A 57671-nucleotide genomic window follows, 5' to 3' on the forward strand; every position below is an offset into this window, starting at 1 on the left:
TATTTCCAAATCTATTCCGTGTACCGCTTTAAATCCATTAGGATATTGCTTCTCCACTTTTTTCAATACTACTCCTGACATATCTGCTCCTCCTGAAATTGTTATTTTTATGTTTTATTATGTTTATTATCTATTAAATCTGTCTAATACTTTTATATATCGCTGTCTATATTGAAGAAATATTTTCCCGGTGAAACTCCTTCGTATTTTCTAAACGTTCTTATAAATGTATTTGAGCTGTTATACCCCACCATTTCAGCAAGTTCCTTTATTTTATATTCTTTATTTTTCATAATCTCCTTTGCTTTTTTTATCCTGTAAAGTGACAAATAATTCTTAAAATTATCTCCCATTATTTTTTTAAACAAAATACTCGCATATTTGAAAGAATACCCGAGATAATCAGCTAAATTTTCAAGTGATATATCTTTCATATAATTTAACAGCAAATATTTTTCTATTGAATTTTTTATAGTTTTTATATCTATTTCAGAATTTTCCTTTATAAAATTACAAAGTTCCGTCACTATTTCTTCAAAAGTATTCTTTAATTCCTTTACATCAGATATTTTAAGTATTCCTGTGATATCTGCATTTTTATTTATTTCTCCCATATTCATTTCATTGAGTTGTATTAATATCCTGTTTAAAGTATTATATAGTAATCCTGAAAACTCTCTTATAGATTTTTTATCCGTCAATTTCTGCTCTATATCATTTCCAAAAATTTCCTGTATCACTTTTTTCACTTCACTTACATTTGCTCCTAAAGTCTTAGATATAAGTTTTGCTTCCAGCTGAATAGGATAATAATATTTATTTAAGTGGTTATCATTCACAATATCTTGAAAAATAACTTTATATTGTTTGTATATATATTTATAATCCATTATTTTTTTAGCAATTCTGTATGCCGCAGGCAGTTCTTTCAGATCTCTGTACCTGTCAGTAACCGCCGCTACAAAATAAAGGGAAAAATTCCTTTCAATATGAAAAATTAAATTAGTCAAAATTTCTTCCATTTCTTCTCTAGGAAAATTTTCAATTATAATAGCAATACTTTTGAAATCGATATCTACAACTTCAAATATTGCTTCATTCATAAAATATTTCATAACAAATTCTTTTGATATTCTAAAATTATCATACATATTTTTAATAGAATCTACATCATATATTTCCATTAGGATTATTCTATATTCCTTTTCCCACAAAAACTTTCCGATATCCTGACCGTTCGGAATACCTAACAGAGAATCTTTCAATTTTTTCCTTTTTTGAATTTCGCTTAATTCTTTTACTCTACCTGTCAACTCCACGTTAGTAGTACTCAATTCATCAATTTTAGTTTTGATGTAAGTTATTTCAGCCGTTTCTTTTTCATTCCCATAACCCATTTTCTGTGCCAATTCTTTTATGGGGCTAATTATAAGATTTATTATAATTGCTATTATCAAATATAACAACAGGAACTGGATTATTCCTTTTCCCGCTTCCATTACTATAATACGGATAATATTTATTTCAGGCTGATAATAATAAAGTTCAATATCAAATTCCGGCAAATAGAATATATGCAGATTTCTTCCGTTTACTTTTATACTTTCCTTAAAAGATGAACTATTTTTATGCATCTCACTTATTTTCTTTACAATGTCTGAATTTATCTTTATATTTTCTAAATCAGATAAATTTAAAATACTGTCCAATTTCATATACCAGTTTTTTCTGTCTCCTACTTCATAAAAGAAACTTTTTTTATCAAGTTTTATTATCCAGTAACTTTTATTAAGATTCAGATAACTTTTATCATTTATAAAAATATTAATATAATTTCCGTCATCGCTTATACTTCTTATTTTTTCTTCAATATTGCCGAAAAACTTGTTATTTTTATAAAAAGTTTTTTTATCGATAATTCCTGTCGAAGTCATATAATAATTAAGTTTATTTGTGGAAAAATTAATCAGATAACCTATGCTTCCGTATATGTTATTACCCGTTGTTATCTTTTTATGCAAAATTGATTTAAGATACTGATACTCGACATCATTTTCATTTTTTAAAATATACTCATTGAACTTATCATCAAACTTTAGAGTATATAATGTGGACATTATAAACTGAGTCTTCTTACTTATACTGAAAAAAGCACTTAAGGCCTTTGCCTTTTCATTTTTATTTATTTCCTTTATTTTACTTCTGATATTAAACAGCAACATTATAAATAATAAGCATCCCAATATCATTAATGTTATATTATTTATTTTTTTAGAGCGTATAATATACAACTCAGGTATAGTTTTTAATTTCATAATATTCTCCACAATATTATCTCTTTTTTACAATTACTATAAGTATACCACAATTTTTACAAAATTCTTGATATTTAACAATTTTTTACCAGTAAATTTTAAAGTCCGGTTTCAGAAATCTTACTAAGGCCTCCATGTAAAAATAATCTCCCCATATACAGCATTCATTTACCCCCATTCTATGCGGTTTGCTGTAAACAGCTTCTTTTAACAGTCCATTTGATTCTTTCATATTTTTTGTTGTATATTTTTCTATGAGTGATTTCATTATATCTTTTGCTGCATTCATATATATTTTCTTATTTTCATCATTGTTATTGAGATTTTCAGACATTTCCAGTATTCCACATACTGCTATTGCGGCTGCCGATGTATCCTTCTCCTCTCCTGAAGTATCGTCAAAAGAAAGATCCCAATAACATACACTGTCTTCAGGTAGCTTATTTAAGAAATAGTTTGTCACTTTCTTATATAATTCCACAAATTTCTTGTTTTTTAAATATCTATATGCCAATGGAAATCCGTACATCCCCCATGCCTGTCCTCTCGCCCATGTGGAATTGTCAGAATTTCCTTGAGCCGTACTTCCTTTAAGAGGATTTCCCGTTTCTTTATCAAAATAATATGTATGAAAAGTGGATCCGTCTTCTCTTACTACTGTTCGGGAAGCCGTATTTATATGTTTTTCACCTATTTCCCTATACTTTTTGTCTCCTGTAACTTCACTTGCCCAGAATAATAAAGGTATATTCAAATTACAGTCTATTATCAGCCTGTAATTATCAGGGCTATCAAGTTCTCCCCATGCCTGAATAAACTCCCCTTTTCCCCTAAATCTGGTTATGAGATGTTCTGCCGCCATTATTCCTGTTATTTTTGCCTCTTCACATGTCGTCGTCTTATACTGTGCCACAGCGGAAGGTATGTATAAAAAACCCAAATCATGATGATCTACAGCATTTTTGGCTATTATTCTTTCTTTATAACCTCTCAGTTGAAATTCGGCTATTTTCCTATATTTCTCGTCTTTTGTTATTTCATAGGCAAGCCAAAGTATCCCTGTCCAAAAGCCGCTTGTCCAGTCATCCCATTCTCCTCCGTTCAGTATTCCCGGATAAATCCCGTTTACACTTGAAGGTCTCGGAAATGTATTTATAAATATTTCCGTATTTCTGTCAATTTTACTTAATGCATTATGTAATCCCTGATATAATAATTCTTTTGATAATTCTACATCTTCTGAATATTTTTTTATTGTTTCTTCATTTAATTTCATTACTTCACTCCTGTCTGTTCATATATTTTTTATTTTTATAATAAAACTTATTTAAAACTATTCTTACTTATCAGATGAAATAATTGTTATATTTTTATTTTTGTTAGGTTTTTAAACCTGTTTACAATATATTTTTAAAGTTAAAATTCAAATTTATCTCTGTGTTTCTCAGCCCAACTTTTCAGCATCTTCTCCAGTCTATCTGATATTTCGTTTTCAGAACTCTCATTTAATTTCAAAGGATTAAGCTGATATTCGTCATTTATATTATCATATAAAAATCTTTCCGTTACTTGTCCCGGATTGTATCCTTTATTTACTACATAAGTATGGGTTTTAGTTTTTACAGCTCTCCATCCGTATTTTTTATTATCTTCATTTATCCTTTCAAATTTCTCTATTGCGGATATTTGTCCCGGATATGAGGAAATAAAAGCTTTACTTTCTTCTCCGTTACTACTTCTGTTTACTTTCATTACACTGTCTTTCAAATTACTTCCTTCTACAGTATCCGGAATTTCTATACTCATTAATGATAAAACTGTTGGCATTATATCAGGGCTACTTATTACTGTATCCGTTTTTCCTATTAAATATGTGCTCCCGTACTTTATTAAAAATGGAACTCCTATGGCTTCTTCATACCATACATGTTTGCTCCACAAACCATGTGCACAAAGCATTTCACCATGATCGGCAGTTAAAATTATTATTGTATTTTCATATAAATCTCTTTCTTTCAAATAATTTATAATTCTTCCGAAGTTTTCATCTATCCCTGTTATTGCTCCGTAATACTTTTTCATAACATCTTGATATTCTTCTTTTGTAAAATTCAATTTTTCTTTCATACTTTCCGTATGATCGGTGACATTTTCCAATTTTACATTAGGATTTACTTTTAAATTCTTATTTTCATACATTTTCACATATTTTTCAGGAACAAGATCAAGAGGTGTATGTGGAGGATTCCATGAAACAAATAAGGAAAAAGGAATATCTTTTTCTTTACATTTTTCCAGAAATTCTATTGCTTTATCCGTTTCGTGTTCCACAGACCATTTATCTATTTCTATCATTTTCTCACTATTGCTCCAATAATGAGGTTTCATATGATTATCATATGCTCCATATGAATACCAGTAATCTATGCCATGACGTCTTTTCCCCGGTGGAGTATAAGCATCCCAGTCTTTTGCACCGGATAAAGGAGCTTCATCTCTATTCATTTCAGGACTATCTAAATGCCATTTTCCTATATATCCTGTGTAATAACCGTTTTTCTTTAAAATATCCGTTATAGTAACTGCATCTTCTTTCAGTTTTACATCCTCAAGGCCTATCTTACAGTTTGTCCATACTCCATGTGTTATCGGGTATGTTCCCGTCAAAATACTTGCTCTGCTTGGAGAACAAAGAGGGCAGCCACTTACAGCATTTTCAAACACAAGAGCCTCTTCAGAAAACATATCCATATTCGGGGTAATGACGTTTTCTTTTTTCATAAATCCCACTGAATTTCTTCTCCACTGGTCTGCAAATAAAAATAATAAATTAGGTTTTTTCATGTTCAGTTTCCTTCCGTAAAAACTCATTGCTATATTATCCAAACTTTTTTAAAAAAGTTTGACAAAAAATTTCCAACTCAACTTTCTTTTCGTGAGGGCTCATCGCCGCCCTCACACTCCAACTACCGGCTACAAAATTTTTTCGTAAAATTTTGAATGCAGGAGTTTTTACCCATATTTTAATTTTAACTTTTTACTATTATTACAATCTAACTACACTTTCACCTAAAATCATTTCTACAATTTTAAGCCCCTTTCAACATTTAAATTTTACTGCGTGAAAAATGCAGGGAGTGAGCGTCGTAAAAACATCCTTTTTTGTTTTTATAACGAACGGGCATTTTTGAGCTTTAGTAAAATTTGTGTTGAATTGTTTTTTTGCTAAGCTTTTTTTCCAAAAAAAGCATGAAAAAAGTCTTTTGATCGTTATTTTTTCATAAATCTTTTATATGCACTTTCCTGAATTTTTTCGGCCTTTACCAATCCTATATCATTCAGTCTTTTGACATACATATCCCAGTCTTTCTCTACATCGGATACCCCCATTATCCATTTTTGAGACATTTCTTCCACATAAGAATTTAACTGAGTATTTATCTTAATAAATTCTTTTGATTCTTCCTTAGTATATTTCAATATAGGCATTAATTCATGTACATAATTATTTTTCAGGTAAAAATCTATGGCATCAACAGCTTCTTTTACATACCACTGTTTTTCATATTCAGAATCCTGGGGCATTCCGAGTCTGAATTGAGCTCCGGATTCTCTTATTACTGCCAGAGGTGTCTTTCCTTCAGAATTTTTCATTATTTTATCAGTAAATACAGCTTTTCCGTCTACTACAGTGTAATCATCTCCTTCAATACCGAAATTCCATAGTCTTCTTCCTTCAGAAGAATACCAAAAGTCAAAATATTTAATAGCTTCTATCGCATTTTTGGATTTTGAGCTTATTCCCCATCCTCCTAAATATGTTGTTCTTGCTTGATATGTCTTATTGTCTCCGTTAAAAACAGGAGGAGCTATTATCCCAAAATTAAATCCGGGTATTGTTTTTTCCAATTTCCCGTTATAAGAACTTGTACTTCCGAACCAATCTACAGTAAATCCGCCTAAATTATTGGAAAGCATATAATCTCTTGCGGAAATTCCTCTTGTAAAGATTTCTTTATCTATAAGTCCTTCTTTGTACCATTTTGCAAGTTGTTTCATAGCCTCTTTATATTCCCCCTGTGCAGGTCCGAATTTTACCATCTCATTACTGTCATACCAGAAAGCTCTCGCTTTAAAAATATCAGATAGAGGCTGTAAAACCTTTGCTACAGTATCTCCTCTACTGAATATCGGCACTTCATCTTTTTTACCGTTTCCATTTGGATCTTTTTCTGCAAAAGCCGCGAGAACATTATGAAGTTCTTCGACTGTTTTAGGCTCTTGCAGTCCTAATTTCTGTATCCAGTCTTTTCTTATATAGTATCCTGTTGACGGCATAAAATTAAAGTAATCATAGTAATTAGGTATCATATAAATATGTCCATCAGCCGCAATTGCATCCTGCTTATATCTCGGATTTTCCTCCCAGAATTTTTTTATATTCGGAGCATATTTATCTATGAGTTCCTCCAACGGAATAAGTCCTCCGTCTATTCCCAGACCTTCAAGATCTTCAGTAAATTCGTAAGCAACTATATCAGGAAGTTCCCCTGAAGATACAAGAAGGTTATATGCTTCTTTCTGGTCTGTCTGATTTTGAGAAGCTACATTTTTCAGTTTAATGTTAGTCATCTCAGCCGCTTTTTTATAAACGGGAAGTTCAGGATCCAGAGCTTTCCCCAGATGAATTGCAAAAACAGTCAGTTCCTTAGGTTTCTCCGATATAAGGTAACCCTCGAGTTTCTTATCTTCTCCTTTAATTTCCGTTTTTTCTTTCGGCTTTCCGCAAGCACTCAATAAAACTGTCATGATTATTAATGTATAAACAACCTTTTTCATTTTATATCATTCCTCTCTTCTTTATTCATTTATTTCAGATACTCCGTATTTCTCTCTGCTTTTAAATTCTTTTCAAATTTATAATTACAGATTGTCCTCTGTTTACAAGGTTAATTTTCAGTTTTGTCTTTCCGTTTCCGACATTTGTCTTTACAGCCTGACTGCTTGATAAAAGTGAATATTCTCCGTCTATTTCCAACTCCGTTTCATATTTTGAAAGTTGCGTGGGATCACTTACTGCAAGGATAATTTCATCTCCTTTTTCGGTTTTTATAAGTGAAACGGGAGAAAAAGTCTTTATTCCGTTTACTTTTACTTCCTTATTTTTCCAGAAATTCATTCCGGTAATTTTTCTTTTCTTATCTTCTATTGCATGAACTTCATCGTCCAGACGAATAATTTCCACAGTATTTTCATTGTATTTTTCCACTTCTTCTTCAGTAAACATCGGTAATATTATATATGCATATTTGGAATTTTTAGGATTTTTTCCGTGTTCGATATACGCTTTAAAATACGCTTTTTCATGTATATCTGCTGATTTCCCTCCGATTTCCTTCCAGCTTCCTTTTTCATTTTTAATATCCACTGTAAGGATAGAAGGCTCCAATATTTTGTAACCTATATTTTCACCTGTTTTTCTGTCTGAGAAATTAACATATGTGCCTTTTTTTGCCTGTATTTTCTTTATTGAAGTTATATCCTGTCCGTCAATTGTCACTTTTTTATTACTTATATTATGCATTATTCTGTTATCCAGCGTTGTATGAATTTCATTGTCACTGCTTGTTATTCCCGAACCTACGGCTACAATTTCTTCACCGAGCATAAACCATGACTTTTTAGCTTCAGTCTTATTATTCCACGATATAAAATCCATTCCTGTCATTGCTACATTTCCGTCGGAAGCTCCTCCTGCCCATGCTTTGGGAGAAACAGCCGAAGGCACTCTTCTTTCTCCTGAACCGTCAGTTCTTTTTGAAACACTTTCAGTAGTTCCCGGCATATGAAGTTTATCCGCAGTCTGCCAGTAATCGGTAAAAACCGAAGAATCGGCACCGTAAATATACGTCATTCCGTCTCCCGTATACCAGCCTTTTAAATTTTCTCCATTCATCGTTTCAAAATTTGCTATTCTTGAAGAATGCATTGAAATTACAAACTTTCCTTTTCTTCTACTTATCTGAACGGCTCTGTCCATTGAAGAGAAAATCTTCGTACCATGAATTTCCTCTATGTTTATATTATTATCATTGACAATATCTTTCAATACTTTTTCAACAACCAGATTTCCTGTTTTTTCGATAACATTGTAACTGTTATTTTCAGCTATAGCTCTTTTTACTAATTTCTGTATCTGTTCCTTATGAGGAAAAACTGCTCCTTCAGATACCATACCTAATGCTCCTATAATAGATCTCCCTCTTTCCAGATCGTTGGAATTATCCCTTGACAGTGATCTTCCACTTACCGAATCATTTATTCCTCCGTTTATAAGTAAATAAGTATATCCTTTGATTATGGAGCCGTACAGTGTTTCCAGTCTCGGATCTTTCGGCAGAAAAGAAGTATCCTTTGCAACATACAGTAAAGTTCCCAGCCCGTTAAACAGAACACTTGCATATGTTCCGCTGTAAGCTACATTTTCATGCTGAATAAAGGAACCGTCTTCATAAAAACCGTCTCCTTTAGTTACTATTTCTCCTATATCACCTACTGCATCTACGCCGTTCATTGTTTCCGTCCTGTCTTTTGTCAGTATCCCTCTTCCGAAGGAAATAATTGCAGTGTCCATTCTGTTCCCCCCTTTGGATACCCTTTTATTAGGAGATGTGGAATACTTTGCAGCAGGACTTGCACCTGAATGAGTAGCATAAGGCTGAAAATATTTTGAAGCTTTCATCAGATTATCAAGAAGGTCGTCAGGAATTTCTCCGTACATGATTATTCCCGTTTCATTTATGCTTTTAGGAATGCCTATTTCCCACTGCCACCAGTTTCCGAGTTCCTGTAAACTGTCATTATAGACATTTTCATTAAGCCAGATAAGTGATTCAATTATATTTTTTTTTAAATCATCACTTTTATAATATTTTGTACCGTCTGTAAAGTAGGCTTTTGCCAATGTTTTTACATTTTCAAATGAACTTAATATCTGTGCTCCGTTTTTCATATCTTTCAAATCATTGAATATATACTGTCTATTCGGATCCGTATTTAACTTTCCGAGTATTTTCTCACTGTTTTTTTCCAGCTGTGTAATGATTTTTTCTATTTTCTGCCTGTTCCGAATATTATTTTCGTCAGGTATATTTATAATAATTTTTCTCCATTTTTCCCTTATTCCGTCAAATTCGTCATTTCCGCCTGAAGCTGCAGAAATAAAAGTCATCATTATCAATCCTGCAAATATTGCACTTTTTACAATCATAATTTCCTCCGTTTAAAAACTGTAATTTAATCCGATACTTTGTCTGAATATGTGATTTCCCGTTTTTTCACCGAATTTACCGCTTTTTTCATCGGTATTCTTAACTTTTATATCGGATACGGACATCGAAACAAATACATTAAGTCCGGGAATTATATTTTTTGTATACTTTATTCCGTATCTGTATTCATATGTTTCGGATTTTTTCTCTTTTGTTCCTGTTGTCTTATATACTGCACCTTTTCCCAAAGGCAGCCTCATGTCCAAAACGACATTGTCTCCATTTCCGAAATTATATGTTACTGCAGGTCTCAGCTGTTCGGAAATATATCTTTCAACATTGTTTCTTTTGTCAAAAAATCTGTCTTCTCTGAAGTACATCAGCTGTAATTTCCATTTGGGAGAAAATCCGTTATATACAAAACCGTACTGATTTTCCAGTTTATAATCCTTCTGACCTTTTCTTTCTCCTTTATAATAAATATCCGCCATTCCTGTAGTTTTTCCGTTAAGGAAATATCCGTTCCCTAAGTTATATGAAAAATTTGCGTCCAGTTTAAATTCATGGAAACCCGTTTTTGATACGTAGTAATCCTTTTTTTTATAATTTTTGGGCCTTCGGGAATTTTCGGACTTATATCCGAAATTCAGACCGTAATTTCCCTTTGAAAAAGTATTTCTATATCTGATTTCTCCAAACAGACGGTTTGAAGAAACTTTATCTTCTCTGTCGTTTTTTCCCTGAAACATTCCGTTGTCCTTGTAAAATCCTTCAAAATAATAGGATATTTTTGATTTTGTATCTGTCAGCGTCAGCCATATTAACGGTTTATAATCTGAAGATTTGGAATAATCTCCTGCCGAAAGAACATTTCCGTAATAATAGGATCTGTCCGAAGGATCTTCGGAATCAAGAGTAAATCCTACTGTTTTTCTCCATCTTGAAACTTTTTTACTGTTATTCAGTTTAGCAGCTATACTGTTCAGTATATTGTTTCTGAAAACATCTCCCTTATACTCAAATCCTGCTTCCACTCTGTCGGATTTATATTCTTTTCCTTTTGAATGCCTGTAATTTAAAGTCAGTGACAAATTTTCAGTCAAACCGAAAGCTAAATTTACATTATAGTAAAATATATTTTTCAGGTTTACTGATTTTACTTTATGTTCACTGCTAAGTCCCTGCAGTTTATAATGCTTGAATTTGTTTATGTTCCCTTTTTCGGTTTCAAAGCCTGTACCGAACCCCAGTCTGTAAACTCTGTTCAGAAATATTCCGTTTTTTTCTACATTTATTCCTATGTTCGGCTTGACGGAATTATAACTTTTTTCATTCACAGGAACATTTTTTATTGTTAAATTACTTGCTTTTGCTGAAACTCTCTCCCTCTCTTCATTTATATTCCCCTGAAATATTTTTTTAAAATTAATTCCTGCATATATTGAAACTCTGAACATATTTTTTTCCACAGGAGTATAAATTATTTTTGAACCTGCTCCTAAAACTATTACGGGATAACTGGAATTAAAAGTATAATTTTTATCGTTAATATTGATTTCCCTTTTAACGGAATTATGGGAATATGCAGTTCCTACAGTAGTCAGAAAAGAAAGTCCGCTGTTTAAGGCATAATCATAATAACCTCCGAAATATACGGTATCCGTTTCGGCTTTTCCTCCGTTATTCTTTTTAAAATCCAATGTTCTTTCTGTAGCCCCGAAAATAAATCCGAGCCTATTATTTCTCACTATGTGCTTTTCCCATATTCCTACAATTCCCTTTTCCTTTTTTCCTGCATTTATTACACCTGAAAAATTTCCGGTATCATTTATATGAAATATATCATGAGTTGTGGAATTTAAAGGTCTGTTTCTCATAATGTCTCTTGAAAAAGTTTTTTTCAGGCTTATTTTTTCAAACAGCCCGAAATTTATAAGTGCAGAATCTGCAACATATCCATGGACAACTCCTGAAATCTGGGACAATACATCGTTAAAAACTTTCCTGTCTTTTAACTGCTCCATTTCTCCGATAATTTTATCCAGATCCCCTGATATCCTGCTTTTATTCCTTTCATTTTCCAAATATTGTGCAAATTCACTTAAATTAATGTTTCCACTTACATCCGAATATTTGTTTTTACCGAGAATTACATCATTATTTTCTTTTTTTCTGTAAGTCCATACAAGACTGTCCTGAAATTCGGCCTCACTTCCGTCCACTTTTATTCCGCCTAAATACTCTGAAACCGAAAATTCCTTCCCTTCGCCTTTAAAGGAGAGATTCATCCTTCCTTTGAATATTACTGCATTCCCATTGATATATATAGGAACGCCTTCCTTTTTATTTAAAGTGAGAACCGAATTTTCCAGTGTCAAAGTTCCCGACTGCCCGTTTATATACCCGCCTTTTATTAAATCCGTCTTCATTTTTTCTGTATAATTCTGTGCATTTTTACTGCTTTCCAAAGATATTTCCGAATTTCGGACAAATGAATTTCCGCTTAAGTTCAGTGAATTATATTCTTCAACAGTCAGCCCTTCGGCAACGGCATTTTCAAAAAACAGTGAATCAGCTCCGCTGTTTCCTATGATTTTTCCATTTATAGAAACGGCATTTTTCAATATGACCGTATTATCCGTTAAGGATCTTGAAAATATTGCATTTCCCGATTTATCTCCGATAATTTTCCCTCCGTCATTTATAAAAGCGGCATTTCCGAGCTGCACTCCCGTCGCTTTTTCACCTTTTAATATTATTTCTCCTTTATTTACTGAGATACCGTTTTTATCCGTTTTTATTCCGACACCTTCATTTACATGTATTTTTCCCGTTCCCGAATTTATTCCGAATGAGTTTTCACTCACTGCCATTCCGGAAGAAAGTTTTCCGCTCAGAATTTCTATCTCACCTTTATTTTCGACCGTCCCCATCATTTGAGACACAGCAGCATTGGAAGTATTCCTTTCGTCTCCTCTGTGAATTATTCTTCCCTCATTTATAACGAGGGAATTTCTTCCTGAAGCTTTAATTCCCGAAGTATATTTTTTGCCTTCCACTTCCACCGTTCCTAAGGATATGATTTCCCTGTTGTCATTTGCCTGTATTCCCGTACTTCTCTCTCCTGAAACAAATATATTTCCTTTATTTATTATAATACCGTTATCGGATTTTTTTGTTTCTTTGGATGCAACTATTCCTGTAGCTCCTTCTTCTACAAAAATATTGCCTGTTGCCGTATTTTCAAAATTCGCATTTCCTGCCGCCTGTACTCCGTAGCTTTCTCCTTTAATGTTAATTACCTGATTATTGACTGTTTTTTCCGTAGGAACCGTTGTTCTCTTCAATATATTTATTCCGACAGATTTTCCGTCTACATTTATAATTCCGTTATTTTCAAAGTTTCCTTTGGATATTACTCCTATTCCCGTACTCCCGACGTTTATTTTTCCGAAATTGGCTGCACTTCCTTTTTCGTTATTTATAAATATTCCTTTTGAGTTGTATCCGCTGTAGGGATTTTTTCCCGTTCCGCTCACATTTACCGTTCCATAGTTTTCAAAGGAATTTTTATCTTCGGAGTTTATATTTACTCCTATTGCTTCCGAGCCTGACGTAAGTTTTTCGTTAGAAAATACATTTATCTCTCCTTCATTTCTGAAAAACATTTTATTTTCCAGAGAAACTCCCGTTGCTTTATCTTTTACTTCTATTATTCCGTTCCGAGTCGACAGTATATCGACTTTTTTATTTTTATTCCCCGTTATTCCGACACTCCCTGCCCCTGTAACAGACACTTTTCCGGAATTTTCAAACTTCAAATCGCTAAAATTAAGGAATACACCTTTTGCTTTATCTTTGACGGAAATATTCCCTGCATTTTGTATTTCCGCCGTATTCGTAACATTTATACCTGTTGCTTTCTTTCCTGAAATTTCAAGAATTCCTTCATTCCTGAATTTTCCCTTCTGTATGGAAACTCCTTCAAAATTAAAGTTGCTTTTATTAATTCCTTTTATAATTCCTCGATTTATGCTGAATTCATTAATTAATGTTCCTGAATTTATATTTATAATTTTTCTGTTTTTGTTTCCTGAATATTCAATATTTATGTTTACGGGATTATCCGTATCTTCTTTTCCGAGAAGTACGGCATATTTATTAGGTTGAATACTTATTACCGTATCACTGTTTAAATCTCCCGGAGTTATAATATTTCCCGTTATACGGTAATTTTTTCTCGGGTCCGCATTATTGTTCTGATCAGGATAAAGCGTCGCATATATCTGATTATGCTTTAATATTGTTAAAAGTATAAAAATTATAAGCTTTTTTTTCATTTTAAACTCCTTTTAAGCTTCCCCCTATTTCTTCATAAATCTTATATAAGCCGTTTTCTGGATTTCTTCAGCTCTTTTCAGTCCTATTTCATTTAATCTTTTTATATAATTGTCCCAGTCCTTTTCTATATCTGAAACTCCCATTATCCATTTTTGAGTCATTTCTTCGGTATATGCTCTTAACTGTGTATCTATTTTCAGAAATTCCTTTGCCTCTTCTTTTGTATATTTCAGAATAGGCAAATCATCCTGAATTACATCGGAACTTATGTACATGTCCACACCGTTATTCTGTCCTGACAGTTGTTTTTCGGCTTCTGCGTCTTGGAACATTCCCAATCTGTACTGTGCTCCTGTAGTTCTTATTACTGCCAGAGGATTTTTCCCTTGAGGATCTTTTAATATTTTATCGGTAAATACAGGTTTTCCGTCCACCATTTTATAATCTTCGCCTTCTATACCGAAATTCCATAATCTTCTTCCTTCAGGAGAATACCAGAAATCAAAATATTTTATAAGTTCGACAGGATTTTTTGCAGCAGACGTTATCCCCCAACCACCGATATATGTAGGTCTTGTAAAAACAGTCTTATTATTTCCCTTATATTCAGGAGGCAGAATAGGTGAAAGATCAAATCCAGATATTTTTGAAGCCAGCTTTTCATTATAGGAAGCCGTACTTGCAAACCAGTCATTAGTAAATCCTCCTAAATCGTTTGAAAGCATATAGTCACGGGAATTCATTCCTCTTGTAAATATTTCCTTGTCTATAAGTCCTTCCTTATACCATTTTGCCAGCTGTATCATAGCCTCTTTATATTCCTGACCGGCAGGTCCGAACTGAGGATTTCCCTTATCGTCATACCACACAACTTTAGCTTTGAATATATCCGCCAGTCCCATCATTATTTTTCTTATTACATTTCCTCTCAGGAAAACAGGTATTTCGTCCTTTTTGCCGTTTCCGTTAGGGTCCTTATCTCTGAAAGCTGTAAGTACATTATATAACTCGTCGACTGTTTTAGGTTCCTGAAGATTCAGTTTTTTCAGCCAGTCTTTTCTTATAAAATAACCTTGAGTTGTTTTCAGGTTAAAATAATCGTTATAATTAGGTATCATGTATATATGCCCGTCAGCTGCAACTGCATCCTGTTTATATCTTGGATTTTCCTCCCAGAATTTTTTTATATTGGGAGCATGTTTGTCTATTAAATCTTCAAGGGGTATAAGCCCTCCTTCCATTCCTAAATTCTCAAAATCCGAAACAAGCTCATAAGCTATAATATCAGGCAGTTTCCCTGAAGACAGCATCAAATTAAATCCTTGCACTTCATCACTCTGATTTTTTGAAGCTACACTTACAAGCTTTATATTTGTTTCTTCAAAAGCTTTTTTGAAAACAGGCAGTTCCCCATCTACGGCTTTTCCCTGAAAAATTGCAAATATAGTTACTTCTCTCGGTTTTAATGTTATAAGGTTTCCTGATAATTTCCCTCCTCCTTCAGTTGAGGAAGATTTTTCATTTTTACAGTTTAATAAAGCAAATAAACAGATTAATGCTAAAAACAACACTTTTTTTAATTTCATTTTTAATTCCTCCTGATTTTATTGAATTTTATTTTCTATCCTTTTACAGCTCCTATGGCAACTCCCTTTTTAAAGAATTTCTGGATAAAAGGGTATATGAGCAATATAGGTATCAGTGACAATACTATTACAGCATATATTATAGTTTGAGGTGAAGTCAAACTTTCAGGTGTTATAAGTTGTGTAGCTTCACCTGCAAGATTTTTTTCAACTATCAGTTTTTTTAGAAATACCTGTAACGGTGCTTTCGTATCATCAGTAAGTAGAACCATTGTCCAGAAATATCCGTTCCAACGGGATATTGCATAAAATAATGAAACCGTAGTTATTGCAGATGTGGATAAAGGCAGATATATGTTCGTCATTATTTTAAAGTGGGAAGCTCCGTCTATTCTTGCAGATTCTTCAAGAGATTTCGGAACTGCTTCAAAAAATGTCTTTAAAATTATAACGTTGAATGTATTTATTGCAAATCCGAGAATTATTCCCGCATAACTGTTTATAAGTCCCAAATCCCTGAAATTGAGATATTTCGGTATCATTCCGGGGTCGAACCACATTGTTGCCACTACAAGCATTATTATAGTTTTCCTGAATTTCAGTTCAGGTTTTGATAATACATATGCTCCACTTATTGTAAAAATCATGCTTACTGCCGTTCCTACAACAGTTATGAATATTGAATTTCCGTAAGCCCTCCATATTCCCGGAATTGCTGCGGCACTTTTAAATGCTTCAAAATTAAATCCTTTGGGAAATAATGTGACAGCTCCCGTTTCTATAAAATAAGGTTTACTGAACGAAGCTGAAAACACGTATATTATCGGGTATAAAAACATTACGGCAAAAACAGCAAGTAAAATATAATTTAATGTATAAAATATTTTTTCGTCCATTCCCATTTTTATTTTCATTTCATTCTCCTTTTTTTCCTACTTTTAAATTTGTGCAATATCTTAGTAAGCCTTAAATAATAAATTTTCATATATTTTATTGTTTTTATAAATCATGTAAATATACTGAATTCTCCATTTTCAAAAAATATATTACTTACAGCTGCGACTTATTCCGACTTATAAAGTATCATCATTCTATTTATTTTATTTTCTTCAGTCAACACTGTCTTATACGGGTAATATCCGCATATACTGTTTATGCAAATTTTCTATGTTATTACCATAAACTTGAACTTGATACTTTCTTACTCCATTTATTTGCACTGTATACAAGTATAAATCCTACCAACGCATTAAACAGACCTACTGCGGTTGCAAGACCGAAATCCTGTTGCAACATTCCCGTTCTGTATACATATGTACTTATGACATCCGCTGTAGAATAAGTGGCAGGCTGATAAAGAAGCAGAACAGTTTCAAAAGCTACGTTCAGCATGCTTCCTACTTTTAAGACTAACATTATGACAATAGTGGGGATTATTCCCGGTATTGTTATATATCTTAGTTGTTTAAATTTATCCGCTCCGTCGATTTTAGCCGCTTCATAAAGCTGTTCATCTATAGTCGTAAGGGCTGCCAAATATATGACTGCATTAAATCCCGTATTTTTCCATATGTTCAATCCTGTAAATATGCCTCTGAAATATTCCGGCTTGGATAGAAAATATACTTTTTCCGTTCCTAATTTTTCAAGTAAAAAGTTTATTACTCCCGTACTCGGTGATAAAATATTTATTGTAATTCCGGCTGCAACAACTATTGCTATAAAATAAGGTATGAAAGAAGCCGTTTGAACAAAAGATTTAAACAGTTTATTTTTTACTTCATTTAACATTAATGCCATTATAATTGCAAAAGGAAACTCCAGGAACAAACTGTACAGATTTATCATCAGAGTGTTTTTCAACGTCACATAAAAATATGGACTTGTCAGAAACTCCGTAAAGTTTTTAAATCCTACCCAATCACTTCCTGAAATCCCTTTAAACAAGCTATAATCTTTAAAAGCAATTAACAGTCCGTACATAGGTTTATACATAAATACTGCATACCATAAAATAAAAGGCAATAATAACAAATATAATGAAATCTGGTCTTTATTAAACTTTGAAGTTTTTCTTTTTGCCTTCATTTTTCCTCCTTAAACATAATTAGTTAAGTTTGATTTATAAATTATGTGAGTTTATTATCTAAATTTTTTTAATTTATATTAATAAATCCGCCTAAAGTCGGATCCTTTATTTATTGAAATATCTATCATTCGCATATCTCGGACCGACTTTAAGATCGTTTTTCCATGTATAAGTAACCGTAATTATCAGAAATATAAATTTTTTTAATTTTTCTAATTTTATTAAGTTTATTTCAATTCTGACATTTTTACAGCATCCATATCGTTAAATTCCTGATTTTCTCCCGCCATTCCCCATATGAATGTATAACTGCTCGTTCCCGCTCCTGAATGTATAGACCATGAAGGTGAAATTACACCCTGTTCATTTTTTACTACAAGGTGCCGTGTTTCCTCAGGTTCTCCCATAAAATGGAATACTCTTGTATCTTCTGTCATATTAAAATAGAAATATACTTCCATTCTTCTTTCATGAGTATGACAAGGCATCGTATTCCATACATTTCCCGGCTCAAGTACAGTCATTCCCATTAAAAGTTGGCATGACTGACATACAGCAGGATGTACAAACTGATATATCGTTCTTGAATTTGAATTTTCCAGACTTCCCAACTTTACAGGCTTTGCTTTTTCTATATCTATTTTCACATCAGGATACTTTTTGTGTGCGGGAGCTGAATTTATATAATATTTTGCAGGATTTTCAGAATCGTCGGATATAAATTTTAACTCTCTCGTTTCCATTCCTATATACAATCCGTCACGTGAATTCATTACATATTCTATTCCATCAGCTATTATTTTTCCTTTTCCTCCTACATTTATAACCCCAAGTTCTCTCCTCTCAAGGAAATATTCTGTTCCTAATTCTTTTGTTATTCCCAGTTCTACAGTTTTATTCACAGGCATTATCCCCCCTGCTATAATTCTGTCCACATGAGAGTAAGTAAGGGTCACTTCGTTTGCTACAAATATTGTTTCTATTAAATAATTCTCCCTTAATTTCTCTGTTATATAATGTTTTGAATCTTCCGGATGATTTGCATATCTTGTGTCTATCTTCATTTTTCGTCTTTCCTCCTATTATTTTTTTATTCTATTCTAAATTTATTTTATATAATTTTTATACAATCTGTGATTTATCTTGACAGCCATGCACCATCTACTGTCAAGGTATGTCCATTTACATAATCTGAAGCCTTACTTGCTAAAAATATCACGGCTCCCATTAAATCAGACGGCTCTCCCCATCTTCCCGCAGGTATTCTTCCAAGTATTTCTTTATTTCTCTGTTCATCTTTTCTTATCGGTTCGGTATTTTCAGTTTTTATATATCCCGGAGCTATGGCATTTATCTGTATGTTCTTATCAGCAAGTTCATTAGCAAATGCCCTTGTCAATCCTACAACTCCGTGTTTACTTACAGTATAGGGAGGAACAAACTTTCCTCCCTGAAAAGATAACATCGAAGCTATATTTATTATCTTTCCGCTTCCCTGACTTACCATTATTTTTGCTGTTTCTCTTCCAAGATGATACACAACATTTAAGTTTATATCCATTACTGCATACCAATCTTCATCTTCATATTCAAGTAAAGGAGCTCTTCTTATAGTTCCTGCATTATTTACAAGAATATCTATTTTACCGAATTTCCTCATACATGTTTCTATTATTTCCTGTCTGCATTTGGCAACAGTTAAATCTCCTGTTACAAATTCAACTCTCCTTCCTGTTTTTTCAATAATTTTTTTTATTTCTTCACAATTTTTATCATAAGCTGATATTACCAAGTCTGCTCCTGCTTTTGCCAGAGCTTCGGAATATGCGGCTCCTATCCCTGTGTTCCCTCCGGTTACTATGGCAACTTTATTTTCCAGAGAGAAATATGTTTTTAAAAATTCATTCATCTTTTACCTCCATTTTTTAAATTTCACTTATTCTATAGTTGAAGTATATCCTGACTATTTAATTTGTAAATCCTCAATTTTATATATACATTTTTCTATTTCTGATGTCTAACTCTTATTTTTCAATATATATAATGTATTTTCTTAAAAAATTCGAAACATTTTTTCGTCTATTTTCATTTTAGAATTTTATCTTTTTATACTTTATTTAATGTTTTTACAGTACAGTTTATATAATTATTTTTTATTTATCTAACTATTTTATTTCCTTAAATTATAAAAATTATTTATTTTGTTTCAGAATCTATTAAGCCTTCTTATTCTATATACAATATTATTTTTAATACCTTGTATTTTAATTTAACTATATTTATCCTGTAATTTTTTCATCCAAAATATATTCATATTTCTATATCCTTTTTTCCACAAGTCCTTTTATCAGACTTTATAAAATAGAAATATAAAATTATTATCTGATTTGAAATCCCCAAAAATAAGGTCTAATCATTCAAAACCGATAAAATTAATCAAATTTAAAAAAACTATATGAAGAAATATCGTTTTTCAATATTCATATATAGCTATATCCACATTTTATTATTTAAAAAAATATGATATAATTAAAATAAAAAAATATATAATATAAGGAGTATTTATGTTTCTAAAAAAGACAGAAAGACTGGCGTTAGTTGATTTTGAAAACAGGCATATAAATTATACAGAACTGATACAGAATGTCAGGTATTATTCAGAAAATATAATTGAATTGGAAGCTGGAAAATTTGCAATGATTCTAATGGAAAATCGTACTGAATGGATATACAGTTTTTTTGCAATATGGGATAAGAAATCCGCCCCTATCACAATAGATTCAGCCAGTAATCCCAAAGAAATTTTATATGTTCTTGAAGATTCAAATCCTGAATTGATTATCTGTTCCGACGAAACTGAAAAAAATGTATTGGAAGCCGTTTCAAAATACAATTTAAAAGATAGAATAAAAATAATAAATGTTGACAAAAATGCTATTAAAAATGAAAAACTTGAAATTATAAAAAACAGCGATTTTGAATTGAAAAATCCTGATAACGAAGATGTAGCAGTAATGCTTTATACATCAGGAACCACAGGACAGCCTAAAGGAGTAATGCTCACATATAAAAATCTGAATTCTGAAATGGATGGAATATTTGCAAAAAATATATTTACGTGTGAAGATCAGATACTGGCTCTACTACCATTTCATCATATTCTTCCCTTAACGGCAACAGTACTCCTTATGTTAAGAGAACAGACATCCATCATATTTGTAGAAAAAATAGCAAGTAAGGAAATCTTGGAAACACTGAGTAGAAATAGAGTAACCGCTCTCATCGGAGTGCCTAGAGTCTTTAAACTTTTTTATGACGGAATAAAACAGCAAATAGATGCTAAATTTATTACAAGACTTATATACAAAATTATGAGTAAAACAAAATCTATGAAACTTAAAAGAAAAGTATTCAAAAAAGTTCATGATAAATTTGGTGGACATCTTGATTTTATAGTTTCAGGGGGAGCTAAACTGGATCCTGAAATAGCTGAATTTTACGAGACTTTAGGAATATACTCTCTTGAAGGATATGGTCTAACTGAAACTTCACCTGTAATAGCTGTAAATACCCAAAAAGAAAGAAAAATAGGAACTGTAGGAAAAAAACTGGAAAATATAGAAGTAAAACTGGTAGAAGAAGAATTATGGGTAAAAGGGCCCATAGTTATGAAAGGATACTACAACAAACCTGACAAGACAGCTGAAGTAATGACGGATGACGGATGGTTTAAAACGGGTGATCTTGCTTCAATTGATGAAGAGGGATACATTACAATACGTGGTAGAAAAAACAGTATGATTGTCCTTTCAAACGGAAAAAACATTGATCCTGAAACAATTGAAAACAAAGTTATATCAAAAAGCAATTATTTAATAAAGGAAATAGGTGTATTCGGTCATAATGACAAAATTTCCGCAATTATCGTACCTGAACTTTTGGAATTCAGAAAAAAAGGAATTACAAATATAAATGCTTATATTAAAAACATAATAGAAGACTATAACCTGACGGTTCATAATTATGAAAAAATACTTGACTATAAACTTTATGAAGAAGAATTGCCAAAAACAAGAGTAGGAAAAATCAGAAGATTCATGCTCCCTAATTTATACGAAAAAAAGACTACGGAAAAGAAAAAAGTTGAAGAACCTGATACTGAAACATACAAAATATTAAAAGCTTATGTGAAAAAATTGAAAGGAGTAGAGCCTCTCCCTGAAGAAAATCTTGAGTTGGAAATAGGTATGGACTCATTGGATGTTGTCGAAATGTTTGCATATATAGAAAACAGTTTTGGAATTACTCTGAATGAAGAACAGTTTTCAGAAATGCCGAATTTAAAAACATTATCTGAATATATAAATGAGAAAGCGACTAAAATGGAAGATGCCGAAGTCGACTGGAAAAAAATCATTGAAAAAGCTCCACAAATCGAAGAAAGAAACAGATGGGTTACTAAAGTTCTTAGACCTTTATTAGACTTGATTTTAAAAATATATTTCAGATTGAAAAGGGTAAACAGAGATAAAATTACAAGCAGACAACAGATATTTGTATCAAACCATCAAAGTTTTATTGACTCTCTTGTACTTGGAAGTCTATTACCTCATAAGATACTTTATAACACAATGTTTTTAGCCATAGACTGGTATTTCAAAAAAGGAATTATGAAACTTCTTGTAACTAATGGAAATGTTGTTTTGATTGATATAAATAAAAATATAAAGAAAAGTGTGGAAGAAATAGCAGCTCATATAAAAGCAGGAAAAAATGTCCTTATATTCCCTGAAGGAGCAAGAACAAAAGACGGTAAAGTTGGAAAATTTAAAAAAGTATTTGCAATAATAGCAAAAGAACTTGATGTGGATATACAATGTTTAGGTATAAAAGGAGCTTACGAAGCTTATTCAAGATATATGAAGTTCCCTAAACCTAAGAAAATTGAAGTGGCCGCATTGGAAAGGTTTAAACCTGAAGGTACGTATGAGGAAATAGTTGAAAAAGCTGAAAATATAATACGTGAATACGTAGAAAATAATAAATAAATTTAAATTTCATAATACAAATAAAATTTAATTAAAAATTAACTTGAATTTTCCGAAAAAATTTTATAAAATGATTAGGTGCTTAGGAGAAATTAATTATTAATAAATCAGCACCTAATCATAAAATTTTAAAAAAAGTCCTTGACAAATTTGTAGAAAAAATATATAATCTACTTTGTCAGTGTGATTGAGGATTATGCCTTGGTGGCGAAATCGGTAGACGCACAGGACTTAAAATCCTGTGGTAATTATTACCGTGCCGGTTCAAGTCCGGCCCGAGGCACCACTTGATTTTTAAAAATTGCAATCATAACTATGCGGGAGTAACTCAGTTGGTAGAGTGTCAGCCTTCCAAGCTGAATGTCGCGAGTTCGACCCTCGTCTCCCGCTCCATTATGAGCCATTAGCTCAGTCGGTAGAGCACATGACTTTTAATCATGGTGTCACTGGTTCGATTCCAGTATGGCTCACCATTTACAACATAATATTATGGTGTGTGCCTGTAGCTCAGTTGGATAGAGCAACGGCCTTCTAAGCCGTGGGTCAGGAGTTCGAATCTCTTCAGGCACGCCATTAAGGATCCATAGCTCAGCTGGTTAGAGCACTCGGCTCATAACCGAGTGGTCGCTGGTTCAAGTCCAGCTGGATCCACCATTATGCGCCCTTCGTCTAGTGGTTAGGACATCGGGTTTTCATCCCGGCAACAGGAGTTCGATCCTCCTAGGGCGTACCACTGTTACTACCATAATTAAAAGTTGTGGTATTTTTTTTGAAGATAATTTATGCCCAGATAGCTCAGTCGGTAGAGCAAGGGACTGAAAATCCCTGTGTCCGTGGTTCGATTCCGCGTCTGGGCACCATCAAATAAACTAAAAACTTACATATATGTGCAATCCTATAAAATCAAGGATTGCACTTTTTTCTTTTATTTACAGTATTTTAAAAGTAACTGTAATTTATTTATATTCAAATAAATTTACTATTATTTAAATATATTTGATAACATACTAACAATTTAATAATGATTTAATATTAATGTTTAAATATTAATAAATTAAATCTCAATGTCAAGAGCAAAGTCGAAAAATTTCGTACTCATAAGATATTCTTTTTATTAATTTTATTTTGTTATTTTTGCCTTTTATAAATTTATTATTTACATTATATTTTATATATTCTTTATTTTTTTTAATATTAAGTTAAAAACCTAAAAATTTTTACTTCTAACAAAAAAATTTAAAAATAAAAAAATGATATACCTTTTAAATAACTGTACATACCCGATTATAAATATAATTACTTGAAATTTCAAAAAGTACATCATTTTTTGTTATTATTATTTTTAATATCCCCTTATCTTATTACATCATATGAATCAGTATTTATAATTTTTAAAATATCTTCTTTTTTAAACTCCGACACATCTCCATATATCGTATGTTTCAACACTCCCGAACCTATTCCGAAGTTTATCATTTCTTCCATTTGGTTCCCTGATAAATATGAATATATTACACCTGAAGTAAAAGCATCTCCCGTTCCCACTCTGTCCTTTATTTCCACTATATATTCTTTTCCTTTTACAATATTTTCCCCGTTCGTTATTATTCCCGAATAAATATTCCTGTTCGAACTTAACGGTTTCCTTATTGAAGAAATTATATATTTAAAATTATATATTTTATATACTTTTTTATATAATTTTTGATAATATTCTTTATAAGTCTCCGTATCATTATATAAATTATGTTCTATCCCGAAAATTTTAACAAAATCCAAATAACTTGCAAATAATACATCTACATTATTTATAATTTCTTTGTACCTTCTTGAAGCCTCTTCCAAAGAAATCAGTTTTGACCTGTAATTACAGTCAAATACAACTTCTTTTTTCAGTTTTTTTGCTATTTTTATCATTCTTTTTGACAGTTCAAATGATTTTTCACTTACTGACAATGTTATACCACTTAAAAACAGTACATCATACTTTGATAATATTTTTTCCATTTTTTCATCAGTCATTTCCATTTCGGAAAATGCCGAATATCTTCTATCATATGTTACTACTGACGGTCGTAATGAATATCCGTTTTCAAGAAAATATATTCCTATTCTTTCTCCGCCTATCTCTATATCATCAGTATCCACACCGTATTGCTTCAAGTATTTTATACCTTTATGACCTAAGGCATTATCAGGTACTTTAGTTATATATCCCGACTTTATTCCAAAATTTGATAATGCTATGGAAATATTAAGCTCAGCTCCTCCATAAAATATTTCAAATACATCCGTATTTGACTGAATTATCATTTTATGCTCCTGTGGAGATAATCTGAGTAATATTTCTCCAAATGATAAAACTTTTTTCATAATTCTAAACTTCCTTTATTTTTAATAAATATTCTTCTGCTGTTTTAACTATATCTTCTTTAGTTCCCTTTACAAGATTTCCTCCTATGCCTACTGCCAAAGCACCTGCTTTCAGCCACTCATTTATATTTTCCGTATTCACTCCTCCGGTTACCATAAAGTTTACTTTAGGAATAGGAGCTTTTAATGATTTTATATAGCTGAAATCAAAATTATTTCCCGGAAACAGTTTAATCAAATCACATCCTGCCTCCAATGCCTGAATTACCTCATTTACAGTTTGGCAACCCGGAATATATGGGATTTGGTATCTATTACATAATATAGCGACTTCTTTACTGAAATTCGGTCCCACAATAAATTTTGCTCCTGCAGATATAGCTGTTTTTGCAGTTTCAGAATCAAGTACTGTTCCCGCACCTACAATTATATCACTATCTTCAGAAAAATGTGATATTATTTTTGAAGCAACTTTTATCGTATAAGTAACTTCCATAGTTTTTATTCCACCCTCTTTACAGGCTTCAACTACTGAAATAACTTCACTTTCAGAATCTCCCCTGATTACAGCTACTATTTTTTCATTTACAAGTTTTTCCAAAGTTGTATATTTTTTAAATATATCCATTTTTTCAAATCCTCCTAAAATTAAAATCCGAAATATTCTTTTGCATTGTTATAACATATATCTTTTACTATTTCCCCTACAAAACCAATATCGTCAGGATATTGTCCGCTTTCTATAAGATTTCCCAGTTTATTACACAATATTCTTCTAAAATATTCATGTCTCGGGAAAGATAAAAGACTTCTTGAATCTGTAAGCATTCCTATAAATCTGGATAGCATACCTATCTGTGCCAGAGATTCCATCTGCTTTTCCATTCCGTCTTTTTGATCGTTGAACCACCAACCTGTTCCAAACTGTATTTTCCCGGGAGTTTTTCCATCCTGAAAATTTCCTGCCATGGAAGACATTACATCATTATCTTTGGCATTGACATTATACAATATTGTTTTAGGCAGCTTATCTATTTTATCAAGGGAATCAAGGAATTTCGACAAATCATAGGCGATATTCAAGTCATTTATTGAATCATATCCCGCATCAGGACCCAATTTTTCAAATCCTCTTGTAGAATTATTTCTTAAAGGACCTATATGTAGCTGCATTACAAGGTTTCTTTTATTATACTCTTTTCCCAAAATATTTAAAAGATTTCCTTTATATTTTCTAAGCTCTTCTTTGGAAAGCTTTTCTCCATTAAGCCCTTTTATAAAAATCTCTTCAACTTCACTTTCAAAAGCATCAGCATAAAGCATTTCATCAAGTCCGTGATCCGTGACTTTACATCCCGCTTCACAGAAATAATCCAACCTTTCAATTAACGCATTTTTTAGTAAAGAATAACTTTCCAGTTTATAACCGACTATTTTGCCTAAATCATTTATATACGAAGCAAATCCGTCTTTTTCAATATGAAGTGCTTTGTCAGGTCTGTAAGACGGAAGGACTTTCACTTCAAATTCATCTTTGAGAGCTTTATGATAAGCTAAATCATCTTTAGGATCATCTGTTGTACATAATACATGAACATTACTTTTTCTTATGAGATTTCTTGCACTGAAATCATCTTTTTTCAAAAGTTCGTTACATCTTTGAAATATAAAGTCTGCACTTTTCGGAGATAAAATTTCTTCTATTCCGAATATTCGTCTCAATTCGAGGTGTGTCCAGTGAAATATAGGATTCCCCAAAGTATAGGGAACTGTTTTTGCCCATTTATCAAACTTTTCTTTCGGACTTTTATTTCCTGTTATATATTCTTCAGTAACTCCATTTACTCTCAGCATCCTCCATTTATAATGGTCAAATGCTAGCCATGCTTCAGTTATACTCGAAAATTTCTTATCTTCATATATTTCTTTGACACTAAGGTGATTATGATAATCTATTATAGGTATATTTTCAGCATATTCATGGTAAAGTCTTTTAGCTGTTTCAGTTTCCAGTAAAAAATCATTATCTAAAAATTTTTTCATTTTTTATCACTTCTTTCGATATTGGGTATATTTTTTATTTTCTACTTTTTTTAAAACATATTTTCATACCCCATTTTTTTCAAATTTCGGGCTGAAAGTTCAAGAGACACAAAAGGGTCAATTCCATATGTATCATCTTGTTCTACAAATAAATATTCTGTTCCTGCTTTTACTGCTTCTGTTATTATTTCGGAAAAATCCAAAGTTCCCTCTCCAACTTCGGCAAATTGTATACTTCCTACAAAAGCACTCATAAATTCTTCAACTTTTCCCTCTTTTAGATAATCCAATGCTTTTGTATTAAACTTTCCTACTTTGTAATCTTTTAAATGTACAAGAGCTGCTTTTCCTTCATATTTCTTCAATATATCCGTAGGATTCAGCCCTCCTCTGTAAATCCAGTGTACATCCAATTCAAATCCTATTTTATCAGCACTTTCTCTTATAATATCCAAGATAAATTTCCCTTCATATTTCTCAAATTCTATATGGTGATTATGATAATAAAGTTTTATACCGTATTCAAGAAGCTTTCCGGCAATTTTATTCATTTTAAAACTGAATTCCTTTATTTTTTCTATATTTCCCATACAGTGAAAAGGTAATATTCCTATTCTTAAATAATTACAATCTAATGTTTTGCAATCATTGACTATTTTATCAAAATTATCGGTAAGATTTTCCTGATTCAATCCCTGTACTCCCTCTAGTGCCGCACTCATTGCCGCTATTTTTATGTTAAAATCTTCCGAAGCTCTTTTTATTTCTCTAATATTTTCTTTAGTCATAGGAATTTGAGATAATTCAATATAGGAATAACCCAGTTCTGAAACTTTCTTCATTGTTTCATAAGCTCCGAGCTCCTTAAATTTTTCTTTAATCGTCATTGCCTGTACACCTATTTTAGTCATAAATATAACCTCCTACTTTATTATCTTTCCTGAAGATTTTTTTATCATTTCTATCATTTTCATTGACGGAACAGCATCTTTTACATGAATATAGTCATCACTTCCTGTTTCAAGACATTTATAAAATTTTTGTATTAATTTTTCGTGACTTGCTCCATAATAAAACTTTGTTCCTTCAAGTTTATCATCTTCAGCTAATATTTTTTTATATCCATTTTTTTCAGAAATTGTAAGAATACTGTCTTTTATTGTAAATTTTGCCTTTTCAGTTATTACTTGAAGCTCGACACTTGAATTTTCCGAATATGTTACTGTAGCAAAATAAATTCCTTCTATTCCGTTTTCAAATTTTATTTTTGCCAGTGCCGTATCTTCTATTTCAAATTCACTGTCATGATCCTCTAGATTTACTGTTACACCCTTTATATTTTTAATTTTTCCTCCTATAAGCTGCATTAAATCTAAAGTATGAATAGTCTGATTTATCATAACTCCGCCTCCCGAATACTCCATCTTTTTCCTCCATGGCTTTAAATTATAATATTCATCAGTTCTGTTCCATGTGACAATGCCTTTTATTCCTTTGACTTTTCCGTAACTTCCCGATTTTATAAATTCCATCATTTTTTCAAATGTTCTATTCAATCTATTTTGTAAACATACGCATATTTTTATATGAGGATTTTTTTCTTCTATTTCTAAAAGTTTATTTGTCTGGAAGACATCTATTCCCACAGGCTTTTCAAGAAATACATTAATTTCCTTTTCGATCGCTTCTTTAGCTACTTTATAATGTAAATAATGGGGTAAACAGATATGTACACAGTCAGGATTTTCTTTTTCGAGCATTTCTCTATAATCACTGTAAAACTTATAGTCGGGATATTTTCTTTTCAATGTTCCGTCAATATCACACATTGCCGAAATTCTTATATTTCCAAGTTTTTTCAGTGCATTAATATGTATGCTTGAAATATCTCCCAACCCGATAACACAGACTTTTTTCATAAAATTTCTCCTTACATATATTTTTTACTGCTTCTCTTCGTATTTTCCCTCTTTTCTTATCCTGTTATTAAGTAAATCGAGATATTCCCTTTCATTCAGCTCATAATTCACTTCTTTTCCCAGCCAAGCTGATAAATGCATAGCATTTGCAAGTCTTACTCCGTTAATTCCTTCTCTGCCTGCTGCCAGTAAGGGATCTCCGTTTAAAATATGAGCTGCAAAATTTTCAAGAACATTTATATGCTGCTCTCCGTGACGAGAATCAAATTCTAATACTTCTTCATCATACATTTCCTCAGGATCTAGCTGTCCTTTGAAAAGCTTTATCACATCTTCCATACTCATATCGTTACTTAGAATTTCTTCATCTTTTTTAAGAGTTTTTATTGTCAGCTTTTTACTGTTCTCTACTATAATTTTTCCTTTATCTCCTAAAATTTCAAAATAATCCGTTCCCAAAATATCATGAGTACATGTTATAAAACTTCCTGTCACTCCATTTCCAAAGTCTACGAGGGCATTTACTTCATCTTCCACGACTATATCCCTTTTAAACCCAAATGCCATTTTTGCAAAAACTTTTTTAGGTTTTCCACATATCCATTGCCATAAATCCAATTGATGAGGTGCCTGATTTACAAGTACTCCTCCTCCTTCACCACCCCATGTAGCTCTCCATTCAGACTGGTTATAATATCCTTGAGGACGCCACCATGTAGTAATTATCCAGACTGTTCTTCTCATATTTCCTATGACTTTATTATCCATCAGTTCTTTTACTTTTCTATATAAAGGATTTGTTCTCTGATTGAAAAATATGGCGAAAGTTACGTCAGGATGTTCCTCTGAAACTTTAATAAGTCTTTTTACATCTTTAGTATACACTCCTGCAGGTTTTTCTCCTAACAGATGTATGCCTCTTTTTATAGCTTCTATACCCATTTCACAATGAAAATAATGAGGAACCGTAGTTACTATGGCATCTACAAGACCACTGTCAAGCATGTCTTTATAATTTTTAAAAAACTTTATATCAGGAAAACTTTCCTTTACTTTTTTTTCTTTTTCAATATCTATATCACATACTGCAGTCAGTTTAAGATTTTCGGAAAGTTTTTTTTCTTTAAAGAAACTTGCATACAATCCTCCTTCGGCTCCATAGCCTATTATTCCTAATCTGATTTTTTTCATATATTAATCAACTCCCAATTCATTTAATATTTTTATTAATGCTCTGTATTGTAATATGTACCCTTCTTCTCCCGTCAATTTTTTTTCATTTTTTATAATTTCATCGATATTTCCCAATTCGAGATTTTTCAATCCCTCAAATTGGGCAAGATGAGGTTCAAGGGTTAAAAACCCCTTATAACTTCTTTTTAAAATAATATCAGATAAAATTTCCTTTATTTTCCCCTCTCCCGTTCCACAGACTACATTTTGGCCGTCTTCATAATTTGCATCTTTTATATGAATATACACAATATCGTCTTTTAAAAGTTCATATGCTTTTAATGTATCTTCTCCACACTGAATAAAATTTGCAAAGTCAAATGCTATTTTAAAACTTGGGGAATTTACTTCAATTATTATTTCTTTACATCTTTGAAAAGTATCTCCATAAATATCTTTTTCATTTTCATGAATAAGTATTATTCCTTCATTTTCAGCTATTTGTGCAAATTTTTTCAACTTTTTAATAACGTTTTCCTTGTATTTTTTATGCTCCCCGTTTTTTATGTAAAAACTGAAAATTCTTATATATTCCGTCTTTGTCAGTTTAGCTATACGGCAAAGTTCTTTAAGTATTTTCAGCTGATTTTCATAACTTCTCTCATCATCAATAAATATTTTTCCTATAGGCGAACCTAAAGACGATACTTTTATGTTGTTTTTTTTCAGTTTTGGAAATATTTTTTCCTTAAATTCTTCAAATGAATATTCTCCTATATTTTTTCCGTCTATATTTCTGAGAGAAATATAGCTCATACTATTTTCCTTTACAACTTTTATTTGTTTATCAAGTTCAGCTGAAATTTCATCAGAAAATCCCGATATAAATATTTCGCTGTTAATTTTTTTCATTTTATCACACTCCCGAATATGCTGAAAATCCTCCATCTACAGGTATTATAACTCCATTTACGAAACTTGCCGCTTCTTCATTTATAAGAAAAAATAATACACCGAGTAATTCCTCTTCTTTTCCGAATCTTTTCATAGGAGTATTTCTTAAAATTTTTTCGGCTCTTTCTTTAGGTGTCCCATCGTCATTAAATAAAAGTTTTTCATTTTGTTTACTTACAAAAAATCCCGGTGCTATAGCATTACATCTTATTCCTACATTGCTGAAATGAACTGCAAGCCATTGTGTAAAATTGCTGATGGCAGCTTTAGCTCCGCTATATGCAGGAATTTTTGTGAGAGGTGTATAAGCATTCATACTTGAAATATTTACTATATTTGCACCTTTTCTGCCTATCATATCCTGAGCGAAAACCTGTACGGGAAGCAATGTTCCCATATAATTCAGATTAAATACAAATTCCACTCCCTCTTTGTCCAAATCAAAAAATGTTTTCACTTTACCTGAATCTTCAGGTTTAAATATTTCGTTATCGGTTGTAGCTTTAGGATTGTTACCTCCTGCTCCGTTTATTAAAATATCACATTTTCCAAGTTCATTATTTATTTTTTCTCTCACTTTTTCTATACTTTCTTTATTCAGTACATCACATTTATAACCTTCGGCAACACCTTTTTCACTTTTTATTTCTTCTGCATATTTTTTGACAATCTCTTCATTTATGTCAAGAAGAGCAACTTTTGCTCCTGTTTTTGAAAGGGCTTTGGCAAACATACTGCATAAAACTCCCCCTGCTCCTGTTATTACTATTACTTTGTCTTTCATATTCATTTCAAAAGGTATTTTCATATAGATATTTCACTTCCTTTATATTTTTTCTGTGAAACCTCATTTCCACCTTCACATTTTTGATATTAACGTAAAAATTCTTAATCTTAAAAATATTTATTATATTCAAGAAACAGTAAACTTTCTTTACTGAAACAACTTCTTTTTCCAACAACATAATTTATATTTTTTTTATAAAATTTTGAATGTCGAAAATTTTATTTGTATTTCAAGTTTATACTTTTATTATTATTACAGCTTAATTATATTTTTAATTAAAGCTGTTTCTTTCATTTTTCTTTAATCTTCAATATTTAAATTTTACAGCCTGAAAAATATTTAAAGTAAACATTGTAAAAATATCTTTTTTTGTTTTTACAACAAATGAGTATTTTTGCATAACTATAAAATTTGAGTTCAATTATTTTTTGGCTCAACTTTTTTTACTGAAAAGAAAGAGTTCTTTAAAATTTTTTCAATGTTTCCCAGATGCCGGTCATATACATTGCACCTAATGCTCTGTCATACAGTCCATATCCCGGTTTTCCTATTTCTCCCCATATCATTCTTCCATGATCGGGTCTTATATATCCGTTAAATCCAGTTTCATAGTATGCTTTCAATATTTCCGCTACATCAAGGCTTCCATACGGAGAATAATGGGCACTTTCTTCAAAGCTGCCGTCTTCAAGTATTTTTACATTTCTTATATGTGCAAAATGTATTCTTCCCATACTACTGTATTTTTTCACCATCTTCACAAAATCATTTTTTCTGCTACATCCTAAACTTCCGCTACATAAAGTTAATCCATTGTGGGAATCATCATATAACTTTAAAAATCTATCCAGACTTTCTTCATCTTTTATTATTCTCGGTATTCCGAATATCGACCAAGGCGGATCATCTGGATGTATGCCCATGTCTATATCACATTCTATAGCTACAGGAATAATTTTCTCAAGAAAATATTTTAAATTATCCCAAAGCCCCTCTTCTCCGAGTTTTTTATAAGCTTCTATTAGTTCTTTCATTTCTTCAGAAGTATAAGATGAATCCCAACCCGGTAATTCAAGCTTTGTAGGATCAAGTTTATCTATATGTTCCTTATAATAAACTAAGGCATTTGAACCATCAGCAAGTTCTTTATCCAACTGACTTCTTGTCCAGTCAAAGACAGGCATAAAATTGTAACATATTACTTTTACTCCTGCTTTTGAAAGTCTTCTTATATTCTCTTTATAATTTTCAATATAAGTTTTATAATTACCTCTTCTCAGTTTTATGTCTTCATGTACAGGAACACTTTCAATTACTTCCATTTTCATTCCGTGCTTTTCTATTTCCTTTTTCAAATCAAGAATGTCTTTTTCAGGCCACACTTCTCCCGGCGGTACACTGTAAACTGCAGTAACTATTCCATACATATTAGGTATCTGACGAATTTTTTCAAGAGTTACTAGATCGTCTTTTCCATACCATCTGAAAGTCATTTTCATAAAATTTCCTCCCTGTCATTTTCATATTATAAATTACTTTTATCTTTTAGTTTCCCACTTATTACACCATACATTTTCATTATATTTCCCTTTAAAATCCGATTTTCCTGTAATCTTTTCTATGGTCTGCTTTATTATTTCCCTTGTATTGTTGTAAGCATTTATATATGTTTTTACCATAGGTACATCTGTCAGATGGGTAGTATAATTTAATGATACAAACACTGTAGGTACTTCCCATACGAACCAGGGAATTTCATTTGACATGGCACACGACCATCTTATACGATAATTATTTTCCACAGCATAACCTCTTATATCGGAAAATACAAATGCTGCATCATATTTTTTCCTGTATTCTTCTATTTTTCCTTTTTCTCTTATTCCTCTTTCATTGAGTTCCACTTCAAATCCAGCTTTTTCAAGTTCTTCTATTATTACTGAAGCTGTTGTATTTTTTTCAGCCTTATAAACACTTTTTTCCTCATTTGTCAGGACATAAAGCTTTATCCTTTTATGTGTTTCAGGATTAATAGGCAATTCTCCCAGTGTATTTTTGACAAGAGTTATCCCTAAATCCGCTGCCTCAGCAGCCATTTTTTTATGTTCTTCACAGCCTATTATACTTAAATTTTCTTTTTTAGGCAGTAGATCATTATTTTTCTTTTTTTCATGAAGTCCGATAGCGGCTTTAAGTCCCAAAATTCTTCTAAGAGCATCGATAAGTCTTTCTTCTGTTATAATCCCGCTTTTATATCCGTCCATCATATATTTAAAATCTTCATCCATATCATTAAAAAATAGAAACATATCACAACCTGCCTGTATTGCTCTTGGAACATAATCTTTTCTTCTCATTGCGGCTGTCATTCCAAGCATATGTGATGCATCGGTAATTACGAGACCGTTAAAATTCAATTGCTTTTTCAATAGTTCCGTTATAAGTTCAGGAGCTAAAGTAGCAGGCATAATTTCTTCATACTTTATTTCAGGAACAAGTTTTTTTGAGTATTCAGGAAGTGCTATATGTCCTGCCATAATTGCCATTATTCCATCATCAATCATTGTTTTATAGACTTTCCCGAAAGTCTTGTCCCATTCATCTATCGATAATTCATTTACTCCAAGTACAAGGTGCTGGTCTCTTTCCTCGGTACCATCTCCCGGAAAATGTTTGATTGTGGAGACTATATTACTTTGTCTTAATCCTTTTACATAACTTCTTATATGTTTCAGGACTGTATCTGCATTTGTACCGTAAGATCTGGTGTTTACTATAGTGTTTCTCCAATTCATTACAATATCCGAACATGGATCAAAATTCCAGTTACAGCCGATTGCAGTAGCTTCCTTTCCGCTTACAAGTCCTGCGTTATAGGAAACCTGTTCTGAATCTGTTGCTTCACACTGGGCTGCTGTTGCAATATATGTACCGTCTTTACATGCTCCATCGCCTCCATTGTCACAGTTACAAGCAATAAACATAGGAATTTTACTGTTCTTTTGCAATTTTTCGGAAAAACCGAATACATCTTCAGAGTTTGCCGCATGATATCTTGCTCCTCCCAAGTGATACCTGCCTAGTTTTTCTTTTATATTTTCTTCATTGAAATCAAAAAACAACTGAAAAAATAACTGTCCGATTTTTTCTTCATCAGTCATATTCTTTATAGTTTCTTCTACCCATTCAATATCTTTATCAGACAGATAATAAGGTTTTTCTTTTAAGTTAACTTTTTCAGACATTATTTCCTCCTTAAATATTTTTTCATATTTATTTTCTCTCTAAATTTCTTTTAAATCTGTCTATCAGTTCATTCTGATATTCTCCTCTATACTCATGCTTCAGAAATTTGTCCTTGGCTTTCTTTATAAGCTCTATCCACATTTCTTCTTCCTTTCCGGATATAATAGGATAAAACAGTACATTATTCTTCTGTGCAGCTTCCAAATCTCCGGGAGAATCCCCTATCATAAGTATTTTTTTATTTTCGTATCCATATTTTCTTATTTTTTCAAGACAGTCACTTTTTGTACCGTCTTCTTGGGAAAAAACTGTATCGGTATATTTCAGTATATTATGTCTTGACCATTCGCTTATAATTGCTTCCCTATTAGCTGAAGAAACTATTACAATATCTGATACCGAACTGATATTTTCCAACGCTTCCTTTACACCTCTGAAAGGTCTGTCCGTTTTTTCCAGTTCCTTTATTCCCAAATTCACATTTCTACTCCAATTAAGAAGCTTTTTCAACTGTTCTCCTTTTTTTGATTCTTTTTTTGTTTTTTCCAATTTCTTTATTTCCTTTTCCAGAGATATGTTTGACAGTTCGTCGGTATTATTTATCCAATTTTCTATCATATCAATGTCTCCAACCTCTTCCCCTGTTTCTTTCATTTTTTTAAAAGCCGCGAAAAATCCTTTAAATCTATTAATTCCCCTTGTTTCTGAATATAAATTTACATCATTCCATATTTTCATAAATTTATTTTTATTCTTTATCTTCCACTCTTCTATAAGTAACGGACCGAAATACTTTTTATGTTTTACATCCATGGTGTCCATTGCACAACCGTCCGAATCAATGCAAACTATGTATTCCTTTTTTTTTCAAACTTCATCTTCTTACAAATTCACCTCTCTTTTATAAATCATAAATTATTTTACTTGTTTCTTACATAAGATAAAAATTAAAATTCCGTATTATGGAAAATAATTTCAAAATACTTTACATTTTTATTATACCTTCTTTTTTTTAAAATGCAAATTTTTATTTTTAATCTATTGACAATTTTGATTTTTGTATTATAATTTTAACATAAGATAATAATGGAATATAATTTCATAATATGGAATAAAAATTATTTTTAGGAGGAAAATTTATGAAAAATGAAAATATTGTTTACAATCGAGCTAAATTATGGCAAATTGGATTATTTTCACTCAATAATACTGCTACAAATATCTTTCTTGCACTTATGTTTTATGTAGGATATTATGCTACCGGATTTGTTGGACTTGCTACCGTTCTTATATCCAATATTCTTACTTCAATGAGAATATTTGACGGTATTACAGATCCTTTAATAGGTTACTTGATTGATAGGACTGAAGGAAAATTAGGAAAATTCAGACCGTATATAGTTACCGGTTATATTATTATGGTCATTTCCACTATCCTTTTATTCAAAGTTACCCATACATTACCTGAAAATATAAGATTACTTTTCTTCCTTATTATTTACGCAATCTACATAATCGGATATACATGTCAGACTGCAGTTACTAAAGCCGGACAAGCTTGTATTACCAATGATCCGAAACAGCGTCCTTTATTCGGTGCTTTTGACGGTACTTTTACTTTATTATTATTTTCATGTTTTCTACCTGTTTATGTAAACGGATATTTGCTGCCGAAATATGGAAATGAATTTTCTTTATTGCTGTTTAATGAGCTGCTGTTTACTTTTATAGCTATAAGCGGTGTTCTTACAATCTTATCTTTTATCGGAATTTATCAGAAAGATCGTAAAGAATTTTTCGGACTGGGAGAAAAAAATGCCAAACTCGGATTTTCTGATTATATAGATATTATAATTCATAACAGAGCTATTCAAATGCTTATAATTGCAGCTTCTACTGACAAAATAGCTTCCTCTACGGCAAGTAATGCCGCTGTAGGAATTATGATATACGGTATTATTATGGGAGATAATACGCTACAGGCAAAATTGGGGCTGATTACAATTATTCCCGCTTTCCTTTTATTGCAATTTTTTGTCCAGTATGCAAGAAAACTGGGAATAAAAAAGGGGCTTGTTGTTACAGCTTGGGGGTCAATGATTTCTTTTTCTCTGATTTTCTTCCTTTTAAAGTTCGGGGATCCTACTAAAATAAGATTAAGCAACTTGTTCAGTTTTGAAACTTTAGGATTTATAATTTTATGGTGTATCGGAAGGGGAATTTCAGGAGCAGGAGGGGGACTTACTATAAATGCTATTGCCGATTGTGCCGATTATGAAACATATAGAACAGGAAAATATATACCGGGAATGATGGGAACTCTTTTCTCTTTCGTAGATAAACTTATTTCTTCAATGGCAACTACAATAGTAGGACTGGTAGTTGCAGGAATAGGTTATACAAAAGGGTTTCCAAAAATTGGAGATCCTAATACTCCTCAAATGTTTTATGCTGCTACTTTCCTATTCTTAGGAATGCCTGTATTAGGATGGATTGCTTCAATTATTGCATTAAAATTTTATCCTTTAAGTGCAGAAAAAATGGAAGAAATTCAGGTCCATATAAGTTCACTGAAAAACTCTTCGCAATAATTTTTAAATATTTTCCATATTTGAAAACCGTCTTTATAAAAAACATCAATGTTTCAGGTTGAAATTTAAAACAGATTTTAAAATTTTATTTTATAATATTAAAACGGTTTTCTTCATATGGGAATTGTCTTTTTTATAAAATTAGTATATAATTAATTGAATAATAATATACGAGGAGATTTACTTATGAACCTTCAACCGAGCGTACAGTCTTTAGACAGGGCACTGAATATTCTTGAAATCCTTTCCGTTAATGAAGTTTTGACTCTTTCAGATATTACCGAATATTCAGGACTCACAAAACCAACAGTTCATCGTTTACTGGCAACTTTAATAAAAAACGGATATGTGGAAAAAATTAATTCAGGAGAATATAGAACTACTTTAAAACTTTTTAAACTGGGAAGTCAAAGAATTCAGAAAATTGATTTTATGAATATCACTCGAAGCTTTGCAAGCCAACTTTCACTGGATACAAACGAAACTGTCCATATCGTCATTCAAGATGATACCGAAGTTTTATACATAGATAAATTTGAAGCTGAAAATGCTCTTTTTAAAACAGCTTCAAAAATAGGAAAAACCGCTCCCCTCTATTCTACAGCTGTAGGCAAGGTATTACTTGCCTCATATAATAACTTTGATATTCACAATATGTGGAATAATTTTAAATTGAAAAAATTTACTGAAAATACTATAGTTGATTTAAATGAATTTATGAAAGAAATTGAAAAAATACGAACAAACGGTTATGCTATTGATAATGAAGAAAACGAATACGGAACTTACTGTATAGGCGCAGCTTTTTACAACTATTCTAAAAAACCCGTAGGAGCGATAAGCCTGTCAACTTCAGCCGCAAATCCGAAAAAAGATGAATATATAAATAAAGTACTCATATGTGCAAACAGGATTTCAGGAATGCTTGGTTATTAATTTTTTGGGAACTGTCTTTTGACAGTTCTTTTTAATTTTTTAGAAACGTAACTGCATTATCAGAAACGAATAAAATCAACTTCAGTATCGAAAAATTTAAATTATTGTCTTTAGTTACTTTACAAAAAGTAAAAATATACTGTATTTCTTTAATAATACACCAGCTCAGCTGAATAAAAAAATTGAGAGTAAATTAATACCATATTTTTCATAAACATTTTAGATTAGAATTCTAAAATTTAAAATTGTAAAAAATATATCAAAAATTAAAAAACATTTATTGATATTAAGCGAAAAAAATATTATTGCTAAATCATATAAAAAATTTAAAAGATATAAGCATCTATTCTTATGTAATCCTTTAATAAATAGTGACAAAGAAATTAAAATAATAAATACCGCTTCAATATGAAGTATTAAAATTAAACAAAACAATCCTTTTATTACCGGTTCTTATTACCGTAATATTGACGTATTGTAATTGGAAGAAGTAAATGAAGATATTGAATGCCTGCTTAAAAACTAAATATCATACTTTTAATATAAAAAAGGAGCTTGTTTCATTTTCCAAGTTACGAAACAGCTCCTATTAAATTTTATACTGATATTTACAGTTTTTTATAAATATCTATTTTCTCAATAATTTTTTCTAATAATTCTTCAAAAGCAAAGTCAAATTTTCTTTCTTGAGAATAAAATATTACAAAACATAAATTAGTTTTAAATTCTTCGATCCGGTTATTTATACTAATTTTTCCGTAGTTTATCCGTTTACGGGTTTTCAGTATCTTTGCCTTATTTTTGATTTCTCCGTTTTTAATAGGATAAACGGCAAATTTCAAACATCCCAAATCAATTGTAATAATATCATCTCCATGTTTTTCACACTTTTTCTTTTCTTCTATGTTCTCCTTTCCCTCATAAATGATACTTTCTGCATGTTCTCTAATTTCCATGAAACTTTCTGCATGTTCTAGAAAATAGATTTCTTCATCCAATTCTAAATTTCTTTCTATCATTTTTCTTCCCCCTGTTAATATTATTTTTTAATATTCTCCTTTCTCTTATTACTCTATTTACTATATATAGTCTATAGTTTATAAGCTGATTATTTTTTCATATTTCGATATTCTGTCATCATTTCCCGAACTTCTGACAATTGTCTTTCAAAATCTACTCTTCTTTTTAACTTTCCCTTTTTCTTTCCGGATTTATCTTCATCATTAAACCTAAAAAAATAAATCGGAATTTTTGAATAATTTTTTATTAAATTCTGAATTTCACCTGATGATATTATAAATATCTGTTCATAATTCTTAGTTTCATCATTATTAATTTTCTCCGATAAATTTTCTACATTTGAATATTCAATTATATTTACAAGTTTCAGTATGTCTTTTATATTTCTTTCATATTTCACCATTTTACTATATTCTACATCAAGCACAAGTAATGTTTTCGGTTTTTCTGAATTTTTATATTCTCTACTTTTTTCAGTTTCCTCAGCAATCTGATAAACATACTCTTCTGTCAGATTATTTCCTGTCACAACTTCATCATAAGATTTTTCTTTCAATTCGTTTACTTTCACATTAAAATTTTCTTTTTCTTTTTTCAAAAGAAATTTGTATAATTTTAACCTGAAATACGAATAAATTCTTACATTTTCATTTTTTGAAATCTCATCAAGTGTTTCTGACAATAATTTATAATCACTGCTTTCTTTAAGTTTTACACTTTTTGAAGTTATTCTTTTCTTCATATTTTCTTTTTTATTATTCAAATTCAAAATAAAATAAACAAAAAAGTCATATTTTTCATTTATAGTAAAGAGTTTTCCATATTTTCTAAAAAAAGTCTGTAACTTTTTAAATATAAATCTTATATCTTTAATTTTAAGTTCTTCCTTAATTATTTCAGACATTATTTTCTCAGGATTGGTTTCGTAAATATTATGTTCATCCATCTCTTCATACTTCATATATTCATAAAAATATGCTTTTTCAAATCTTTTTATTAAAATATTTTTTAAATATTTTCTACGTAACAGCTCAAAATTTTTAATTTTTCTCCTTATAATTTCCAAAGGATTTTTTGTTTCCCTATACTCGCTATAATCTATACTCAATTCTTCCAATACGGATTTTAAATCTATTCTCACATATTTTTTTGAACTTTCTTTAAGTTGAAATCTCAAGGTAAATTTTGTCATGTTGAAATGTCTGTTGCTTAACAATAAAAATAAATATATTATTTCTTTTCTTATGCTATTTTTAAATTTTACAGCTTCTCCTATCTGAAAATTCTTTTTACTCAGATCATTATTGAAAAATATATACCCTTTTTTATCAATTAACGGATTTAATCCTTCCCAGTCAAGTATATCATTTATTTTCTTAATGACATCAGATAATCCTGATTTTGTTAAGTTATAGCTGCTCATTATCATTTCTTTATTAACAATTTTAAAATTTGTAATCTCCCATAAGATATCTATTTCATTATAACCAATGCTAAGCAAAATTTTCACCTCGTAATTTGATATTATTCTTATACTAAATAATATCAGTTACGAAACTTAATTTTCAGTTGCCTACTTTTCTATATTTAAAATTTTCATATTCCTTTAAATCAAACAACTTTCACTTTCAATTAACTTAAAATAAAATTAATACAGCTATTTAAGATTGATGACATTTACTATTCGGATATTATCGTATGTCCTCAGATCAAATATATATTTTAATGATATATTTGGAAATATCACTTTACTTTTCAGGAAAATATTATCTTATGAATTTAAAATACGGTAAAACTATTTTAAAATTTATAATATATTTATTATAAAAAATTATAAAACTGATTACTGCTTATTTTGTGATATTGTATTGTTTTTACCGATACAATAAAGTAAACTACGAAAATTGAATTTTTTTATAATATCATCTTATAATTTGAAGAAAGTATATAAACTCATAAATATATATTTTATTATCCTATAAAATCAATAAAAATTGTAATTTATAATTTTATAAAACATACATTATTTATAGTTTATAAATTATTTTTATTTGTAACCAATTTATTTTTCTTTAACTTTAAAGTAATTTCATTATATTTGAAAATTTCAACTCTCTTGCAACTAAAAAATCGGAACTAAGTCCGATTTTCTAAAATATTTTATATTATTTTTTCAAGATATTTTCAATTCTTTCCAAAGTTCTTTTTTTACCGATTATAGCAATTACAGTATATAAATCAGCACCTCTTGCTTTTCCTGTAATTACTGCTCTTAACGGCATCAATACAGTTGCAGGCCCCTCTCCTATTTCTTCCTGTAATTCATTAAGAAGCTGTCTTGCTTCTTCTTCAGTAATATTTTCATCAAATTTATTCAGTTTTTCCTTAAATAACTTTATAGATTTCTTTCCTGTTTCTGTCTCCAGAGATGATAGAAGCTTTTCAACAGATTTTCTTTCTTTCTTATTCATTCCCTCTTCAACTGACGGTAATTCAAATTTATCCTCAAAATATATCGAGGCTATTTCCGGAAGTTCTTTCAATGTATGAGCTCCTTCTCTGGAAATTTCAATTATTCTTTTTAATTTCCCGTATTCTTCTTCAGATAAATTTTCATCTTTATAATATCCCGCTTTTATAAAGTAAGGAAGAGAAAGTTTAGTGAGTTCATCAATATCTTTTATTCTCATATGTTGATTATTCACCCAACCAAGTTTTACAAGATCAAATACGGGACCTCCAAGTGAAATCTTATCAAATGAAAAATTTTCTATCATTTCATCAAGAGAAAATATTTCTTTATCTCCTCCAAAACTCCATCCCATAAGTGCAAGAAAATTTAACAACCCTTCTTTTAAATATCCTTCTTCTATATAATAATTCAGAGAAACAGGATTTTTTCTTTTAGAAATTTTAGTTTTATCCGCATTTCTAAGTAACGGCATATGATACCACTTAGGTTCATCCCAACCGAACGCTTTATAAAGCTGAATATGTTTAGGTGTTGATGCTATCCATTCTTCCGCTCTTATTACGTGAGTTATTCCCATTAAATGATCATCTACTATATTTGCCAAATGATATGTGGGAAATCCGTCGGATTTTAAAAGTACCTGATCATCTATCTTACTATTTTCAAATATTATATCTCCTCTTAATCCGTCATTTACTACAGTTTCTCCTTCATAAGGCATTTTAAGCCTTATTACGTAAGGTTCCCCTGCCGCAAGTTTTGCTTCCACTTCTTCCTTTGAAAGATTTCTGCAACGTCCGTCATATCCCGGAGCCTGTTTCATCGCTATCTGTCTTTCTCTTAATTTCTGAAGCCTTTCAGGAGTACAAAAACAATAATACGCTTCCCCTTTTTCTACTAATTTTTCTGCATATTCCTTATATATTGAAAATCTTTCTGACTGCCTGTAAGGACCGCTGTTTCCTCCGACATCGGGACCTTCATCATAATTCAGCCCTAACCATTTCATCGCATCAAATATTTGTTGCTCTGAATCTTCGGAAAACCTTGTCCTGTCAGTATCCTCTATTCTTAATAGAAAATCTCCGTTATTATGCTTGGCAAATACATAGTTGAATAATCCTATATATGCTGTTCCCACATGAGGATCCCCTGTAGGAGAAGGTGCGATTCTAACTCTGATTCTTTTTTCTGACATATCTTTTTTCTCCATTCATTTATTACTTTTTAGTTTTTATATTATATAATACTTTTTATATTCCCGCAACTATATTATTTGCATAGTTTTTATAATTTTCTTTCCATAACAGTAACCGTATATTTTTCCTGAGAAACTTCCTTTACAGTATAAAATCCGTTTTTCATCCAAAATTTTTCAGCTTTTTTATTTTCTTTTATACAGCCTAAACGGATATAACCATATTTTTTCCTTTTCAAAAATTTGGAAATTTCATTTACAATTTCCGTTCCTGCTCCTTTTCTTTGACATTCTCGGGATATTATCAGCAGACCTATAAAAAATGTATCTTTATCAGGATATTCGGCTATAAGATCCAAAAGTGCCTTCAGTTTTCCCTCTTTATAAAATCCTATGACATATTTGTCTTTTATTTCTTTATCCAAAGGCAGGTTTGTTAATATTTCTTTTGAATTTTCAACACTCGATTCCGTTTTGCAGTATTTATGATATTCCGTATTTTCCTTGCTGAGTTCATAAATATCCTGAATATCTTCTTCAGCCAACCGTCTTATTTTATATTCCAAAGACAGTCTTCTAAATAAAATACTTGTATTCATAACGGCTTCTCCTCTAAAACTGCCATTACTGTCATTATTTCGAGAAGCAGAATAATATGTCCCGCAATTTTAAAAACGGGCATTTTATTAAAATCTCTGTTTTTCATCAGAATCTACTCTTTTCTGTTTCCTAGTTTTCTTTTTCATAAAATATCTTTTATGATTTTCAGGACAGTCCTCCAATATTCCGAATACTTCATATCCGTATTTTTCATAAAAATCCTTTGCCTGAAAGTCAAATGTATCCAGATGTATTAAATGTACATTATTTTTTTCGGCATAGTCTTCAGTTTCTTTCAGAAGTTTTTTTCCTATACCTTTGCCTCTGTACTTTTCCGAAACCCAGAGTGTATCTATGTAAATGCAGTTCCAACAGTACATATGTGCAACAATTCCTCCTATTATTCCGCCTTTTTCATCTGTTACTTTTCTACTTAAATCAATAAAATTTTCTTTCTGTTTTCCTGATACTTGAGACAAATTATACTCAACTAATCTGTCGATTATATACTCTTTGTCTTTTTCACTGCAAACTTCAATATTGTACATTTGTCAATCCTCCTGACTTTCCGAAGAACTTAAAATAATGTCTGCTGATTAGTTGCCGACAATTCAGGAATACAGCTATGTACTTTAAGAAGTTCCATAACTGTTTTATTTAATTTGGTTCTTTTTACAAGGTCTTCTATTGATAAAAATTCTCCTTTTTTTCTTTCTTCTATTACATTCAGTGCAACAGCTTCTCCCAATCCGTCCATTGCCACAAGAGGAAGTCTTATTTTACCGTCTTCTATTTTAAATGCTTTAGCTTCGGACTTGTAAATATCCAACTGGAGAAGCTCTACACCCCTATAATGCATTTCTATTAAAATTTCATATAAAAATAGCTCCTGCTTTTCCTTTGCATTCAAGTTACCTTTCCTATCCAGTTCTTTTTTCGCTTCTTTCAATTTATCCACCGATTTAAACATAGCAGTCATTTTAAAATCATCTACTTTTCTGTTTAAAAAGGCAGTATAAAATTCCAGCGGGTGATGTACTTTAAAATAAGCTATTCTCACAGCCATCATAACATAAGCTACGGCATGCCCTTTAGGAAACATATATTTTATTTTTTCACACGAATCTATATACCACTGTTTTACACGATGTTGTTTCATTATATCCGAATATTCTTTCCATTTTTCTGGATTTCTCGTAGGCTGACCTTTTCTTACAAATTCCATTATATTAAATGCAAGAGATTTATCAAGGCCGTTGTCAATGAGGTAATTCATAATGTCATCACGCACCGTTATTATTTCACTAAGTGTTGCAGTTCCATTTCTTACATACTCCTGAGCATTATTCAACCATACATCCGTTCCATGAGACAATCCCGATATTCTTACAAGTTCTGCAAATGTAGTCGGTTTAGTATCTACAAGCATCTGTTTTACAAAAGATGTACCGAATTCCGGTATTCCTGATGATCCCACAGGAGAACCTATCTGCTCGGGAGTTACTCCCAATGCTTCAGTTCCACTGAACAGACTCATTACTTTCTCATCGTCAAGAGGTATGGAATATATATCTATTCCGGTTAAATCCTGAAGTATTCTGAGGGTTGTCGGATCGTCATGTCCAAGTATATCAAGCTTTACAAGTTGTTCATCCATTACATGATAATCAAAGTGTGTCGTTTTCGATTCTGAATTCATATCATTTGCAGGTCTTTGAATAGGACAGAAATCATATATGGATTTATCTTTAGGTACAACTATCATTCCGCCCGGGTGTTGACCTGTAGTTTTCCTTGCGCCTTCACAACCTTTAGCTATTCTCATTACTTCAGATTTTCTTTTACTTATTTCCGGTGTTCCTTCTACTTCTTCAAAATATTTCTTAACATATCCGAAAGCATTCTTTTCAGCAAGTGTGGCAATTGTTCCTGCTCTGAAAACATTATCCGAACCGAACAGCTCTTCAGTATATTTATGTATTTCTCCCTGATATTCCCCTGAAAAGTTCAAATCTATATCAGGAACTTTATCTCCGTCAAATCCCATAAATACTTCAAAAGGTATGGCATGTCCATCTTTTATATATTGAGTACCGCATTTAGGGCAGATTTTATCAGGTAAATCCGCTCCACTCCCTTCAGTATCTGTAAATTCACTATGTTTACATTCAGGACATCTGTAATGAGGATAAAGACCGTTTACTTCAGTTATTCCCATTAAATATGCCACGATAGATGACCCTACCGACCCCCTCGAACCTACAAGATAGCCATTATCAAGAGACTTTTTCACAAGCTTTTGAGCTATAAGGTAAAGTACTGCAAATCCGTTTCCTATAATGGAATTAAGTTCCTTTTCTATTCTCTCGTTAAGAAAGTCGGGGAGTTCTTCTCCGTAAAGTTCATGGACTTTATCATATGTCATTTTTCTTACTTCTTCTTCAGCTCCTTCAATTTTCGGAGGATAGAAACCTTTAGGAATAGGTCTTACATTTTCTATCATATCACTAATTTTATTTGTGTTTTCCACTACCACTTCATAAGCTTCTTCTTTTCCAAGATAGGAAAATTCTTCAAGCATTTCATCTGTAGTTTTGAAATAAAGTTTTTTATCATAGGAAAATACCCGTCGTCCCATTCCACTTCCTAAAACAAGGACACTACGGTTTATGGCTTCTCTTTCTTCAAGATAATGTACATCTCCTGTAGCTACTACTATTTTTTCAAGCTTTTTCCCTAAATCATAAAAATACTTGTTCATTTCAGTAACTATCTTTCCACTTTCAATTTCTGAAAAACTGTCTCCCTCCAAATCCACGTAATTGGAAAGAGGTTGTATTTCAATATAGTCATAAAATTTAGCTCTTTCTTCTATTTCTTCTTTTTCTGTCCCTCGTAAATAAAGGTTCACAAGTTCTCCACTGTTTCCGAATACTGCAGATGCGGAACTTGCAAGTAAAAGATTTTCCCTTACTTCGCTTAATACGGTTTTAGGTATTCTCGGTTTTTTATTTCCAAAAAATTCTATATGGCTACATGATATCAGTTCATAAAGTGCTCTTAATCCATCCTGATTTTTTACAAGTATAATAGTATTAAGTGTATCGGCATTCTGAATATTTGTCTGAAGTTCCTTATTTATTTCACTTAATTTTAAAACGCCTCTGCTAAGTACCATATTTAAAAACTTCTGGAATATTTCCGCTGTAGCTTTAGCATCATCTACAGCTCTATGGTGATTATCCAGAATTACATTAAAGTAATTGGCAATATATTTAAGCCCGAATCTTTTCTGATCGGGAAGCAATATTCTTGCCCAATGAAGTGTATCTATGACACTTGGTGAATATTCCAATCCGAATTTTTTTGCTTTCTGATTAATAAATCCCACATCAAATTTTGCATTATGGGCTACAACTGTAGTCTCTTTACAGAATTCAAGAAATTCAGGCAACACTTTTTCAATTTTTTCAGCATCTTTCACCATTCCATTTGTTATATTTGTTAATGCGGTAATTTCTTCGGGAATATCCATTTCAGGATTTATAAATGCCGAAAACTCATCAATTATTTCTTTCCCTTTTAATTTAATAGCTCCGATTTCTATTATTTTATCTTTATAAGGGTCAAGACCTGTAGTTTCTATATCAAATACTACATACATTTCTTCTTCTATAAGCTTTTCCGACGGTTTTGTTATCATTTCCTGTTCATCATCTACCACATAAGCTTCCACTCCAAAAATTATTTTAAAATCATCGGTTGACTCTTTATAAGCAAAAGGAAATGAATGGACTACTCCGAAATCTGTAACCGCTACCGCACTATGTCCAAATTCCTTTGCTCTTTTTGCCAATTCCTTTGCAGAAACTACACCGCTCATTTCGCTCATATTTGTATGAGCATGAAGTTCGATTCTTTTTCTCTCGGCACTGTCTTTTCTTTTAACTACTTTCGGTTCAATTTTATCAACTTTTTTTGTATTAATATAAAATTCTCCCGTAAATCTGTCCTGTTCAAATATTCCATTTACTTTTACCCAATCATTCAGACTTATTTTTAAATCCTCATTAGGTTTCCCGAATATTCTACATCCTATAGAATCTGTATAATCTGTAATTAAAAAGTCATACTTTATATTTCCGTTTTTTGTTTCGGATATATTTATATCAAATATATGTCCTTCAAGAGCAACAGCTTCTCCTGAATTTAAACTTTCCAATATATTAAATTCACTTGCTTTTCTGTCTTCCACTTTTCGTCTGAATCCGTTATAAGCTGAATTTCCTCTATTTCCCTTCCATTGTTCCTTTACTTCTTCCCTTTCAGGCTCGACTTTAGGAAGCTCTTCAGCTTTTACAGCTCTTTCCAAGTGTTCCTTCTTTTCATTTACTTTTTTGTGTAACTCTTCAAAATCTCCATCTGTAAATTCTATGTTGAATTTTTTATTTGTTATATTTTTTATACGTTCAGACAGGTCTTTCAATATTTCGGTTTTTCTTCCCTCTTCTATCATATATTCCGACGGAAGTTTTATAAATACATCATTTTCAAAGCTCTCCACATCATAACTGGCAAAAATATACTGGTGTCTTACACTTTCGGATTTATAATTGTCTATTATAAATCTTATAAATTTACTTACATCTTTTTCTACAATTTCAGGCTTTATACTTATTTTTATTTTCAACCCAAGATCATTTCCAAAATTTTTATGTAAAAGTTTTCTTAAATCTTTTAATTCTTGAGTTGCATCATAATGAGCAATATTGACATAAATTTCCATTTCTTTTTTTTGTGAAAACAAATTAATATGTTCTATCTCAAAATTTTTAATATCATATTTTTCCGTAAATTTCTTGTCGGGTCTTAATTTTAAATATTTTGTCGCCATTTTATCTTTCCTTTACTTTTATTATTTTTGATATTTTGTATATAGTAAAACTTCCTGAAGCCTAAATATAATATTAAAAACTGTTTTAGAAGTTTTCTTTCATTCTTAACTGAAAAAATAAATACTTTAACACAATTTTTAAAACGGTCCGGTATACCGGTTCTTTCTTATTTCAATCAATCTAACTATAAATTTTCTATTTACAATTTATATATTTTTTGCTCTTATGATAATTATAACAAAAATAATAGATATAATTCAATTTATTTTACATTATAACAGAAAAAATAATATTATTTTTTAAAATATTTTTCTTTTTCAAAAAATATGCTATAATCTTTCATATATTTTGAATGGAGGATTTTATGGGAAGACACGGTACAATAGCAGGGCGTAAGGAAGCACAGGACAGAAAAAGAGCAGCATCCTTTACTAAATTTGTCAGACTTATCACAGTTGCGGCGAGAAACGGAGCTGACCCCGAATATAATGTAGCTTTAAAGCATGCCATTGAAAAAGCGAAAGCTATAAATATGCCTAATGACAATATTATGAGAGCGGTAAAAAAAGGTTCAGGAACTGACGGTTCTACAGCATATGAATCGTTAAACTATGAAGGTTACGGACCGGGAGGAGTCGCTATAATTGTAGAAGGTCTTACAGATAACAAAAACCGTACTGTTTCATCAATAAAAACCGCTTTTGACAGAAACGGAGGAAATCTCGGTGTTTCAGGCTGCGTTTCCTATATGTTTGAAAGAAAAGGTGTAATTATAATAGAAAAAACTGATAAAAATGTAGAAGATGAAATAATGGATATTGCCCTTGAAGCAGACATGGAAGATATGCAGACTTATGATGACAGTTTTTATATTACAACTTCCACAGACAGTTTTGATTCGGTTTCTTCAGCTTTGAGAAATGCAGGATATGAACTGATAGAAGCGGATATTGAATATGTTCCGTCAATAGAAGTGGAAACTCTTTCTGAAATCGATCATGAAAAACTGAAAAAGCTTATAGATGTTCTTGAAAATGACGATGATGTACAGAAAGTTCATCATAATTATGCAGGAGAATTTTAAATCCAATAACAAGAGCTGGATGAAAAAAAATTTGATAATCTTAAAGAATTCTGAGTTGTATTAACTTTTTTAAGTTATCCGATTTTTTCATGTCCATTATCGGCATTAATCCTACATTATCAAGTAATATTAATAAAAAATTAAAAAATAGAAAATATAATACCGGAAATGATAGATGATTTTCAAAATAAACAATAAAAATAACAAACTCCAATAAATAAAGTATGAAGTTAAAAAACTTTAAAATACTTTACTTATTTTTATAGAATTTCAAAAATATATTTTTTAAAGATTAAATAAAACAAATTGATTATAATTTAATAAAATATTTAAAATTAAAAACACCTAACAAAGTTTTTCTTGATTACTTATATTAGGTGTTGTATTTTATTTAAAAATTCAATTATAAAACAATTTTTACTTTAAAATTATTCTCCTGTCTGTTTTATTATCCCGGCACGGTATGCAATAAGCAATTTTTTCAATTCACTTATCTGATTTTGTATTTCGTATCCTATATCCGTATCTTTAACTTTTATAATTTCCTTCATTTCACGGAATACAATAGTTGAAGATAAAATATCCGCACCTTCCTTTATTGCTTTTTCCTTAGATTCAAAGGGAGCAAGAGATATTATTTTTATTCCGTATGAATTGTATATCATCGTATAACCGGCTATGCCTGTTGTTTTTCTGTAAGCTTTCGAGAATCCTCCGTCTATCATAAATAATTTTCCATTAGCTTTAACAGGTACTTCTCCTTCTTTAACTTTTACAGGAACGTGACCGTTAATAATATGTGAATTCTCAGGATCCAATCCAAATTCTGATAAAATCATTTTACATACTTTTTCATCATTAATAAAAGTATAGTATGGATTTTTATTTTCTTTATGAGTTTTTTTATTATCAATAAAATATCTTTCAAACGTTTTCATGATATCTTTTCCAAATAAAGGAGAATTTCCATTACACCATAAATACCAAATAAAATCTCTATTACTCTTGTCTCTTTGATTGTTTTCCTTATTAAAAAATTCTTCTCTTATTATACTTTCAATTTTATCAAGATATGATTTTCCTTTATATAATTTACCTTTTATTTTTACTTCGGTCAGTTTTCCCTCCTTATCCATAGGTATACATCCATGATATAAAAGATTGGAATTATATTTTAAGTACATTGAACCTTTATTAAGAAGAAAATTTAAATGTCTCTGTAATTTTTCACTGTTCATAAAAGAATCTTTCAGTTTTTTCATTACTTCTCTTTCTTCTTCTGTAAGCTCAAAAGGATCAGCAGGATTTACAGTCGGAAAATTAGTATCGTTTAATGGATATTCTTTCCCTTCAATAATAACTGTTCCTTTTTCGTATTGTATCATTTTCAAAAGTTCTCTGTCTTTCATTTCAAAGTCGGGATTTCTTTCGGAACACTTTCCTTCTATTTTAAATTGAATAATGGTAATTGCCTTATGAATCTGAGTTACAAGACTTTCACCTGAATTATCATTTGTCTTAAAACTTACACATTCGTCATTTCCATAATTTTTCATCGAAAAAGTAGCAAGAGGAAGTAGATTTATTCCGTAAGCTTCTTCAAGAATATCATTGTTATTGTATCTTGAACATATTCTGACAACATTTGCAATACAGGCTTCATTCCCCATTCCCGCTCCAATCCATAACAGGTCGTGATTCCCCCACTGAATATCTACATTATGATATTCCAGAAGACAATCCATAATAAGATGAGGAGCGGGACCTCTGTCATATATATCACCAACAATATGTAATCTGTCTACTGCCAGTCTCTGTATTAATATACTTACAGCTTCAATAAATTCCTTTGCATAATTTATTGATATAATTGTGTCTATTATTGCATTAATATAATCTTTTTTATTTTCTTCATCTTTTCGTTCGTATAACAACTCCTGAATAATATATTCAAAATTTTTCGGTATTGTTTTTCTTACTTTCGATCTGGAATATTTTGTAGAAAGTTTTTTGCATACTTCTATTAGCTGGAATATAACCTTTTTTGCCCATTCATCAATATCTCCGTATTTTTCTTCAATGAGATTATATTTGGACTTGGGGTAATAAATTAGTGTAGCCAACTCTTTTTTTTCACTTTCGGTTAAAGTTCCCCCGAAAATTTCTTCAATTTCTTCTCTAATATTTCCTGAAGCATTTCTAAGAACATGATTAAATGCCTCATATTCTCCATGAATATCCGAAAGAAAATGTTCCGTTCCTTTAGGTAAATTCAATATAGCCTCTAAATTAATAATTTCTGTGGAAGTTTCTGCAATATTCCGAAAACTTTTGGAAAGCAGTTTTAGATATTTTAATTCCGACATTTTTCCTCCATAAAATTTATATATAAAAAGGTTACCCCCCTATAGAATTAAAAATTCATTAGTGAGATAACCTATTTTTATCCTTCTCTTAAAGCCAACGGCATTGTAAAGTAAAGGGATTTATCACTTTCTTCATCTTTTACAAGTACGGAACTTTTCGAGTTCATCAACTTAAGTTCCGTTACTTTTCCGTCAAGGATAGAAATATAATCCAGTAAAAACTTGACATTCAGCGAAATTTTTAAATCTTCTCCTTCCTGAATAGTTGCAAGTTCTTCCTTTATTTTTGCATTTTCATTTATTCCCGTCAATATAAGCTTATTATTTTCAAAATTAAAAATACCTCCGTTTTTTGCATCTTTATTATCTCTTACAAATATAAGAGTTCTTTTTAGGACTGATAAAAAATCCTTTGTATTGAGCAGTATTTTTTTATCATGTTGAGCGCTTTTCAATATTGACTTGTAATCAGGGAACTGAAGCTCAATAACTCTTGTAAGAATCTCTACATTGGAAAATTTCAAAAATACTTTCGTTCCGTCAGATTTAAAAATTATGCTTTCTTCATCTATAAGACGCATTATTCTTATTAAACCGTCTATTGTCTTTAAAGGAATGCTTACACTCAGACCTTCTTTATTTCTTTCATTTTCTTCAAGTTCTTCTTCAATATATGTAAGCCTGTAAGTATCTGATGAAACAAGCTTCAATTTATTTTCCTCAATCTCAAGTCTTATACAGTTCACGGCAAGATTTTCAGGATCAGTCGAAGCTGAAATTTTTACATTTTCTATATAATTTAATAATTTATTTTTGTTAAATGTGTATTCTACTCCCAAATCAATTTTTGTCTGAACGGGGAAATTTTCTGCATCATATATTGAAAATTCAGTATTTGTACTGTCCGTTTTTATAATTAATTTCCCCTGTTCTTCCATTAATTCAATTTTTTCATCTAAAATTTGCTTTAAAAATTCTTCGATTAATTTATGTTTTATTACAATTTTTCCTTCAGAAGCTATATCTCCTGATATTTCAGTATTTATGGATAATTCCAAATCTGTACCCTTTAAAATGATTTTATTTTCTTTCGCTTCTATATATATTCCTGAAAGAACTTCTCTTATTTTATTTTCTGTCACAGCATTTTCAACTATTTGTATCGCTTTCAGCAGCTCTTTTCTGTCAACTTTTACATTAAGCATTTTTTTCTCCTTTACTTTATTAGTTCTGTATCTTTAAAATATTTCTTTATATTCTTTAAAATGATTTTTTAATTTAGTTATCGCTTTTTTTTCAATTTGTCTGACTCTTTCCCTGGTAATATTGAGCTCAGCTCCGATTTCTTTCAATGTATGTATCTTATTGTTATAAAGACCGTATCTCAACTCCAATATTTCTTTTTCCCTATCTGTAAGGATATTTTCAAGAAGTTCTCTCATTTCTGATAACTGATCTTCTTTTATTATTTTTTCTTCTACATCATCAGTATGACCGACAATATCCTCCAAATATATATTATCACCTATTGTTTCATTCAATGACATAACATCCTGAAATTCATTTAAAAGAAGAATAACTTTACTTTCTTTTAAATCCACTTTATCTGCTATATATTCAGTTGAAGGGGATTCTCCAAATTTTGCCGTATACTCGGTAATAACTCTGTTTACTTTTGCCAGCTGTTCATATTTATACGATGGAATTCTTATATCTCTTCCGGTATTTATAATAGCCTTTTTTATGGACTGTTTTATCCACCATACTGCATATGTACTGAATCTGTGACCTTTTTCATAATCAAACTTGTTTATCGCTTTTATTAGCCCGATATTCCCCTCACTTATCAAATCAATTAGAGGTAAGCCATTACCTAAAGATTTTTTAGCTGTACTTATGACTAATCTTAAATTTGATAATATTAAAAGCTGTCTTGCCTGTTCATCATTTTCTTCTCTAATTCTTCTTAATAATTCATATTCTTCTTCTTTAGACAACAAATTAAATTTTTGAATGTCACTCAAGTATAAAGAAATTAAATTTAAATTGTTTTCTTCCATATATCTCTCCATATAGTGCACTTTTTATTTATGTACTGATAATAACTTAAATAAACTCAGATCTTAGATCTCTGCTCATAAAAGTGGACGCCAGCTCTGAAACGGGCTTTTCATTGTAAATAACTTCATAAAGTACAGAAAAAATAGGAGCCTTTATATTTTTTTCCTTTATTATGGAATTAAGAGCCTTTATCGTCTCGGCTCCTTCAGAAACCATTTTCATATTTGCTACTATATCCGATATTTTCTTTCCTTTACCCAGTTCTTCTCCTACAAATCTGTTTCTGCTGTGTTTGCTTGTACACGTCACAATAATATCACCAAGTCCTGAAAGACCCATAAAAGTTTTCGGATCGGCATTGTAGTATTTTCCAAATTCAAGTATTTCATTTAACCCCCTTGTAAGAAGTGCAGCTTTTGTATTATCTCCATAACCCATACCGTCTGCTATTCCCGCTGCTATTGCCAAACAGTTTTTCAATGCCCCTCCGAGTTCAGCTCCTACAAGATCAGTACCTGTATAGACTCTTAAATATGAGGTACTGAAAATATTCTGTATTTCCAATGCGGACTTTTCATTTTCCGATACCGATAAAATTGCCGAAGGCAGCTTTTGAGCCACTTCTTCTGCATGAGTAGGACCTGCCAGTAATACATAATTGTATTCTTTTCCATCCAATTCTTCTGCGACTACTTCGGAAATTCTTTTATTTGTTGAAACTTCCATACCTTTTGCAACATTTACTATTATTATATTATAATCCAGACAATTTTTCAATCTTTTTAATATATCTCTTAAAAATTGAGTGGGAGTTGCCAGTAAAAGAACATCTATCTTACTGTATTTTTCAGTATTTTTTAACACTTCACAGTAATCATCAGCTATAATAAGCTTTTCAGGAAGCTTTATTCCGGGCAGTAACAATTTATTTTCTCCTGTTTCTCTCATTACATTTCTTATTTCTTCATTATATTCCCATAAATACACTTTATTCCCGTTTTCAGACAGCAACCTTGAAAGGCAAGTTCCCCAGCTTCCTCCACCTATGACAAGAATATTTTTCATAATTCACCAACTTTCCGCAAAGTTCCGCTATTTTTATTTTTTATTTATCGTAAATTTCGATTCAGTTCCGTTTCTTATTCTTTCTATATTGCTTCGATGTTTCATTACTATAAGGATAGCTATTCCCAATCCAAAGACGGTAATAGGAATATTTCTATAAAAAGCATATATAAAGATAGGTAAAGATGATGCTCCTATTATTGATGAAAGAGATACATATCTTGAAATTCCGAATACTGTAAAAAATACGACTGCTGTTAATAATAAAGCTACAGGAGCTAAAACTGTAAAAACACCCACTGTTGTAGCAACCGCTTTTCCTCCTTTAAATTTCATAAATATTGAAAAACTGTGTCCTATAATTGCGGCTATTCCTACAGCAATCGCATCTGTATTTGAAATACCCGTAAGATTTTCAAGTGTATCAGCATGAGCTAACAATGCAACTCCTGTAGGCAAAGCTCCTTTACATATATCAAGGATTAATGTCAATATTCCCAACTTTGCACCTAATACCCTTGCCGCATTTGTAGAGCCTGTATTCCTGCTCCCATGCTCTCTTACATCTATTCCTTTAAAAACCTTTCCTATCCAGAGAGCATTGGGAATACTACCCAAAAAATATGCCGTTATCCCTAATAAAAATGTATTCATCTTTATAACCTTTCCTTTCCGTAAATTCCAGTCAAATAGTTTAAAATTTATTCGGTTTTTTTACTGTACTTTCATTTAATTATCTTCTGAAATGTCTGATTTACTTCTTTCATTTTCTTTTATTATCAGCTTTCTTAATTCTCTAAATAAAAATATCATCAGAACTATTGCAAATAACAAATCTGTGAACGGTTGGGCATACCATACTCCATCCAGTTTCCATACATGTGAAAAGATTATAACTACAAGAAGAAATATTACAACCTGTCTTAAAAGATTCAAAGTTACTGAATATCTCGGTCTGCCTGTTGCCTGAAAGTAGTTGGGCAGTATAATTCCTAATGAAGCCGGAATTATAAGGGAAAAATAAATTCTAAGTGCTTTTACTCCCTCTTTCAATCCCTCTTTTGTACTTTTTTCATTGAAAAAAAGTATGAGCTTTTTTGGAAAAAGCATTATTATTACCCAAAATACAAAAGAAAGAAGAAGTCCTGAAAAAATTCCGGTCAAAAGTGATTTTCTTACTCTTCTGTAATTTTCTGCTCCATAGTTGAATCCTATTATAGGTTGAATCGCCTGTGCAGCTGAATATACAGTCATAGTCATTATCGGAAGATAAGAATTTATAATTGTCATAACTGCTACTCCGTAAGTTCCTCCGTTAGTTTCAACTATTTTATTTGTTATAAGTCCTACCCCCGAACTTGCAAGCTGCAATAAAAACGGAGACATTCCTATTACAAAAATATCTTTTACTATATTCGGAGAAAGCTTCAGATTTTTAAATTTTAATCTTAATGATATAATATCCTCCAATTCATATCCGAATAAATTTATTTTAAAGGGAAGTTTCCCCGCTATTATAAAGTACATTACAAATAATGCAGATATTATATTTCCTATTAGCGTGGCATAAGCGGTTCCTTCTATTCCCGTTTTCATTATCATTATTGCTACATAATCAAGTATAATATTGATTACAGCTCCTAAAATCATTGAAAACATAGCTACTCTCGGGGCTCCTGCCGCACTAAGCATATTCGTAAATCCATAAGAAAAAAATAACGGAAATATTGCATAAAGTATTATTTCCAGATATGTTCTTGCATAGGGAAGCGTCTCACTGTTTGCTCCTGAATATATGAGTATTTCGTCAAGGTTTATTTTCAAAAGTATAAACAAGATAAGTCCGAGTATTGCAAAAGTTGTTAAAGCATTCCCCAGTATTTTTTCAGCATCTTCTTCTTTTCTCTGTCCTAACCTTATTGAAACTATTGTTCCGCTTCCTACCCCTACAAGCATAGCAAAAGCTATAAATATCATAACAATATAAAAAGACACTCCCGCTCCTGCCAAAGCCTGCTCATTTATTTTTCCTACAAAAAACCTGTCTACTATATTATAAAGCACAATTACAATTGAACCTATAAAAGTCGGTACAAAATATTTTATAAATAGCTTAAAAATAGAACTATTTAATAATTCTTCCCGTTTCTTTTCCATAAATATTTTTATCCTTTTTTGTTTTTAATTTTTTATAATGTTTTGATTATTAATTTTTTTTATTAAATAATCGGTTATTT

The 57671-nt window shown here is 31.0% G+C and carries 39 protein-coding genes and 7 tRNA genes (1 of these 46 running past the window's edge); 11 read left to right on the top strand and 35 right to left on the bottom strand.

Features of this window, described 5'->3' with window-relative positions; all coding sequences use genetic code 11:
- Nucleotides 1–152 precede the first annotated feature (152 nt).
- The 11 genes from EII29_RS03360 to kduD form a co-directional block, all read right to left on the bottom strand.
- Nucleotides 153–2315 (bottom strand): helix-turn-helix transcriptional regulator, encoded by a 2163-nt coding sequence (locus tag EII29_RS03360; protein WP_125236139.1) that lies wholly within the window; start codon nt 2313–2315, stop codon nt 153–155.
- Between the two features lie 85 nt (nt 2316–2400).
- Nucleotides 2401–3591, bottom strand: a complete 1191-nt coding sequence (locus EII29_RS03365) for a glycoside hydrolase family 88 protein (protein ID WP_125236140.1) — start codon at nt 3589–3591, stop codon at nt 2401–2403.
- Between the two features lie 140 nt (nt 3592–3731).
- Nucleotides 3732–5186 carry a sulfatase gene (locus EII29_RS03370; RefSeq protein ID WP_233573246.1) on the bottom strand — a complete coding sequence of 485 codons (1455 nt, stop codon included), beginning with the start codon at nt 5184–5186 and terminating at the stop codon, nt 3732–3734.
- Between the two features lie 399 nt (nt 5187–5585).
- The gene (locus EII29_RS03375) at nt 5586–7154 is read right to left on the bottom strand and encodes an extracellular solute-binding protein (RefSeq protein ID WP_125236142.1); all 1569 of its coding nucleotides are present in this window, start codon (nt 7152–7154) and stop codon (nt 5586–5588) included.
- 61 nt (nt 7155–7215) lie between these two features.
- On the bottom strand, nt 7216–9585 hold the full coding sequence (locus EII29_RS03380) for a polysaccharide lyase 8 family protein (protein WP_125236143.1): 2370 nt from the start codon (nt 9583–9585) through the stop codon (nt 7216–7218).
- Between the two features lie 12 nt (nt 9586–9597).
- On the bottom strand, nt 9598–13926 hold the full coding sequence (locus EII29_RS03385) for an autotransporter outer membrane beta-barrel domain-containing protein (protein WP_125236144.1): 4329 nt from the start codon (nt 13924–13926) through the stop codon (nt 9598–9600).
- A 24-nt stretch (nt 13927–13950) separates the two neighbouring features.
- The gene (locus tag EII29_RS03390; protein WP_125236145.1) at nt 13951–15513 is read right to left on the bottom strand and encodes an extracellular solute-binding protein; all 1563 of its coding nucleotides are present in this window, start codon (nt 15511–15513) and stop codon (nt 13951–13953) included.
- Nucleotides 15514–15548: 35 nt separating this feature from the next.
- A complete protein-coding gene (locus tag EII29_RS03395; RefSeq protein WP_125236146.1) occupies nt 15549–16427 on the bottom strand; it encodes a carbohydrate ABC transporter permease in 879 nt (292 codons plus the stop codon).
- 259 nt (nt 16428–16686) lie between these two features.
- Nucleotides 16687–17601 (bottom strand): sugar ABC transporter permease, encoded by a 915-nt coding sequence (locus tag EII29_RS03400; RefSeq protein ID WP_125236147.1) that lies wholly within the window; start codon nt 17599–17601, stop codon nt 16687–16689.
- 228 nt (nt 17602–17829) lie between these two features.
- The gene (kduI, locus tag EII29_RS03405) at nt 17830–18660 is read right to left on the bottom strand and encodes a 5-dehydro-4-deoxy-D-glucuronate isomerase (RefSeq protein ID WP_125236258.1); all 831 of its coding nucleotides are present in this window, start codon (nt 18658–18660) and stop codon (nt 17830–17832) included.
- Nucleotides 18661–18740: 80 nt separating this feature from the next.
- Nucleotides 18741–19511 carry a 2-dehydro-3-deoxy-D-gluconate 5-dehydrogenase KduD gene (gene kduD / locus EII29_RS03410; protein ID WP_125236148.1) on the bottom strand — a complete coding sequence of 257 codons (771 nt, stop codon included), beginning with the start codon at nt 19509–19511 and terminating at the stop codon, nt 18741–18743.
- A 655-nt stretch (nt 19512–20166) separates the two neighbouring features.
- Between kduD and EII29_RS03415 the strand changes: the two genes are divergently transcribed.
- From EII29_RS03415 to EII29_RS03450, 8 genes are all read left to right on the top strand, one after another.
- Nucleotides 20167–22650, top strand: a complete 2484-nt coding sequence (locus EII29_RS03415; protein ID WP_125236149.1) for an AMP-binding protein — start codon at nt 20167–20169, stop codon at nt 22648–22650.
- Between the two features lie 198 nt (nt 22651–22848).
- Nucleotides 22849–22936: transfer RNA gene (locus EII29_RS03420), tRNA-Leu, on the top strand.
- Nucleotides 22937–22967: 31 nt separating this feature from the next.
- Nucleotides 22968–23043 (top strand) — tRNA-Gly (locus EII29_RS03425).
- A gap of 4 nt (nt 23044–23047) precedes the next feature.
- Nucleotides 23048–23123: transfer RNA gene (locus tag EII29_RS03430), tRNA-Lys, on the top strand.
- Between the two features lie 23 nt (nt 23124–23146).
- Nucleotides 23147–23223, top strand: a tRNA-Arg gene (locus EII29_RS03435).
- 4 nt (nt 23224–23227) lie between these two features.
- A tRNA-Ile gene (locus tag EII29_RS03440) sits at nt 23228–23304 on the top strand.
- Between the two features lie 4 nt (nt 23305–23308).
- A tRNA-Glu gene (locus tag EII29_RS03445) sits at nt 23309–23383 on the top strand.
- Nucleotides 23384–23434: 51 nt separating this feature from the next.
- Nucleotides 23435–23510: transfer RNA gene (locus EII29_RS03450), tRNA-Phe, on the top strand.
- Between the two features lie 493 nt (nt 23511–24003).
- Here the strand turns inward: EII29_RS03450 and EII29_RS03455 are convergent.
- The 11 genes from EII29_RS03455 to EII29_RS03505 form a co-directional block, all read right to left on the bottom strand.
- Nucleotides 24004–25023, bottom strand: a complete 1020-nt coding sequence (locus tag EII29_RS03455; RefSeq protein WP_125236150.1) for a sugar kinase — start codon at nt 25021–25023, stop codon at nt 24004–24006.
- A 4-nt stretch (nt 25024–25027) separates the two neighbouring features.
- The gene (locus EII29_RS03460) at nt 25028–25651 is read right to left on the bottom strand and encodes a bifunctional 2-keto-4-hydroxyglutarate aldolase/2-keto-3-deoxy-6-phosphogluconate aldolase (RefSeq protein WP_125236151.1); all 624 of its coding nucleotides are present in this window, start codon (nt 25649–25651) and stop codon (nt 25028–25030) included.
- A gap of 20 nt (nt 25652–25671) precedes the next feature.
- A complete protein-coding gene (gene uxaC / locus EII29_RS03465) occupies nt 25672–27066 on the bottom strand; it encodes a glucuronate isomerase (protein WP_125236152.1) in 1395 nt (464 codons plus the stop codon).
- A gap of 50 nt (nt 27067–27116) precedes the next feature.
- Nucleotides 27117–27977, bottom strand: coding sequence for a sugar phosphate isomerase/epimerase (locus EII29_RS03470; protein WP_125236153.1), 861 nt, complete (start codon nt 27975–27977; stop codon nt 27117–27119).
- 12 nt (nt 27978–27989) lie between these two features.
- A complete protein-coding gene (locus EII29_RS03475) occupies nt 27990–28985 on the bottom strand; it encodes a Gfo/Idh/MocA family protein (RefSeq protein ID WP_125236154.1) in 996 nt (331 codons plus the stop codon).
- Nucleotides 28986–29009: 24 nt separating this feature from the next.
- Nucleotides 29010–30176 carry a Gfo/Idh/MocA family protein gene (locus EII29_RS03480; protein WP_125236155.1) on the bottom strand — a complete coding sequence of 389 codons (1167 nt, stop codon included), beginning with the start codon at nt 30174–30176 and terminating at the stop codon, nt 29010–29012.
- Nucleotides 30177–30179: 3 nt separating this feature from the next.
- Entirely contained in the window at nt 30180–31070 is an 891-nt protein-coding gene (locus EII29_RS03485) for a sugar phosphate isomerase/epimerase (protein ID WP_125236156.1), read from the bottom strand.
- A gap of 4 nt (nt 31071–31074) precedes the next feature.
- Nucleotides 31075–31920 (bottom strand): SDR family oxidoreductase, encoded by an 846-nt coding sequence (locus tag EII29_RS03490; protein WP_125236157.1) that lies wholly within the window; start codon nt 31918–31920, stop codon nt 31075–31077.
- Between the two features lie 443 nt (nt 31921–32363).
- Nucleotides 32364–33398 carry a mannonate dehydratase gene (gene uxuA, locus EII29_RS03495; RefSeq protein WP_125236158.1) on the bottom strand — a complete coding sequence of 345 codons (1035 nt, stop codon included), beginning with the start codon at nt 33396–33398 and terminating at the stop codon, nt 32364–32366.
- Between the two features lie 39 nt (nt 33399–33437).
- Nucleotides 33438–35144 carry a glycoside hydrolase family 3 protein gene (locus EII29_RS03500; RefSeq protein WP_125236159.1) on the bottom strand — a complete coding sequence of 569 codons (1707 nt, stop codon included), beginning with the start codon at nt 35142–35144 and terminating at the stop codon, nt 33438–33440.
- Nucleotides 35145–35172: 28 nt separating this feature from the next.
- A complete protein-coding gene (locus EII29_RS03505) occupies nt 35173–35967 on the bottom strand; it encodes an HAD family hydrolase (RefSeq protein WP_125236160.1) in 795 nt (264 codons plus the stop codon).
- Between the two features lie 317 nt (nt 35968–36284).
- Here EII29_RS03505 and EII29_RS03510 point away from each other — a divergent pair, with 317 nt between their 5' ends.
- Both EII29_RS03510 and EII29_RS03515 read left to right on the top strand, forming a co-directional pair.
- Nucleotides 36285–37736 carry an MFS transporter gene (locus EII29_RS03510; protein ID WP_125236161.1) on the top strand — a complete coding sequence of 484 codons (1452 nt, stop codon included), beginning with the start codon at nt 36285–36287 and terminating at the stop codon, nt 37734–37736.
- 186 nt (nt 37737–37922) lie between these two features.
- On the top strand, nt 37923–38672 hold the full coding sequence (locus EII29_RS03515; RefSeq protein WP_125236162.1) for an IclR family transcriptional regulator: 750 nt from the start codon (nt 37923–37925) through the stop codon (nt 38670–38672).
- Nucleotides 38673–39280: 608 nt separating this feature from the next.
- On the opposite strand, the gene EII29_RS03520 is transcribed toward EII29_RS03515, so the two are convergent.
- From EII29_RS03520 to EII29_RS03545, 6 genes are all read right to left on the bottom strand, one after another.
- A complete protein-coding gene (locus EII29_RS03520; protein ID WP_125236163.1) occupies nt 39281–39691 on the bottom strand; it encodes a hypothetical protein in 411 nt (136 codons plus the stop codon).
- Nucleotides 39692–39780: 89 nt separating this feature from the next.
- A complete protein-coding gene (locus tag EII29_RS03525) occupies nt 39781–41193 on the bottom strand; it encodes a hypothetical protein (RefSeq protein WP_125236164.1) in 1413 nt (470 codons plus the stop codon).
- 664 nt (nt 41194–41857) lie between these two features.
- Nucleotides 41858–43363 (bottom strand): glutamate--tRNA ligase, encoded by a 1506-nt coding sequence (gene gltX, locus EII29_RS03530; RefSeq protein WP_125236165.1) that lies wholly within the window; start codon nt 43361–43363, stop codon nt 41858–41860.
- 89 nt (nt 43364–43452) lie between these two features.
- Entirely contained in the window at nt 43453–43962 is a 510-nt protein-coding gene (locus tag EII29_RS03535; RefSeq protein ID WP_125236166.1) for an N-acetyltransferase, read from the bottom strand.
- A gap of 87 nt (nt 43963–44049) precedes the next feature.
- Nucleotides 44050–44511, bottom strand: a complete 462-nt coding sequence (locus EII29_RS03540) for an N-acetyltransferase (protein ID WP_125236167.1) — start codon at nt 44509–44511, stop codon at nt 44050–44052.
- 29 nt (nt 44512–44540) lie between these two features.
- Complete coding sequence (locus EII29_RS03545) at nt 44541–48857, bottom strand: PolC-type DNA polymerase III (protein ID WP_125236168.1); 4317 nt, start codon at nt 48855–48857, stop codon at nt 44541–44543.
- Nucleotides 48858–49222: 365 nt separating this feature from the next.
- Here EII29_RS03545 and EII29_RS03550 point away from each other — a divergent pair, with 365 nt between their 5' ends.
- Nucleotides 49223–49942 carry a YebC/PmpR family DNA-binding transcriptional regulator gene (locus tag EII29_RS03550; protein WP_125236169.1) on the top strand — a complete coding sequence of 240 codons (720 nt, stop codon included), beginning with the start codon at nt 49223–49225 and terminating at the stop codon, nt 49940–49942.
- A gap of 428 nt (nt 49943–50370) precedes the next feature.
- On the opposite strand, the gene EII29_RS03555 is transcribed toward EII29_RS03550, so the two are convergent.
- The 7 genes from EII29_RS03555 to lpxB all read right to left on the bottom strand — a co-directional run.
- Nucleotides 50371–52308, bottom strand: coding sequence for a fructose-1,6-bisphosphatase (locus tag EII29_RS03555; RefSeq protein ID WP_125236170.1), 1938 nt, complete (start codon nt 52306–52308; stop codon nt 50371–50373).
- Between the two features lie 77 nt (nt 52309–52385).
- Nucleotides 52386–53513, bottom strand: coding sequence for a DNA polymerase III subunit beta (gene dnaN, locus EII29_RS03560; RefSeq protein ID WP_125236171.1), 1128 nt, complete (start codon nt 53511–53513; stop codon nt 52386–52388).
- Between the two features lie 33 nt (nt 53514–53546).
- Nucleotides 53547–54368 (bottom strand): RNA polymerase sigma factor RpoD/SigA, encoded by an 822-nt coding sequence (locus EII29_RS03565; RefSeq protein WP_125236172.1) that lies wholly within the window; start codon nt 54366–54368, stop codon nt 53547–53549.
- A 46-nt stretch (nt 54369–54414) separates the two neighbouring features.
- Entirely contained in the window at nt 54415–55434 is a 1020-nt protein-coding gene (locus EII29_RS03570; protein WP_125236173.1) for an NAD(P)H-dependent glycerol-3-phosphate dehydrogenase, read from the bottom strand.
- Between the two features lie 33 nt (nt 55435–55467).
- A complete protein-coding gene (plsY, locus tag EII29_RS03575) occupies nt 55468–56088 on the bottom strand; it encodes a glycerol-3-phosphate 1-O-acyltransferase PlsY (protein WP_125236174.1) in 621 nt (206 codons plus the stop codon).
- Nucleotides 56089–56163: 75 nt separating this feature from the next.
- Nucleotides 56164–57591 (bottom strand): MATE family efflux transporter, encoded by a 1428-nt coding sequence (locus EII29_RS03580; RefSeq protein WP_125236175.1) that lies wholly within the window; start codon nt 57589–57591, stop codon nt 56164–56166.
- 24 nt (nt 57592–57615) lie between these two features.
- Nucleotides 57616–57671, bottom strand: partial view of a lipid-A-disaccharide synthase gene (gene lpxB / locus EII29_RS03585; protein ID WP_125236176.1) — the 3' portion only. Its footprint extends 1087 nt past the window's final position; 56 of the gene's 1143 nt are visible here — the last part of the coding sequence; its start codon lies beyond the right edge, outside the window — the gene reads right to left on this strand; it ends in the stop codon at nt 57616–57618.

It is taken from the genome of Leptotrichia sp. OH3620_COT-345 (genome assembly GCF_003932895.1).
Taxonomy (GTDB): domain Bacteria; phylum Fusobacteriota; class Fusobacteriia; order Fusobacteriales; family Leptotrichiaceae; genus Pseudoleptotrichia.

Bases quoted from the DNA above. Each gene is read 5' to 3' on its own strand.
- EII29_RS03400 (WP_125236147.1), bottom strand. From the start codon at position 17,601: ATGAAGGCAAAAAGAAAAACTTCAAAGTTTAATAAAGACCAGATTTCA.
- EII29_RS03375 (WP_125236142.1), bottom strand. From the start codon at position 7,154: ATGAAAAAGGTTGTTTATACATTAATAATCATGACAGTTTTATTGAGT.
- dnaN (WP_125236171.1), bottom strand. From the start codon at position 53,513: ATGCTTAATGTAAAAGTTGACAGAAAAGAGCTGCTGAAAGCGATACAA.
- EII29_RS03370 (WP_233573246.1), bottom strand. From the start codon at position 5,186: ATGAGTTTTTACGGAAGGAAACTGAACATGAAAAAACCTAATTTATTA.
- gltX (WP_125236165.1), bottom strand. From the start codon at position 43,363: ATGTCAGAAAAAAGAATCAGAGTTAGAATCGCACCTTCTCCTACAGGG.
- EII29_RS03455 (WP_125236150.1), bottom strand. From the start codon at position 25,023: ATGAAAAAAGTTTTATCATTTGGAGAAATATTACTCAGATTATCTCCA.
- EII29_RS03390 (WP_125236145.1), bottom strand. From the start codon at position 15,513: ATGAAATTAAAAAAAGTGTTGTTTTTAGCATTAATCTGTTTATTTGCT.
- EII29_RS03395 (WP_125236146.1), bottom strand. From the start codon at position 16,427: ATGAAAATAAAAATGGGAATGGACGAAAAAATATTTTATACATTAAAT.
- EII29_RS03540 (WP_125236167.1), bottom strand. From the start codon at position 44,511: ATGTACAATATTGAAGTTTGCAGTGAAAAAGACAAAGAGTATATAATC.
- EII29_RS03480 (WP_125236155.1), bottom strand. From the start codon at position 30,176: ATGAAAAAAATCAGATTAGGAATAATAGGCTATGGAGCCGAAGGAGGA.
- uxuA (WP_125236158.1), bottom strand. From the start codon at position 33,398: ATGAAAATGACTTTCAGATGGTATGGAAAAGACGATCTAGTAACTCTT.
- EII29_RS03580 (WP_125236175.1), bottom strand. From the start codon at position 57,591: ATGGAAAAGAAACGGGAAGAATTATTAAATAGTTCTATTTTTAAGCTA.
- EII29_RS03515 (WP_125236162.1), top strand. From the start codon at position 37,923: ATGAACCTTCAACCGAGCGTACAGTCTTTAGACAGGGCACTGAATATT.
- uxaC (WP_125236152.1), bottom strand. From the start codon at position 27,066: ATGAAAAAATTTTTAGATAATGATTTTTTACTGGAAACTGAAACAGCT.
- EII29_RS03470 (WP_125236153.1), bottom strand. From the start codon at position 27,977: ATGACTAAAATAGGTGTACAGGCAATGACGATTAAAGAAAAATTTAAG.
- EII29_RS03365 (WP_125236140.1), bottom strand. From the start codon at position 3,591: ATGAAATTAAATGAAGAAACAATAAAAAAATATTCAGAAGATGTAGAA.
- EII29_RS03520 (WP_125236163.1), bottom strand. From the start codon at position 39,691: ATGATAGAAAGAAATTTAGAATTGGATGAAGAAATCTATTTTCTAGAA.
- EII29_RS03385 (WP_125236144.1), bottom strand. From the start codon at position 13,926: ATGAAAAAAAAGCTTATAATTTTTATACTTTTAACAATATTAAAGCAT.
- EII29_RS03485 (WP_125236156.1), bottom strand. From the start codon at position 31,070: ATGAAAAAAATTAACAGCGAAATATTTATATCGGGATTTTCTGATGAA.
- EII29_RS03415 (WP_125236149.1), top strand. From the start codon at position 20,167: ATGTTTCTAAAAAAGACAGAAAGACTGGCGTTAGTTGATTTTGAAAAC.
- EII29_RS03500 (WP_125236159.1), bottom strand. From the start codon at position 35,144: ATGTCTGAAAAAGTTAACTTAAAAGAAAAACCTTATTATCTGTCTGAT.
- EII29_RS03460 (WP_125236151.1), bottom strand. From the start codon at position 25,651: ATGGATATATTTAAAAAATATACAACTTTGGAAAAACTTGTAAATGAA.
- EII29_RS03380 (WP_125236143.1), bottom strand. From the start codon at position 9,585: ATGATTGTAAAAAGTGCAATATTTGCAGGATTGATAATGATGACTTTT.
- EII29_RS03545 (WP_125236168.1), bottom strand. From the start codon at position 48,857: ATGGCGACAAAATATTTAAAATTAAGACCCGACAAGAAATTTACGGAA.
- EII29_RS03475 (WP_125236154.1), bottom strand. From the start codon at position 28,985: ATGAAAAAAGTCTGTGTTATCGGGTTGGGAGATATTTCAAGCATACAT.
- EII29_RS03510 (WP_125236161.1), top strand. From the start codon at position 36,285: ATGAAAAATGAAAATATTGTTTACAATCGAGCTAAATTATGGCAAATT.
- EII29_RS03505 (WP_125236160.1), bottom strand. From the start codon at position 35,967: ATGGACACCATGGATGTAAAACATAAAAAGTATTTCGGTCCGTTACTT.
- EII29_RS03555 (WP_125236170.1), bottom strand. From the start codon at position 52,308: ATGTCGGAATTAAAATATCTAAAACTGCTTTCCAAAAGTTTTCGGAAT.
- EII29_RS03565 (WP_125236172.1), bottom strand. From the start codon at position 54,368: ATGGAAGAAAACAATTTAAATTTAATTTCTTTATACTTGAGTGACATT.
- plsY (WP_125236174.1), bottom strand. From the start codon at position 56,088: ATGAATACATTTTTATTAGGGATAACGGCATATTTTTTGGGTAGTATT.
- EII29_RS03570 (WP_125236173.1), bottom strand. From the start codon at position 55,434: ATGAAAAATATTCTTGTCATAGGTGGAGGAAGCTGGGGAACTTGCCTT.
- kduD (WP_125236148.1), bottom strand. From the start codon at position 19,511: ATGAATGAATTTTTAAAAACATATTTCTCTCTGGAAAATAAAGTTGCC.
- EII29_RS03535 (WP_125236166.1), bottom strand. From the start codon at position 43,962: ATGAATACAAGTATTTTATTTAGAAGACTGTCTTTGGAATATAAAATA.
- EII29_RS03360 (WP_125236139.1), bottom strand. From the start codon at position 2,315: ATGAAATTAAAAACTATACCTGAGTTGTATATTATACGCTCTAAAAAA.
- EII29_RS03490 (WP_125236157.1), bottom strand. From the start codon at position 31,920: ATGAAAATACCTTTTGAAATGAATATGAAAGACAAAGTAATAGTAATA.
- EII29_RS03550 (WP_125236169.1), top strand. From the start codon at position 49,223: ATGGGAAGACACGGTACAATAGCAGGGCGTAAGGAAGCACAGGACAGA.